Origin of the sequence: Pedobacter sp., assembly GCF_040513095.1 — a bacterium.
Lineage (GTDB): Bacteria > Bacteroidota > Bacteroidia > Sphingobacteriales > Sphingobacteriaceae > Pedobacter.
On the sequence record NZ_JBEVDX010000126.1, the window covers coordinates 1 to 50,888 of the forward strand.

The window sequence follows — 50,888 nt, forward strand, 5'->3', positions numbered from 1 at the left end:
GACATTACAAAACTTGGGTGACCAGTTGCGCAACCTAAGTTTACCAAACGTCCTTCTGCAAGCAGGATTACATCTTTACCATCAATTGTATATTTATCAACCTGTGGTTTGATTTCTACTTTAGTGTGGCCATAGTTGGTATTTAACCATGCAACATCAATTTCGTTATCAAAGTGACCGATGTTACACACGATAACTTTATCTTTCATTGTCTTGAAGTGCTCCGCACGAACGATGTCGCAGTTACCTGTAGTAGTAACAACAATATCTGCTTCTTTAACAGCATTAGCAAATTTCTTCACTTCGTAACCTTCCATTGCCGCCTGTAATGCACAGATAGGATCAATTTCAGAAACGATAACCCTCACGCCTTGTGAGCTTAAAGATTCTGCAGAACCTTTACCAACATCACCATAACCTGCAACAACAGCAACTTTACCAGCCATCATTACATCAGTAGCACGACGGATCGCATCTACCAATGACTCACGGCAGCCGTATTTATTGTCAAATTTAGATTTTGTTACAGAGTCATTTACGTTGATTGCAGGTAAATGTAACGTACCGTTTTTCATACGCTCATACAAACGGTGAACGCCTGTAGTAGTTTCTTCTGATAAACCTTTGATTGCAGCAATCAGTTCAGGAAACCTGTCAAATACCATGTTGGTTAAGTCACCACCATCGTCAAGGATCATGTTCAGCGGCTGTTGCTCAGGACCAAAATGTAAAGTTTGTTCGATACACCAGTCAAATTCTTCTTCGTTAAGGCCTTTCCACGCATAAACCTGGATACCTGCAGCAGCGATAGCAGCAGCGGCATGGTCTTGTGTAGAGAAAATATTGCATGAAGACCAGGTTACTTCTGCACCCAGTTCAACCAATGTTTCAATTAAAACTGCAGTTTGGATGGTCATGTGCAGACAACCTGCAATGCGCGCACCTTTTAGTGGTTTCGACGGACCAAATTCTTCGCGTAATGACATTAAGCCGGGCATTTCTGCTTCAGCTAATCCGATTTCTTTGCGGCCCCATTCTGCCAGTGAAATATCCTTTACTTTGTAAGGGATGTAAGTAGTCTCTACTGATGACATATTGTTATTTGTTTTGTGAACTGCAAATTTACTGCAATTCCTAATCAATAACAAAATGGAATTGGGATATGACGAAAGAATGGTGTTGAATCCAAAGGATTTAGCGAAGAGCTGCCGCCTCAAAACAAAGTAATCAAAAGGTAAAAAACCTCCGCAAAAACTAAATTCCTTTGATGCTACTGAATCTCGGTGTACCTTTGTTGCAAAGAAAATTGAATAATAATATTTAAAGCATCTTACATATGTATCCAGAATATTTAGTAGAACCTATGCGTGCGGAATTAACCAAAGTAGGTTTTGAAGAAATGAAAACAGCAGAAGAGGTAGATAATGCCCTTACCGGTGAAGGAACTGTTTTTGTTGTGGTTAACTCTGTTTGCGGTTGCGCAGCAGCGAATGCACGTCCGGCAGCAAGACTGGCAGCGTCCAATGAAAAACATCCTGATAAAATGATCACTGTTTTTGCAGGTATGGAAAAGGATGCGGTTGACAGGGCAAGAAGTTACATGATGCCTTTCCCTCCATCTTCACCAGCTATGGCTTTGTTCAAAGACGGTAAGCTGGTTCACATGATCGAACGTCATCAGATTGAAGGCCGTCCGGCACAAATGATCGCAGAAAACCTGATGGGTGCTTTTGATCAGTACTGCTAGTCATTAAAGATAATTTCCGGTGAACAACCGGTAAAAAGAGATCCGGCCCTGTGCCGGATTTTTTTTGCCTAAAAGTCCTTGTTCAGCAACTTCTCCAGTTCCCCAAAGGACACATTCATCCTTACCCTGCCTTGCTTCGCATAGGCGATCTCACCGGTTTCTTCAGAAACAATAACCGCCACGGCATCAGTAGTTTCCGAAATACCGATCCCGGCACGGTGGCGCAGGCCAAATTGCGGAGGGAGTTTATCATTGTCAGTCAGTGGCAGGATACAGCTGGCACTTTTAACCTTATTTTCGGCAATAACAACAGCGCCATCATGCAGCGGGCTGTATTTCTGAAAGATGCTTTCCAGCAAACGTTTCGAAATTTTGGAATCGATGAGCTCACAGCTGTTCGCAAAAAGCTGGTCATCATAAAACTTTACAAAAACGATCAGTGCACCGGTCCTGGATTTCTTCATGCTCTTGCAGGCATCAATGATTGGTTTAATCCGTACAAGGTTATCGCGTTCGATATCTTTACTGCCAAACAAATAGCCCCACCAGGCCTTGTTTTTCTGCAAAAATGTGTTTTTTCCTATCATCAGCAGAAAACGCCGGATCTCTGGCTGGAAAATAATAATCATGGCAATGACTCCCACGCTCATGAACTTGTTGATGATTGCAGACAGGAGGCGCATATTTAAGGCATCTACCACAAACCACAGGATCAGGATAATCACCATTCCCAGCAGCAGGTTGACCGCCATCGTATTCTTGATGAGGTTATAGGTATAGTAGATCAGGAAGGCAACGAACAAAATGTCCACTACATCCGTGACAGTTATGGTAAGAAAATCAAAGTCGAAGCCTTTCATCAGTGCCAAGTTAAGTATTTTAAGGAAATATTACTGCTCATGCACTTTTTCGACAAGCGCTATGCATTCTGCCGCTGCTTTTACATCGTGCACCCGGAGTATGCTTACGCCTTTCTGCAGCGCCAGCGTATTGAGTACTGTTGTGCCGTTCAGGGCTTCCTGAGGACTTGTGCCCAGAAATTTATAGATCATCGATTTTCTGGAGAAACCTGCCAGTACGGGAAGAGCAAAGATATCCAGGTTCTGCAGGTGGTTAAGCAGCTCATAATTGTGGGCAATCGTTTTGGCAAAGCCGAAACCCGGATCAAGAATAATATCCTTCACGCCCAGTTTCTTCAGGACACTGAGTTTTTGTTCAAAATAATCTACTACATCGAGACTTACATTCTTATAAACAGGGTGTTCCTGCATGTTCTGGGGATTGCCTTTCATATGCATCAGGATGTAAGGTACCTGCAGAGCGGCAACTGTTTCAAACATCTCTGCATCCAGTTCTCCCCCTGAAATATCATTGATCAGGTGAGCCCCGGCTTCGATACTTTCCCTGGCAACTTTAGCCCTGAAGGTATCAATGGACAACCTGGCTTCCGGAAATGTTTTACTGATGGCCTCAACTACCGGGATCATCCTGTTCAGCTCTTCTTCAGTACTGACGTCATCAGCGCCCGGGCGCGAAGAATAAGCACCGATATCTATGAAAGCCGCACCTTCATTTAAGCAGGTTTCTACTCTTTCCAGTGCGCGGTCTACGGAACTGATCCTGCTGTTGCTGTAAAAAGAATCAGGTGTTAAATTCAGGATGCCCATCACACAGGGCCTGCTTAAATCCAGCAGTTCACCTTTGAGGTTTAGTGTAACTTTTCGGTTTAAAAACGTATCTTTAGCCATCATTTAATACAAAAATACAGTATTAAAACAGCTTTAAACTAAATATTTTAATTGTTTTGGCCACAAATACCTCACAAGAATTCGATTCAGTAATTGCGGTCTGCAGATCGCTTTTTTTAAAGAAAACCAAAGACTACGGAACCGCCTGGCGCATTCTTCGCCTGCCTTCTATCACAGATCAGCTATTTATCAAAGCTCAGCGCATCCGCACGCTGGAAGAAAAAAAAGTATCTAAAGTAGGCGAGGGGATCATACCCGAATATATAGGGATCATCAATTACTGTGTAATTGCCATGATGCAGTCTGATATGGATGAAAATGATGCGCTGGAACTGGAACTCGGCAGGGTCGAAACACTGTTTGATGAAAAGGTACAGGAAACCAAAGACCTGATGTTTGCCAAGAACCATGATTACGGGGAAGCATGGAGAGATATGAGGATCAGTTCACTGACAGACCTCATTCTGATGAAGATCTTCAGGGTTAAGCAAATTGAAGACAACCTTGGGGCCACTGTAGTTTCTGAAGGTGTAAATGCCAATTACCAGGATATGCTCAATTATGCTGTTTTTGCGTTGATTAAAATGGAGCTGAAAGCGGAAGCGTAGTAACAATAACGCTGTATTGGCAACAATATGATCAGCAGTAACGATATTTAGGCAAATGAATAAGGTCGCGTTAAATTTTTCAAGAATATTTGTAGGGGTACTCTTTATTTTCTCCGGACTGATCAAGGCGAATGATACGCTGGGCTTCGGTTATAAACTGGAGGAATATTTTGATGTATTTCATATTTCCTTTTTTAGTCCCTATGCCACAGGTATAGCGATGATCCTTTGTGTACTGGAGATCGTCCTGGGAGCATTGCTGCTATTTGGTTTCTGGAATAAAAAAGTTGCCACAGGCTTGCTGGGGATCATTATCTTTTTTACATTCCTCACTTTTGTATCTGCAGCTTTTAAAGTAGTTACTTCATGCGGATGTTTCGGGGATGCCATTCCTTTAACGCCATGGCAGTCTTTTTCGAAAGACCTTGTGCTGCTGTTACTGATTGTTTACCTGTTTATGCATCGTAACGCAATACGGCCTGTTACGCAGAATGCAGGTGCACAGAAGATTGCGCTGATTGCTGTGGTAGCGGCTTCTTTCATCTTTACAATTTATACCTACAGTTACCTTCCGGTGATCGATTTTCTTCCGTACAAAGTTGGTGCAAGCCTGCCTGAAGCGATGAAAATTCCTGATGGTGCAGAGCCTGACCAGTACCTGATCATGTATAAGCTAAAAAATAAGGCTACAGGTGAAAGTAAGGAGATGAGCGACAAAGATTACCTGAAAACCGAGATCTGGAAAGATACCAACTGGCAGATTGTTGGCGATCCTGTGCAGCAGCTGGTCAAAAAAGGATATGAACCTAAAATAAAGGACCTGATCATCAGTGATGCTGCAGGCACCAATTACACCAAAGAATTACTCGAAAACCCATATTATAACATTATTATTGTTGCTTATAACCTGAACGATACCAATACAGAGGCCATAGGAAAACTCAATGCACTTACTTTGGATGCAACTGAGCAATTCAATATCCGTACGGTATTGCTTACGTCCAATTCTGCACAGGATGCGGATGCTTTCAGCAAACGCAATAAAGTGCTGTCGGAGATATTTTATGCTGATGCCGTGCCCCTTAAAAGTATGGTGAGGGCCAATCCGGGCGTGCTGTTATTGAAAAACGGAGTGGTAATTAACAAATGGAGCTACCAGGCGATGCCTTCATTTGAAAAATTAAAAACGGCTTATTTCGATAAATAACATGTGGTCATACGCACTCAGGAAATTATTCTATGGATTCGCCGTGATGGCGGGTGTTGTAGTAGTGGTATTTGTTCTCTTTAACATTCTGCCCGGTGATCCGGCACGAATGACCATGGGACAACGTGCCGATGTACAATCGCTTGAGGCCGTCCGCAAAGAGTTCGGACTGGATAAATCCAAGCCCATGCAATTCCTGTTATTTATCAATGATCTTTCTCCTGTCGGGTATCATGAGAATACAGCTCAGGAACAGGAAAAATACAACTACATCCCTCTGATACCACTTTCCTCTCATGTTATTGCCCTGAAGATCCCTTACCTGAGGCGGTCTTATCAGACCAAGCGTGAAGTGGCAACCATTTTAGGGGAAACGGTTCCAAATACTTTTGTCCTGGCCATCACCTCCATGGTATTTGCTACGCTGATCGGGGTATTCCTCGGGATTGTTTCGGCAGTTTATAAAAATACCTGGGTTGATAATGCTGCCAACGCATTTGCTATACTGGGCATTTCTGCACCTGCATTTTTTGCCGGGATTATCATCGCCTGGTTCTTCGGTTTTGTTCTCGGGCCTTATACCGGCTTAAACATGTCGGGCAGCCTGTACAGTTACGATCCCTTTCGCGGGGAAGTGATTACACTCAAAAATCTTATTTTACCTGTGATTACTCTAGGCCTTCGTCCACTGGCTATTATTGTACAGCTCACAAGAACTGCTATGCTGGATATACTGGGTCAGGATTACATCCGCACTGCCCGGGCAAAGGGCCTCGGACGCTTTGCGGTAATTTATAAACACGCTTTGAAGAATGCTTTGAATCCGGTGATTACGGCAATTTCCGGCTGGTTTGCCTCGCTGCTTGCCGGTTCCTTTTTTGTAGAGTATATCTTCGGCTATAACGGTCTGGGCAGAACTACAGTCAAAGCCCTGGAAATGTCAGATTTTCCGGTAGTGATGGGATCCATTCTGTTTATTGCCCTGATATTTGTGATAATTAATATTTTAGTAGATATATTGTATGCCTTTGCAGATCCAAGGGTAAAATTGGCTTAAGTGATGAAGATATTTTTGATTGGTTTTATGGGATGCGGCAAGACAACGCTGGGAAAGAAGATAGCAGCAAAGCAGGGAATTGAGCTGCTGGACCTCGACCATGAGATTGAACGTATAACCGGCACTACTGTTGCAAATTACTTTGCCCTTGAAGGCGAAGAAGCTTTCAGAAAGCTGGAAAGCGAAACACTGAAAAACTATGCCTATGCAGAGCACTGTATCATTGCTACCGGTGGTGGTACTCCTTGTTTTTTTGACAATATGGAATGGATGAATGCAAATGGAACTACCGTATATATTCAGCTATCTGCTGTTGCACTTGCCAAAAGGCTGGAAAAGGGAATAGCCAAGCGCCCTCTGCTGCGGGGTCTCACAGCGGAAGGGGTGGTTGATTTTATAGAAAACAAACTGACTGAACGCGGGCCGTTTTATGAGCAGGCCTGGGTCACCCTGAGCGGCATCGGCCTGGGCCCTGATGATATTATCAGGGCTGTGCAGGAAAATTAATTGTCTTCCGCAGCAAACTGCTCTTCAATAAATTTGATCTGTGTTCTGCCATGAGGTACAGGGTTACCGTATTCATCAACGTTTACAAATACCATTTTATCGATGGTCAGGATGCTTTTCCTGGTAATCTTATTTCGTACTTCACAAACCATTGTGAGCGATGTGTTTCCAAAAGCAACAGCCGTAATTCCCATTTCAATAATATCACCCTGTTTCGCAGAACTTACAAAGTTGATCTCAGAAATATATTTTGTAACCACTCTGGGATTGCCCAATTGTACAATTGCATAAATAGCTGCCTCTTCATCTATCCATCTGAGCAGGCTACCTCCAAATAAACTGCCGTTAGGATTTAAATCTTCGGGTTTTATCCATTTTCTGGTGTGGAAATTCATAATATTCAGGTTTTCTACAAAAATAAGAGTTTCTGAATGGTCTTATCTCACCTTAGCGTAAAGAATACTATAGCTTTTTCCAGGAAGTATCCGATTGCCTCTGCAGTATAGCGGAAAAATCTGTTCTCGGAGCAAGATCCAGATAGGGGTAAGTTACCTTGGAAAGGTATAATCCCTGGGGATGGGCTGGTGTAATCAGTGCCGGTGTCTGCTTGCTGATCAGATGGCTTTCAAATTCATCTACACTAAGTGTGCCTTTGCCGATTTTTAGCAGCTGCCCCATAAGGATACGGATCATTTTTCCAAGAAAACGGTTAGAGGAGATCTGGAACCTGAGTTTATCACCTTTCTCATCCACCATCAGGCTTGCAGAACGTACATAACACAGGGTGTGCTCATACTTGTCAGGATGGGTACAGAACGCGCGGTAGTCTTTGTATAATGGAAGCAGGGCCACTGCGTCCTTCATCTTGTCCCAGTCCAGTCCGTCCAGCAGGTAATACGAACTAAGGCCGTTTAAAAATGGATCTTTGTAGGTATGCAGAAAATAATCGTATGATCTTTGTACCGCGTCGAAACGCGCATGTGGCAAACCATCCATAGGAATGATGTCATACACCGCTATGTTTAATGGCAGCAGTTTGTTCAGCCTGAAAACCAGGTCGAAATCCCAGGGATGTTCAATGTCCATATGAAAGAAAAACTGACTGGCGTGCACCTGTGCATCCGTTCTTCCACAACCATTGATTGCAATTAGGGTTTTAAAGATATCGCTCAGGGATTTTTCTATAACACCCTGCACATTCATCACCGTAGCCTGTTTCTGCCATCCGTTATATTGCAGGCCATTGTAGCCAATATGTACAAAGTATCTCAAGATCTTATCTTTTTCCTGCTCTTTTGTTCAGCTCATCTACAGATATGGTAATCATTCTGCCTATTGGTTTATTGCCCCTGTAAGTGATTACACGCATCAGGCTGGCATCTTTGGGTACCAATAGTTTCTCTGTATATTTTGGATAGAACCTGTCCGGGAAGGAGTTGTCGAAACTGTAATAGATGTCCAGTCCGTCAATATCCGTGATCAGTTCTACCATCACCTGTCTGTCTGCAGACCTGCTTGCTTTAAATATCGGATCGTAAATACTCGGTGCATATTTTGTTTCCGCAATATCCATCCGTTTAAAATGCACTTCCATTTTACCGATAAAATTTGTCCAGTTTTTCTTTTCCTTTGGCGACCAAACGGATTCTGCAATGGCATAACCTCTTGGCCAGGTCATGTATTCTGCCTGGCGGATATTGTAAATCTGTTCTGTCCACAGATTGGCCTGTCCACCCCGGATATACTTGGGATCGGCTCCGGCTGGTACGGGATCAAATTCATAGGCTTTGGGCAAACGAACGGAATTATATACTTTAGGTTCTGTAATTACATCGCCCTGCATCAGATCCAGGTAAACATTAGTCTGGGGCGCCATGACCACTTCATGTTTCAAATGTGAGGCTTCGATACCAAACTGGCTGCTTCTCCAGCTCATGATGCCTGCACTTGCAGGGATATCACTGTTCATGATCTCGTCCCAGCCCATAAATTTTTTGCCTTTGGATTCTACAATCTTCTGTACCCTTTTTTCAAAATAGCCCTGTACCTGCTTCATATCCCTGAGGCCTTCTCTTTGCATCAGTGCCTTAATCGCATCACTTTTCTGCCAGAAGTTTTCCGGGGCTTCATCACCGCCCATGTGGATATATTCAAATGGGAACAAAGCGGCTACCTGAGTAATTACCGTATCCAGGAAACTGTAGACTCTCTCATTGGCAGGACAAAGCGTATTGTCTACGAGTGCTATAGGCGGAGCGCCGTGCGACCAGTCCATAATCTTCTCCCCTGAACGAACCCTATAGTTTACCGCTGCAGGGGTGCATGACAAATCAGGATAGGAGGCAACTGCTGCAAGACTGTGTCCCGGAACATCAATCTCGGGCATGATATCTACAAATCTGTCTTTCGCATACCTGATCAGCTCGCGTAGATCATCCTGTGTAAAGAAGCCGCCGTATGTACGGGGTTCATCAGGTCCGGGAGTGCTGAAACTTCCAAATTCGCCTGTTTTCTTTACATTCCATGCCCCTACTTCAGTCAGCTTGGGCAGTCCCTTGATTTCAATTCTCCAGCCTTCATCATCAGTAAGGTGCAGATGAAGCAGGTTATACTTATAGCGGACCATCGCATCAATGTATTGCTTTACTTCATTTTTAGTGAAAAAATGGCGTGCCACATCAAACATTAATCCTCTCCAGGCCAGCTTCGGGTAATCCGTAATTTCCACACACTGGATTTTCCAGGTCATATCTTCAACCAGCTCTTTCGATTCGATCTCTTTTGGAAACAGCTGCAATAAACTTTGTACGCCATAGAATAATCCGGCAGTTTTGTTTGCCTTGATCACTACCAATGTGGGTGTAATCGAAATCTGATATCCTTCAGTTCCCAACTGCGGGTTGGCTTTGTTATTCAGCATCAAACGGATCGAGGCCGGTGCCGATGTATTCGTATATTCAGCAACGAACCTGCCGGTCGGCACAGCTATCTTTTCTTTTAAATAATCTACTACCTGTTTCATTTCAGGCGTAGCCAGAATGATCACATTTTCCGGAAGCGTAAATTGTCCGCTTGTTTTGAGCAGGGATACAGGTTCGGGAATAATAGCAAACTCTGGCGGCCTGTTTGCAGGTCCGGCGCTGCTATCTGCCGCCGGTAATGTCGTATTTCCAGATCCCATTTGTTGACTATATGCGCTTGTGTAAATAAAAAAACAGCATATAAAAGTTACGAATTTGTTCATAAAAAAAAGAGGGTGTTTTGCGCGGGTGCCTGCTAAAAGGCTGCAATTTAGTAAAATGTGGATAAATACAGGATTTCTGTTAAGAGTTTAACAACATTTTGATTATCCGGTATTATTTTAAGGCGTTGAGCACCCTGAATAGTTTAGGATTGATGCCGCTGCCGGAATAATTATTGATATTGATAACGATCACATACTTGTTGCCATTATCAGCCGTGTAATAACCTGCAAAAGCTGATACATCGTTAATGGTACCACTTTTAAGTTTCATGCCGTTATTTTCGGGCAACGACTTATAGAAATCAGGGAACCAATCTTCCTTCTGCGATTGAAACAGGATGCTGGCCATGGCCGAAGTGGTTACCCTGGTTGCAGGAGACAGGCCACTGCCGTCAATAATGTTCAGCGCATTTCTGTCCAGCCCTTTGCTTGCCCAGTATTTTATCTCTGTGTTTGCTCCGTTGCTTGTAGTAGCCTCTTTTCCGGCTTTCCATGCAATTGTTTTGAGCAGGTGTTCTGCGTAAAGGTTTACACTTTTTTTATTGAGCCAGAAGACGATTTCTGCCAAGGAAGGGGAGGTGATGGTAATTAATTTTTGATTGCTTACCGGCAGCTGTTTTTTTGCTGCAGTAATCTGCCTTGCAGAAGCTGCAGCCGTGCTTACCCTGATGCCCGCTCTTTCCAGGGTATCCTGAAGGCGGAATGCTGCGTCAAATGCGGGGTCTGGCAATGCAACCGAAATCCCGCTTTTGCCGATTTCTCTTGCCCAGCTTCCTCTGAGATAAGCAATACTGGCCAGGGGAGGTAGAAAGGCGTAAGCCCTGTCGCCACTTCCCGGTTCTCCGGGTTTTAATTCATTGACGATCGTAAGGTAAGGCATAGAAGGTACTGTCCTTAAAATGGAGACACTATTGTTTGCGCGCAGTTTGATATCAAACTGGTTTTCCCGCCAGCTGAGCGCTGAAGGACCGGCGCCGAAATAATTTCCCATATCCTGCCAGGTCCATCCTTCAGGTGTGCCCTGTGTTCCCCACAGCTGGTCATCACCAATAACTTTCCCTTCAATCTTTTTAATGCCCGCAGCCTTTATTGCAGCCACCCATTGACTGAGAACAGCAGCTTCCTTATTTTCGTATCTCCAGGATGCCAGGGTGGGGTCACCGCCGCCGGTGATGATTACATCTCCCATCAGCGTACCGTCAGCAGCAATGCTTCCGCTGTATCCCAGTGTAGTCTGGTAATGGAAATCCTTCCCCAGTAGGGAGAATGCAGTTGCGGAAGTTATAGTTTTTAAGGTAGAAGCTGTGGCAAGCCCGGTATTTTCATTTTTTGCAAAGATCTGTTTCCCGGTATTTGCGTCCAGAACGCATATGGAACAAATCGCATATTTAGCCTGAGGATCTTCCAGTAAGGTATTAAAGGATTGTGCGATTCTCTGAGCAGGGCTCTGGGCAAAAGAGAGCGTTTGCGATAAGGCAAAAAGGAATACCAGCGATCTTTTTAACATATTCAATAAAAATAAAAATGTGGTTTAGCTACAACAGTTGCTGTATCTAAACCACATCGGTATGGGAATGATCTTTCTTAGATCAGTTCTTTTTGTACTAAAAATTCTGCGATTTGTACCGCGTTTGTCGCTGCACCTTTTCGCAGGTTATCAGCTACGATCCACATGTTCAGCGTATTTGGCATCGACTCATCTCTTCTGATACGGCCTACAAATACTTCATCTTTTTCATGTGCGTCTTTAGGCATCGGATATTTAAGGTTATCGATGTCGTCTTCCAGAATGATACCCGGTGTTTTTTCCATCAGGGATTTTACATCAGCCACGTCAAAGTCGTTTTCAAACTCAATGTTTACAGATTCAGAGTGGCCACCCATTACCGGGATACGCACTGTAGTAGCTGTAACGCGAATATTGTCGTCGCCCATGATCTTACGGGTTTCCTTGATCATTTTCATTTCCTCCTTGGTATATCCGTTCGCTTCGAAAACATCAATCTGCGGGATCACGTTCAGGTCGATCTGGTACGGATAAGCCATAGGGCCATCAGTAATGCCTTTACGTTCGTTCATCATCTGCTCTACTGCTTTCACACCGGTTCCTGTTACAGACTGGTAAGTAGAAACAACAACACGTTTAATTCTGTATTTATCATGTAATGGTTTTAAAGCCACTACCATTTGGATCGTTGAACAATTTGGATTGGCAATGATCTTATCGTCAATAGATAATTCATAAGCGTTTACTTCCGGTACGATCAGTTTCTTCGATGGATCCATACGCCATGCGGATGAATTGTCGATCACCGTTGTACCAGCTTCAGCAAAAAGAGGGGCATACTTCAATGAAGTACTGCCTCCGGCAGAAAATAAAGCAATATCCGGTCTCATGGCAATTGCAGTTTCCATGTTAACCACCTTGAACTGCTTACCCTTAAAAGTGATTTCTTTACCAACACTTTTTTCTGATGCAACCGGGATTAATTCGGTCAGAGGGAAATTACGTTCTTCCAGTACTTTTAACATTACAGTGCCTACTAAACCAGTAGCACCTACAACTGCGATTTTCATTTTGTTTTTATTTGAATTTAAAGGTAATGAAGCTCTCATCTACCGAGGAGGGTTTCATTTTTTGTTTATTAGAGTTTAAAGGTTATGAAAATGTCACCAACCGTTAGGCTGATGACATCTACATTCAAATATGAGAAAAAGTTTGCTTATTTACAGCATCCTGAGGCTACTGTATTTTATAAAATGCTTTTCTTCACATAATCAGCACTTTGTTTGATGCTTTTATAAGGGTCCATGGAGAAGTTCTCCTGTTCTACGATCAGGTGTTTTAATCCGGCCAGTTTAGCACTTTTGTAAAGCGTTTTGAAGTCGATTGTTCCTGTACCTACCTCTGTATTGATCGTATTGTCCACTTTATCCATGTCTTTTACGTGCCACATTGGAAAACGTCCCGGGAACTCAGTAAATAGTTTCACAGGATCATTGCCTGATCTCACTACCCAGTAAATGTCCATTTCAAAATCAACGAGGTTTGGATCTGTTCCTTTGAGCATGATCTCATAACCTGTGGTTTCGCCATATTTGATAAACTCAAAATTATGGTTGTGGTAGCCCAGTTTAAGGCCTGCCGCTTTGCACAGCACTGCAGCTTCATTTAGTTTGTCAGCTACGTTTTTCCAGTCGCCCTCAGCTTTTCTCAGGTTGTCACCCAGGTAAGGCACCGTGATATGCGAGCTGCCAAGTATGTTTGCAGCTTCAATGTAAGACTTTAGTTCTTCCTGATCTCCGGTGCTGATGAACTTATCCATACCATAATGTCCGCTTGGTGCGGTAAGACCGTTTGCAGTAAGCAGTGCTTTGAATGCTTTGGCATCCAATCCCCAATACCCGTCTTTGACCGAATAGCCGTAAGTTTCTACTTCTTTATACCCTGCTTTGGCAACATTGGCAATCGTACCTTTTAAGTCTTTTGGTAATTCTTCACGTAATGAATATAATTGCAGGCCTACAATTTTGGCCGGAGCTGCGAAAGCAAAGGAAGGTGCAATTGCTGCACCTGCAGCAGCTAAGCCTGCCAGTTTGATAAAATCTCTTCTCGAATTCATAGTTAATAGTTTATTGGTCACATATTGTAATGGCTTTTCTCAGGGATGCCAGTTTGTCTTCCTGTTTAGGGATAAACTCCTGTGCTATGTATCCTTTGAATCCTGTTGCCAGGATAGCCTTAATAATCGCGGGGTAATACAGTTCCTGCGTTTCATCAATTTCATTTCTTCCGGGAACACCTCCGGTATGGTAATGCGCAATGTAGGGGTGATAGGTCTGGATATTTCTGATCACGTCCCCTTCATCAATCTGCATATGATAAATATCATAAAGCAGCTTAAAGTTTTCAGATCCCAGTCTTTTTGCCAGTTCGGCACCCCAGGCAGTATGGTCACACTGGTAATCTTTGTGGTTTACCTTGCTGTTGAGCAGTTCCATAACGAGTACAACGCCATGTTTTTCTGCCAGAGGCATCAATTGTTTCAGTCCTTCCACACAGTTTTTTAAACCGGTTTCATCATCTTTTCCCCTGCGGTTTCCGCTAAAGCAGATCAGGTTTTTATAACCTGCTTTCGCAACGAGAGGGATCATTTTGCTGTAGTTTTCAATCAGCTTTGGATGAAATGCCGGATCATTGAAACCATCTACCAGATTGATTTCGGCACCGTTACACATCGAAGAATACAATCCGTATTTTTTCAGCGTCGGCCATTCTGATGGGCCAACCAGGTCGATCCCTTTCAATCCCATTTCTTTTCCGGCAGCGCATAGTGCATCCAGCTCGATGCCGCTATAACACCAGCGGCAGGCAGAATGGTTAACATTGCCTTTCAATTTAGGTGCGGCTGTAGTCGTTTCTTTTTCCATAGCGAGTCCCGGCATGGCCACTGAAGCACCCAATACAGCGCTGCCCGTGATCATTGTCTTTAACATTTTTCTGCGGCTTTGTTCAGTTCCCATGGTTAAGCGTGGTTTAATTGAGTGTCCGGAGTTGTTTTTTTATCAGTAAAGAAGACTGTGAAAAGCAGGAATACTACCAGTGCGATTCCCGCTGGAATAATCCATACCATCTTCCAGTCAATTGATCCATCGGCCAGTTTATAGCTGTCAGTAATCATACCGGCAACTTCAAATCCGATCAGCATGCCCACTCCATAGGTTGCCAGTGTAATTAAACCCTGCGCAGCGCTTTTGTATTTATCACCAGCCCTTGAGTTGGTATAGATTTGGCCTGATACAAAGAAGAAATCATAACAAACGCCATGTGATGCAATACCAATGATCAGCATAAAGCTCAGTTCACCTGCATTTCCGTAAGCAAATAAAGCGTAGCGTACAGCCCATGCGAGCATACCTACCAATATAGTGATCTTAAATCCGAAGCGTTTAAAAAACACGGGGATCAGCAGGAGGAACAGTGCTTCAGAGCCTTGCCCGATTGCCATTTTCCCGGTCGGTCCGGCAACCCCAATGCTCGAAAGGAAAGGGTGTGCATTCTGGTAATAAAAGGCCAGCGGGATACAGATTAGAATTGCAGAAATAAAGAACACTGCAAAGTTTTTATCTTTCAGCAGGCTGAGTGCATCCAGTCCGAGGATATCAGAAAGTTTGATCTTCTCATCTTTTGCCACTTTTGGCGGTGTTTTTGGTAAGGCGAAGCTGAATAATCCAAGGATTAGCGAAGCTATTCCTGCCATTGCAAAAGTATTTTTTAACAATCCTGAGCTCAGTCCTTCTGCAGAATCCCACAGGAATAAATAGCTGATGAACAGACCGGCTACGATCCAGCCGATTGTGCCCCAAAACCTGATGTTTGAAAATTCCTTCTCAGCATCTTTCATCTGGTTAAATGCCACAGAATTGACCAGTGCCAGGGTAGGCATAAACAGGATCATGTAGCCAAGTACATAGGGATAAAAGGCATCCACATTCGTAGCAGTGTACATCTGATACATCAGGATAGCGCCGATGATATGCAGTACGCCCAGTATTCTTTCAGCGTTAAAGAACCTGTCGGCTATCAGACCGATAATAAATGGTGCAATGATTGCGCCCCAGGACTGCGTGGAGAATACTGCTGCTGTTTGCGATCCCGTAGCTGACAGATTTTTTTCTAAAAAAGTACCCAGGGTAACGAACCATGAGCCCCAGATAAAAAACTCCAGGAACATCATTAGTGATAACTTGATTCGGGTATTTACATTCATCATATTTGGTTTATAGTGTTTATAGTTCTTTGATCATGATATTGCGGTACCATACTTCGTTTCCATGGTCCTGCAGTGATATCTTTCCGGAAGTGAATGTACCAAAGCCTTCCCATTTTGCAAATTTACTGCCAGCAATTAATGTTTTCCAGTTATCGTCAAATTGTGTTGTAGAAACTACAGTGACGCCATTTAATTTAATCTCCAGTTTGCCCCTGTTGCTGATGATCTCGGCTGTATTCCATTGCCCAACAGGTTTTACCGGCTCAGAGCTGCTTTTAACAAGGTCATACAGGTCTCCCGCACGGTGTTTGGGAATTTTACCATCAGAATGGCCATCGTTATCAATTACCTGTACTTCAGGGCCGGTACTGTAGGTCTGGTGATATTTTTCTGCATCTTCCTTTATATGGAATAAAATACCGCTGTTTGCACCAGGAGCAACTTTCCAGTCTACCTTCAGATGAAAATTACTGTATTCCTTGTTGGTCACGAGGTCACCTTCATCTTCCTTTTTACCGGTAGGTACCAGGTGAAGTGCACCCTCCTCAACCTTCCATGCCTGTCCGGCTAAATTTCTGCCGTAGCTATGCCAGCCGGTTGTAGTTTTACCATCAAACAGGTTAACAAAACCTTTCTCAGTTTTTTGTGCCATACTATTGGTGCTGATCATTGCTGTGAGCAACAGTGCAGCCGATATATTGTGTAATTTCATAGTTCTGATATTTATATGCCAAGTGTCCATCCTTTGCGGTATTCTCTTTTTACATACTGGTTTACATCATCGAAGTTGGTCACCTTCATGTTGTCGTTATCCCATAACAGTTGTATGTTTCTGCCTGGATAAGTGATTTTGCCATCGGCCGATGTTCTTTGCACATCGTTTCCGCGGATGGCGAGGTTAGCCATTAACAAGGCTTCAGTTAAGGGGCCGGCGATCTCAAAGGGAGAACTCACTTCTTTTTTGCCGTAACCGGCAATGCAGGCTTCAACCCATTGTGCGTAGTGCCCGTTTGCTCCACCGGCAACACGTGCAAACTTTTCAGGAACTTTAATGTCTTTGTTGCGGCTCAATGGAAGCAATCGCGGATTAGCACTGTAAGTGCTGCTCATCATTTTTCCTTTGGTTCCGATAAACAGCGTACCGTTGCCGCCATCACCAAATACATCATTGGCATCCAGTTCTTCGGGGCGAGTAGGCTGTATTCCTCCGTCCATCCAGTGCAGCGTTACCTCGCCCTGGGTTTTTGGTGTTTTAGGGAAAGTCAGCGTTACATGACTTGATGGGGGGCAACTTTCAGGGAAATACCCTCTTTTGAATTCATCCACATAAACAGAACCTACACTGGCCTGTACATTAGTTGCATATTTCAGTCCCAGTACACTGAAGGGAGCTTCGATCAGGTGGCAGCCCATATCGCCTAAAGCGCCCGTTCCGTAATCCCACCAGCCTCTCCAGTTAAATGGAACCAGTTTATCTACATATTCTTTGTAAGGGGCATTGTTGAGCCAGAGGTCCCAGTCGAGCGTTGCCGGTATTTCAGCTTTATTGGCCGACCATGGAATACCCTGAGGCCAGACCGGGCGGTCTGTCCAGGCATAAACTGTATGCACATCGCCAATCAGCCCTGCGTCATACCATTCTTTCATTTGCCGCGGGCCATCATTTGATGCGCCCTGGTTGCCCATCTGGGTAACCACTTTATATTTTTTCGCAGCTTCGGTTAATTTCCGGGCTTCGTAAATATCATGTGTAAGGGGTTTTTGCACATAAACATGTTTCCCCAGCTGCATTGCAGCAACCGTAATCATAGCATGACTATGGTCAGGTGTCGATATGCTTACTGCATCAAAATTTTTGTGTTCTTTGTCCAGCATTTCACGCCAGTCCCTGTAGAACTTGGCTTTAGGGAAAGCCTTCACCGTTGCAGCAGCTCTTTTGGTGTCCACATCACAAAGAAATCCAATATCTGCTTTGCCACTTTTATAAAAAGAAGCAATATCGCCCGCGCCCTTTCCACCTACACCTATACCCGCTATGACAAGCCGGTCACTCGGAGCTGTAAAACCTTTCCCTCCTAAAACGTGACGGGGGAAAATCATAAATGATGCACCTGCTATTGCAGTATTTTTTATAAATGCACGCCTGCTGGCGGCATTCACGTCTTTATTTGTTTTGTCCATTAGATAAAAATATTTGGTTAGATAGAGATATCTGGCTTTAAAAGGTTTATTTTTTTAGTGACAATACCCAGGTCACCATTAGTTTTGCGTCGTCTTTGCTCAGGTTAGGGTGAGGCGTCATTGGCAAATCTCCCCATGTACCTTTGCTTCCTGCAATAACAACATCCGCCAGGTGGCTGATATTTGCCTCATTGGAAGGGTATTTTGCGGCAATATCCACATACGCAGGGCCGATTACCTTTTGTGTTTCATTGTGGCAGCCCACGCAGTCGGCCATTGCAACTAGTTTTTTACCGGGAAGTTCAGCTCCCGTTGGTTCAGCACTCACAGTTGTGCTGCTATCAGTCGTAGTTGTCGTAGTAGATTTCGTCTTGATTGTCTCCTCTTGCTGGGAAGAACCTCCGCAGGAAGCGATAGTTAAGCCAAGGCAGCCCAGGATCAGTAGTGTTGTGTGTTTCATTCTTATTTGTGCTAATTATTATATACCTAATATTTGTCGGTTAAAAGCCTCATCAGCACCGGTAGCGGCGAAATCATCAAAGGCCCTGGTAGTAACCGGGATAATATGTTTTTTAATAAACTCGGCGCCTTCTCTTGCTCCGGTTTCAGAATCCTTGATACAGCATTCCCATTCCATTACTGCCCAGCCTTTAAAATCATATTGGGCAAGTTTACTGAATATTGTTTTAAAATCCACCTGTCCGTCTCCCGGGGAGCGGTAGCGCCCTGCGCGGTTTGCCCAGCTCTGGTATCCGCCAAAGGTTCCCTGTCTTCCGGTAGGGTTAAATTCTGCGTCTTTGACATGGAAGGCCTTAATGCGTTCGTGGTAAAAATCAATATACTGGATATAGTCCAGCTGCTGTAATACAAAGTGTGAAGGATCATACAATAAGCATGCCCTTGGGTGATTGTTTACTTTTTCGAGGAACATTTCATAGGTAATACCGTCAAAAAGATCTTCACCGGGGTGGATCTCATAACATACATCTACTCCGCATTCGTCAAATTCGTTCAGGATCGGCAGCCAGCGGCGTGCAAGTTCAGTGAATCCCGCATCCACTAATCCTTCCGGTCTCTGCGGCCATGGATGGAACATATGCCATAAAAGTGATCCGCTGAAAGTAGCATGTGCATTTAATCCCAGGTTTTGAGACGCTTTAGCCGCGTACTTCAGTTGCTGCACGGCCCATTCTGTTCTTGCTGCGGGGTTGTTCCTCAGGTTTGCCGGTGCAAAACCGTCAAATGCCTTGTCAAATGCCGGGTTTACAGCTACCAGCTGACCCTGGATATGTGTAGAAAGTTCTGTGATCTCCAGTCCGTAACCTGCTATCTGTCCTTTCAGATCATCTGCGTAGGTTTTGCTTTCGGCTGCTTTTTGCAGGTCGATAAACCTGGTATCAAGAGTAGGCATCTGAATGCCTTTGAAACCCAGGTCTGCCGCCCATTTACAGATACCTTCGAGCGAGTTGAAGGGTTCTTCATCTCCAATAAACTGTGCTAAAAAAACTGCTGGTCCTTTAAGTGTTGTCATCTTGTTATATTTTAAAATCGAGCCATTTCTGGTCCGACTGGCTTGATGCCACTACATTTTCTATAAACGCCATTCCTCTCACACCTTCCTCCACACCGGGGAAGTCGAGCATTTCTGCTGTTGGTGTTTCGCCGGCAAGCAATGCCTGCAGTGTTGCAGCAAAATTTCTGTAGATATTGGCGAAGGCTTCAAGATATCCTTCAGGATGTCCGGAAGGCGTGCGCGCGTTGTACTGTGCCACCTGTGACAAATAACCCTGTCCTGTACGGTAGATCTGGCTTGGTGCGTCCAGCCATTTCACTTTCAGTGTGTTGGGTTCTTCCTGGTGCCATTCCAGTCCGCCTTTCTCTCCATACACCTTTATTTTGAGTGCATTTTCTTCTCCTGCGGCAATCTGCGAAGCTACCAGTACACCATTGGCACCATTGTTAAACTTCAGCAATACATTTCCGTCATCATCCAGCGGTCTGCCCTCAACTACAATGTTCAGGTCTGCGCAGATCCTGGCGATCTCCAGTCCCGAAATATATTCTGCCAGCTGAGCCGCATGTGTACCGATGTCTCCCATACAGCCGCTGATCCCGCTTTTTGCAGGATCTGTTCTCCATGAAGACTGTTTGTTTCCATCACGCTCCGAAGGCAGGCTGAGCCATCCCTGAGGATATTCCACAAGCACTTTGCGGATTTTTCCGAAAGCACCGTCTTTTACCATCTGCCTGGCCTGTTTAACCATCGGATAACCGGAATAAGTGTAGGTAAGACACAGGGTTAAACCTGTGTCTTTTACTTTTTCTTCCAGTTTTTTTGCTTCATCCAGCGTAAGGCTGATTGGCTTGTCGATTACCACATGAAAACCATGTTCCAGCGCCAGCATTGCAGGTGCAAAATGTGCGAAGTTAGGTGTAACGATTGTTACGAAGTGCATTCTTGTTTCGGCCGGCAGGAGACTTTCTTTTTCGATCATCTCCTGGTAGCTTCCATAGTTTCTGTCTGCTGCTAAAAACAACAAATCTCCGGACTCTTTTGCAGTTTCGGGATTGGAGCTCAGGGCCCCGCAAACCAATTCTATCTGTCCGTCTATATTTGCGGCAATGCGGTGTACTGCGCCGATGAAGGCGTTTTTGCCACCGCCGATCATGCCCATTCTTATCTTAGCTGCTGTCATTAAAGATTTCCTTTTTTAAGTTCAGATACTGCAAAATCCGCCGCTCTGGCTGTTAATGCCATAAATGTAAGTGAAGGGTTCTGGCAGGCGATAGATGGCATACAAGATCCGTCAGTTACAAACACGTTTTTCACCTCGTGCATCTGGTTCCATTTGTTCAGGACAGAAGTTTTAGGATCATCACCCATACGTGCTGTTCCCTGTTCGTGGATGGCCATACCCGGCGAAGATCCGTTGTCGAAGGTCTTGATGTTTTTCATACCTGCGGCTTCAAGCATTTCTGCAGCATCGTTCATCATCTCTAAACGCATTTTTTGTTCATTACCTTTAAACTCTGCATCTATTGCCAGAACTGGCATGCCCCATTTATCTTTCTTGGTTTTGTCAATATAAACCTTGTTGTCATGGTATGGAAGGGATTCACCGAAACCGCCAAGTCCCATAGTCCACAGTCCCGGCTGCGTCATCAGCTCTTTGTATTCGCCTCCAAAGGCAAGTTCTGCGACATCTTTGTGCCAGCCTGTACGGCTTGCACCACCCTGATAACCAAAGCCACGCAGGTAATCGCGTTTCTGGCCATTCATGTTCTGGTACCTCGGGATATAGATCCCGTTGGCCCTTCTTCCATATGTATATTTATCTTCGAAGCCTTCAGCTTCTCCGTTTGCACCACAACGGAAATGGTGGTCCATCAGGTTATGGCCAAGCTCTCCGCTTCCATTGCCAAGTCCGTTAGGATGCTCAGCGGAAGTTGAGTTCAGCAGCAGGAAGGTACTTCCCAGTGTTGAGCCGTTTACGAAAACAATTTTTGCGTAAAACTCTATGTTTTCATTTGTTTCTGAATCGATCACACGTACACCTTTGGCTTTTTGTGTTTCCTTGTCATAGATAATGGATTCTACCAGTGAGAAAGGACGTAAAGTCAGATTTCCGGTAGCAACTGCAGCGGGCAGGGTAGAGGATTGTGTGCTGAAATAAGCACCGAAAGGACAGCCTCTGCTGCAAAGGTTACGGTACTGGCAGCTGCCACGTCCGCCATGGGGTACAGTAAGATTTGCTGTACGGCCAATGGTCATGATCCTTGATTTTTTCCAGTGTGCTTCGATGCGGGTTTTTACCGATTTTTCCACACAGTTCATCTCCATTGGAGGAAGGAATTGTCCATCAGGCAGTGCAGGCCAGTTTTCTGCCTGTCCGCTGATTCCTGCAAAACGCTCTACGTAATCGTACCATTTTTCGAGGTCTTTGTACCTGATCGGCCAATCGGTACCATGACCGTCTTTTTTATTGTCTTCAAAGTTCAGGTCACTGAAACGGTAACTCTGACGGCCCCACATGAGTGATTTTCCACCTACATGGAAACCACGGTACCAGTCGAAACGTTTTACTTCAGTGTAAGGACATTCCAGGTCATTTACCCAGAAGCTCTCATTAAATTCCTGATAAGGATAATCCCTGATCTGTACAGGGTGAGTCTTTTTTTGTTCTTCGGTCAGCAAGCCACGGTGTTCAAACTCCCATGGTTTTTTCATTGCTGTAGTATAGTCTTTGATGTGCTCAACGTTTCTGCCCCGTTCCAGCAGTAAAACTTTAAGTCCTTTTTCTGTTAGTTCCTTTGCTGCCCATCCACCGCTGATGCCGGAACCTACAACAATGGCGTCATATGTATTTTGTGCTGCTGCTTTTGTATTTAAATTCATTGTTTGTTGTGCTAAAAGATTTATGAATAAACTCTCTGACCAGGTTTCAGGTCTACACAGCCATCATAACGGCCGGGGATCTGAACATATTCAAGAGCCTGCGAAGCGCCGATCTCCGAGGTCCAGTAACCAAGCAGCGTTAAATCCCGCGCTATAGCAAAGAAATATGGGGTGCTTTTGGCATACCTGTCTGGTCCTGCCATAGGTTTTTCCAGTTTCAGGTCCGGACCTGATGGTTTGTTTGCAGCTTCAGCTTTCTGCGCGGCAACGGTTTCATCACGTAATTTACCGAGGAGCTGCTCACGCTGTTTCGGGGTAATTTTAAGGAATGAGTTGCTGTACTCTTTTTTCGAACGGTCTTCAAGGTCTTCAAGGCCTTTAACAAATGCTTTCTGTGCATCTTCAGGGTAACATTCCATGATCATTTTTGAAATGAACGGCCCTACACCTGCAGCTTTTGCGCCCGGGGTTTTTGTTGAAGGAATAATGACATCTGCAACCTCAGTGATGATCAGGTGCTGGTCTTCTGAAAACAGATTTGATCCCTTGTTTGCCGACGGCGAAGTACAGCCATCGAGGAATACACCAATTGTAGTTGCAGACAGTGCGCCTCCCATTAAAAAAGCAACACTTCTAACTGCCTCTCTTCTATTCATAGTGATTTAAATTTGGTTATCTTGTTATGTTGTTGTGCTATTGGACAGACCAAAATAAGTAAAACTGTTGACAAAGTGTAATATTAACACACTTATATAATGTTATTGTTACTCAGGCCCAGCCCCTAAAATATTTATTTCCTGACACGAATTTAACCTGAAATTAGGTTAACAGGTCTTTTTTGATATAGTTAATGCTTTTAGTGATACTTTGATAAGGGTCAATCTTAATTACATCCTGTTCCACAAAAAGGTATTCCATTCCGGAAAGCTTAGCTTGTTTGAAAATGCTTTTGAAATTTATACTGCCGGTTCCAACTTCTGTAAAAACACTTTTATCTGTTTTGTCCATGTCCTTCACATGCCACATTTTGAAGCGTCCGGGATGTAGTTTGAACATTTCCAATGGATTGAGTCCGGCATTTACTGCCCAGAACAAATCGAGTTCAAAGCTGACCATCGAAGGATCTGTTTCTTTCAGAAGCACATCAAAAGGAGTAAGCCCTTTTCCCAGGTCAGTAAACTCAAAATTGTGGTTATGGTAACCGAGTGTAAGTCCCTGCTTTTTGCATAGTTCTGCGGCATGGTTAAACTTCGCTGCGGTTTCTTTGTAGTTATCCAGCGAATCCGGTTTTGTTTTGTCATGCGGGATAGATGGAATCACGAAATACTTCTGGCCAACTGTCGCCGCAACCTCTATATGCTGTTTCAGAACTTCATCATTGCCGCCTTTGCTCAGAAAAGCGTTCACATTGTAATGCCCGCTGGGCGAGGTCAGGCCGTTTGCCGAAAGCAGCGACTTAAACGCTTTAGCATCCAGTCCCCAAAAGCCCGGTGCTGCATTTGGCCCTGCATAACCATAAAAAGTTTCTACCTGGTCGTAGCCAATCTTTGCCACTTTTGCGATGGTACCTTTAACATCCTTTTGCAGCTGATCCCTAAGGGTATACAACTGGATCCCTACTTTGTGGGATGCTTTTTCTGCCGCCAGTGCGGTGGACAGGACGGTGGGGCTGAGGAACGCTGCTGCTGCGGCTATTCCGGCCTGTTGTAAGAAATTTCTTCTATTGCTCATATCGGTAATTTATTTGGGTCATCTTTAAATTTACAGGTGATGACGGGCCTGAAAAATGAGAGCGCGGAGTATGAATATATGAAGATAAATATAATTAATAACATTTTTATTCAGGTTTGTTTCGTTTTTCTACCTTTGCCAAAATCTATATTTTAATGAGCGAAAAAATAGTAGTTTTAGGTTCTAACGGTCAGATCGGCACCGAGTTGGTAACGGCCCTGCGTAAGACCTACGGGGAGGACAATGTGATCGCCTGCGATATCCGCCGTCCGGATTATGATATTAAAAACTCCGGCCCCTTTGAATTTGTCAATGTGCTTGATAAGGAGATCCTGAATAAGATATTCACGAAATACAAGCCTTCTCAGGTATACCTCCTTGCGGCTTTACTATCCGCAACAGGAGAACAGAATCCCCAGCTGGCCTGGGACCTGAACATGAACGGATTGCTGAATATACTGGACCTTGCGATCCTTTACAAAACAGCAAAGGTATACTGGCCGAGCTCCATTGCTGTTTTCGGACCAAATTCTCCAAAAGACCAGACCCAACAATTTTGTGTAATGGATCCCAATACTGTTTACGGAATTAGTAAATTAGCGGGTGAAAGGTGGTGTGAGTATTACCACCAGAAATATGGCCTGGATGTGCGCAGTATCCGTTATCCCGGACTGATCAGCTGGAAGGCTGCTCCAGGGGGAGGTACAACGGATTACGCCATTCATATTTTTCATGATGCGTTGAAAAAAGGCGCTTATGCCTCTTTTCTTTCTGCTGAAACGGAACTGCCCATGATGTATATGGATGATGCCATCCGCGGTACCATTGAACTGATGGATGCCCCGGCAGCACAGATCAGCATACGCTCCAGCTATAATTTTGCCGGGGTAAGCTTTACGCCAGAGGTGCTGGCCGCTGAAATCAGGAACCATATCCCGGATTTTAAGCTAACTTACACGGCTTATGATCCGCGTCAGGAGATTGCTGCCAGCTGGCCGCGCTCTATTGACGACCAGTTTGCCACGCGCGACTGGGGCTGGAAGCCGGAATTTGACCTGGCGAAACTGACGGCAGATATGTTTAGTAATTTAAAAAAGTAATAGGGTAGAGCCCTCAATAAGTATACAATGGGAAGAGCATTTGAGTTCAGAAAAGAAAGAAAATTTAAACGTTGGGCTAAAATGGCCGTACAATTTACCCGTATAGGGAAGGAAATTGTAATGGCTGTAAAAGATGCAGGCCCTAATCCGGATACCAACTCACGCTTACGTACTGCAATCCAGAACTCGAAGGCAGTAAATATGCCGAAGCATACCGTGGATGCTGCGATTAAAAGGGCTTCCAACAAGGATGAAAACGGATATGAAGAGCATGTTTACGAAGGTTACGCACAACATGGCGTAGCTATCCTGATAGAGACTGCAACGGACAATACCAACAGAACGGTAGCCAATGTACGCAGCTATTTCAGTAAAACCGGCGGATCTTTAGGTAAAACGGGATCTCTGGATTTTATCTTCAACCGTAAATCTATCTTCAGGTTTTTACCGGGAGAAAAGGATATGGAAGAACTGGAATTTGAACTGATTGATGCAGGTCTGGAAGAACTTTATCTGGAAGCTGACGAAGAAGGTGTTGAAACCGCTGTTGTACAGACAGCTTTTGAAGATTTTGGCAAGATGCAGAAAGCGCTGGAAGATATGGGATTTGAAATGAAGAGCGCCAAGCTTGAACGTATTGCGCTTTCTACAACTGACGTTTCTGAAGAACAGGCTGTGGATGTACTGAAGCTGATTGATAAGTTAGAAGAGGATGATGATGTACAGGCGGTATATCATAATATGACTGAGTAAAAAATAAAAAACCCGCTTGCACTGCAAGCGGGTTTTTTATTGGTTAAAGCTTATTTTGAGAAGCTGAACTTTGCGGCAGTGACGTCGCGTGAGTTCGAACCGATGAACAGGTTAAAATCGCCTGGTTCAGCAGCAAACTTCAGGTCTGCGTTGAAGAACTTCAGCATCTGCTCATCAATGGTGAAGGTTACGCGTTTGCTTTCTCCTTTCTTCAGGAAGATCTTTTGAAAACCTTTCAGTTCTTTCACCGGTCTGGTGATTGAACCATAGACATCCTGAATATATAACTGTACAACTTCCTGACCGTCAAAATTACCGGTGTTCTGAACATCCACCGAAACCTGTATTGCTTGTCCCGGTTTAACCACAGCCTTGTTCAGGCCGGGAGTGGAATACTGGAAGCTGGTGTAACTCAGTCCGTATCCGAAGGGATACAAAGGATCGTTGGAACTGTCAATATAACGGGATTTGTATTTTTCATTCGATACGCCATCGTAAGGGCGACCAGTATTTTTATGGTTATAGTAAATCGGGATCTGGCCTATACTTCTCGGGAAAGTTGTAGTCAGTTTACCTGCAGGGTTATAGTTGCCTACAAGAATATCCGCAATTGCATTGCCGGCTTCGGTACCGCCAAACCAGGTTTCCAGGATTGCCGTTACATTGGCATCTTCCCATTCCAGGGTGAGGGGGCGACTGTTCATCAAAACCAAAACTACAGGTTTACCGGTTGCAGTAACCGCTTTCAGCAATGCCTTTTGATTGGGTAAAAGATCAAGGTTGGTACGGCTTGTTGCTTCACCACCCATCAGGGCGCTTTCTCCGAGAACCAGTACAGCGATGTCTGATTTATTTGCGGCAGAAACAGCCTCACTTATCAGTTTATCAGTAGATTTTTCATCGGCAACGATATCTGCTCCGTTTGCATTGAGCTGTTTCAGGATTGCAGCGTCATCAACCAGGTTGGCTCCTTTTGCATATGTAATATCCATATCCGGCGCGGCACTTTTAAGGCCTTCCATTACACCGATTGCCTTTTTCCAGTCGCCCGCAGCACTCCAGTTACCAATCATATTGCGTTTGTCATCAGCCAGCGGGCCAATCAGTGCAATCCTGGCTTTCTTTTTCAAAGGCAGTACCTGGTTATCATTTTTCAGCAGTACCATGGATGCTTCGGCAATATTCCTGGCATCAAACCTGTTTTGCTGCGAAAGGATCTCAGTTTTTGCACGCTCTTCGTTCACATATTTGTATGGATCAGCAAAAAGCCCCAGTTTATATTTGGCTTCAAGCATTCTGCGGCAGGCCAGATCGATCATCTGAATAGTGATTTTCTTTTCCTGCAGGGACGTTTTCAGGGTAGTTAGAAAACCCTCCCCAACCATATCCATATCCGTTCCCGCTGCCAGTGCTTTTGCACTTACCGTTTTTAAATCCCCAAGTCCGTGCGGTACCAGCTCATTGATCCCGGTATAGTCGCTCACTACAAATCCGTTGAATCCCCAGCTGTTACGCAGCAGGTCTGTTAACAGCCATCTGTTTGCTGTTGCCGGAGTGCCATTGATATCGTTGAAAGATGCCATTACCGATGCTGCGCCTGCGTCAACTGCTGCTTTGTAGGGCGGCAGGTACTCATTGTACATTTTGATCATGCTCATATCAGTAGTATTGTAATCCCTACCTGCTTCGGCAGCACCATACAGCGCAAAGTGTTTGATACAGGCAAGAATCGCATCTTTATTGGAAAGGCTGTTAGTCTGGTAACCTTTTACCATAGCCACTCCTATGAGCGAGCCCAGGTAAGGGTCTTCACCCGCACCTTCGGCCATTCTGCCCCAGCGCGGATCTCTTGCAATATCCACCATAGGAGAGAAGGTCCAGTTTAAACCATCGGCACTGGCTTCCCTTGCGGCAATACGTGCACTTTTTTCTATCAGGTCCAAATCCCAGCTGGTACTTAAACCCAAAGGAATAGGAAATATGGTTTTATGTCCGTGGATTACGTCGTATCCAAACAGCAAAGGGATTTTCAAGCGTGATTTGGTCATCACCAGTTTCTGCAATTTCTCTACTGCCTGCGGGGTAAAAGTGTTAAAAACACCGCCAACCAATCCTTTTTCAATTTTTTCATCCACCCCCTCACTCAATACCGGTCCGGTTACATCAAAGCCTACGGCAGGTAAGTTTAATTGTCCGATCTTTTCATCCAGTGTCATTTTAGACATCAGGTTTGCAATAAAGCTGTTCATTTTCAGATCGGCCGCTGATACGGTCTTTTTCTGCTGCGCTGTCGCTGTATCCGCAAGAAAAACGACCGCCAGGAAAAATAGGAGATTGTGTCTTTTCATAAGTTTTATATTAATTTTTTAATGCCGTACTTGCTATACCCAGTTTATCGAGCCCATTTTTTACATCGGGACTGCTCATAAACAGTTTCCAGAGGAGGCCGCTCCGGTAATTTTCGATCATGCAGATGATCGGCCCCTGGTCAATTGCCAGATGTGATTTCGCATACCAGTTATGTTCCTCACTAAAGCCATCTACAAAACCGTACTCGCTCCAGATTTTATCTCCCAGGTCAAAGTAAAAATGTTTCAGTGCCTTCATGGAATATTCCGGGGTATAGGGGAAAGCAGAGAGTGCTGCCGTCGGGCTGATCACACCGAGGTCTTCTGCAGGTGAATGTGCTGCATATCCCTGCCAGCTGTCACTGGCAGTTAGGCCCCAGCTGTTTTCGCCGTATCCTTTGTAATGTTTTGGATTTTCCACGCAATAGGCATGGTTGATCAGTGTATGGTTTTTGTTCTGTTCAAAGTAATCTGCATAGCGGTCTTTGAGTCCGCGCGGGTCCAGGCCCAAAAATGAGTAATGCGAAAAGAACAGTGGCCCGCCAAAATCGAATCCCAATGGCAGGGTAATGCCCAGGAATTTCTTGCCATTAAAGAAGGTATTGCTGTTTGCCCATCCGTCTTCGTAAACCCTTTTGCCGATCGCAAACTTAGGTGAGGAAGCCGCCAGCACATAAGTGATAAAACATTCGTTCCAGCCTTTCAGCTGATGGTTCATACTCCATCCATTATTAGGGCTCCAGTGCCAGTACAACACATTTTGCTGCTGAGTGAACCAGTTCCATTCGATACCTTCCCACATCCAGAGGATCTTGTTCCGGATATCGTTTTCAACAGGGTTGTCTGCCGTGTAATACTGTTTTGCCGTAAGCAATCCCTGGAACAGGAAAGATGTTTCTACCAGGTCTGCCCCGTCATCTTTGGGACTGAAGCGGATTACCTTACCGGTTTCTCCGTTCAGCCAGTGCGGAAATGCACCATGGAACATATCGGCTTTCCAGAGAAAATCCACGATCTTCCTGGTACGTGCAGCAGCCTGTTCGCGGGTAATAAACTTACGCTCTGAAGCCACGATTGTAGCCATCACGCCAAAGCCTGTACCACCTGTAGTAACAACTTCATCGCCGTAATCAAAAGATTTGTTGCTGCGTTCGCGTGCCATTCCGCTTACCGGGTGACCGAAGTCCCAGAAGTAACGGAAGGTTTGTTTTTGTACCAGATCGAGCAGCTGCTCATCGCTCAGGTTTTTTTGGATTTTCAGCTGTGGGTTTATATGATCTTTTGTTTGTGCTGCCGCAGGCTGACTGTTAAAGCAGGAGCTGAGTATCAGCACGGCTATCAGAAAACATAAAGTTAATCTATTTTTCAGCATATCAATGGTTTAAAAGCTGGATTTCATTTAAAAAAAGGCTGCCGGCCAAGACCGGCAACCTTGATATTATCTGGTTAGATAGGGAATTTAATAACCCGGGTTCTGAGTAAGCAGGCCACCGCTCAGGTCAATTTCTGTCTGCGGGATCGGCCAGATTTCGTTTCTTCCGGCTCTCCATCCTTTAGGGCCGAACACGGCTGCTCCGCGTCCCTGGCGGATCACGTCGAAATAACGGTCAAATTCCATTGCAAATTCAGATCTTCTCTCACGGTATATTGCTGCGCGGATAGCTGCCTGATCTGTAATAGTTACAGCAGGCAGAATAGCAGCATTTCCCTGACGGGCTCTGGCACGTACTCTTTCCAATGAGGAAAGTGCCTGTGTGGTGTTGCCAAGTTCATTTGCAGCTTCGGCATTCATCAGCAATGCATCTGAGAAACGCAGCACACGTACATTTTGCTGTGCACCTTCATTAAAGCCATTTACAAACAGGCTGAACGGTACATATGATTTCTGGTTGAACATCGGATTATCACCGTTAGCGTCAATCACATCACCCTGGGGAGTAGTTTCGCCCCTGAAGATAATTGTAGCATCTCTTCTCGGATCGCCTGTTTCAAATGAAGCTGCCAGATCTGCGGTAGGTACATTGAAACCCCATCCGCCACCTCTTGCTGAACGGACACCCTGAACCTGGGAATACTGAGAGTTAGAAACTGAAGTATTACCCGGAACAAGCGCACACTGGATTTCAAAGATGGATTCAGTGCTGTTTTCATTGGGAATCCTGAATACAGATTCGAAGCTTGGCAGCAGGCTGTAGTTCATGCCCATAACCGTATTGGTATAACCCAGCACATCATTCCATTTTTTAAGGTACATGGCTACTTTAGCATGCAGCGTAAGGGCCGCACCTTTTGTTGCCCTGCCCAGATCAACACTGGCATAATTTACAGGAAGTGCCGCTGCGGCATCTGTCAGGTCACTTTCAATCTGTGCATATACCTGGGTAGCATCAGCTCTTGGAATGTTGTATTCTGATGCGTCTTTCGGTATTGTCAGGCGCAAAGGAACTCCTCCAAAAGCGCGTACCAGTCTGAAATAAGAAAGCGCACGTATAAATTTAGCTTCTGCGAGGTATTGCGCTTTTAACGTTGCATCCATTGAAATGGCGGGAACATTATCGAGCACCTGATTGCAGTAATTTATGTTGCGGTACTGTCCGTTCCAGAATCCTGAAATATTACCCTGATTAGGATCGATTGTAAACGTATCAAAGTCCAGGAAGAAACTGGCATCACTTGGGCTGCTGCCTTTTTCGGCATCATCCGAACCCATGCTTTCAATGGCTATAGCTGGAAAGGCCGTATTCTCGTAAGAGCGCATATTTCCGTAGATCGCGTTTACACCGGCACCGGCATCTGCAGCTGTTTTCCAGAATACCTCACTTTGCTGTTGTCCTTGCTGGGGAACATCCAGGAATTCCTTTTTACAGGAAGGAAAGAGGGAGGCGGCGATTAAAATACCTGCTCCCAAAACTGATTTTGAATATAATTTATGGTTGAGTTTCATGTGATTGCAGATTAAAATGTCAGGTTAACACCAAAGTTGTAAGTTGCGTATAAAGGATATACGTTTGCATCCAGACCCGCATTGAGGGTTGTAGAGCTTGTTGCACTTGTGATTCTGTCTGCAACATTTGTAGGTGCAGGGCCAATTTCCGGGCTGAATCCTTTGTATCCGAACAAATTGATGGCGTTCTGTGCATTTGCATAGAACCTGATTTTCTTAATTTTCCATTTCTCCAGTGTACTGTTGGGAAGGGTGTAACCCAATTGTGCATTTCTTACCCTGAAATATGATCCGCTGGATACATAGAAGGAGTTTGGTGCAGAGTTGGCAGAAGAACCGATATTTACTGACGGGTAGGTATTTGATGTACCTGCTCCATGCCAGCGGTTATCTACAAAATCTTTGGTGAAGTTCTCATTACCAAAACGGTAAGCCAGGTTAGAGTTGTAAATATCAACTCCGGCAACTCCCTGGAAGTCCAGCGCGAGGTCAAAGTTTTTATATGCAAAGCTGGTATTTACACCATAAGTATACTTAGGATTTGGATTTCCTATGACCGTTCTGTCCAGTGATGTAATTTTACCATCACCATTCAGGTCCTGGTATTTAAAACCACCTGGCAGTGCACCTGACTGTGTAGGGGAGGCAGCAATATCTGCAGCATCCTGGTAAATTCCAGCTGTTTTGTATCCGTAGAATTGCCCTATAGGATCACCCACAACTGTTCTGGTTGCAAGGAAACCGTTGGTAATCCCGGTGCTGCCACTGTAAATAGGTGTATTTCCCGAAATCACGTTCAGCACTTTGTTGGCATTGTAACCAATGTTACCACTAACAGAGTACGTTAATCCACCACCTGTTTTATCATTCCAGGAAACGGATAGCTCTGCGCCCCTGTTCTGAAGGTCGGCCTGGTTACCAAGGATCTGGTTGTTTACTGTTCCCAATGAACCCAGGATTGGCAGACCAAAGATTGCCCTTGATGTTTTGCGTGTGTACAAGTCACCTTCAATGTTTAACCTGTTGGTCAGGAAGCCGGCTTCAAATCCAACATTGGCTCCAATACCTTTCTCCCATACAATGAAAGGAGGAACCAGTGTATTACTGCTGCGGCCGGTATAAACCAGATCATTGTAAATTGCTGCAAGATCTCCGGTTTGTGCAATTAAAGCCTGAGTTGGGTTTACCGGAACACTTGCATTTCCTACAACACCGTAGCTGCCACGGATTTTCAGGTTACTGAATATTGTCTGGTTTTTCATGAAATCTTCATTTGACAGTACCCATCCGGCACCTACCGAAGGAAAATAACCCCAGGTTTGGTTGCCAAAGAATTGTGAAGCTCCATCAGCGCGGATCGAAGCATTCAGCAGGTATTTGTTTTTGAAGGAATAGTTGGCTCTTGCAAAGTAAGAGGCAAACTTAATCAGACTTGCCTGGTCATCCGCATAACGGGTGTCAGCATTACCAAGCCTCAGGTACAGATCTGCATCACTGTTAAAGGGTACGTCGCGTGCCTGAGCAGTTATGCCGTAAGATCTGTTGCTTTGTGCCGACTGGCCGATAAGTAAAGTCAGGTTATGGTCTTCTTTGAAAGTATTCTGGTAAGTCAGCGTATTTTCGATGATCCAGTTACGGGTTTCGATACGGTTCAAATCGAGTATACTGTTTTGCGACTGCTGCGCAAAAGTTGCATAGTACACAGGGGCATATGTTCTGCCTTCAGTCTGGCCAAATTCACCACCAATACTGGTCCTGAAGGTAAAATGATTCAGAAACTTCAATTCAGCATAGATGTTTCCTGTAGCCCTGTATTCTTTGGTGTTCTGATTGTAAAAATCCAGGGTAGCCTGAGGGTTAAAGTTTGCCCCATCACCCAGACGCTGATCATTAGGATCACCGTATGAACCATCTGGGTTGAATACCGGTATGGTTGGCGAGGCGGAAAACATCTGGTGAAAGATCGTTGAGGGAATATCGTTCGATTTGCTCGCTACACCTGTAACATTGTAACCAACTTTCAGATTTTTAAATATCTGAATATCGTTTGATACCCTTGCTGTGTATCTTTTATAGTTGTTGTTTTTTACAATACCGTCCTGATCAAGATAGCCGAGTGAGATGTTGTAAGTAGATTTTTCCGATCCGCCCATTACCGAAAGGCTATGGTTAGTTACAAAAGCATTCTGCAGAATCTGGTCATACCAGTCTGTGCCTTTTCCAAGTGATGCCGGATTTGCAAATAAGGCTGTACCGCCGTTAGAAGTAGAAAGTTCATTTGTCAGCGTGGCGTATTCCGAAGCATCTGCCATTTTCACTTTATTGGTAACCTTTTGAAAGCCTGCATAAGCGTCATAATTGATCACAGTAGGTGCACCGGCCTTTCCTTTTTTAGTGGTTACCAGTACTACACCATTTGCAGCACGGATACCATAGATAGATTGTGCTGATGCATCTTTCAGTACGCTTAAGTTTTCGATATCAGCAGGATTCAGGAAGTTAATATCGCTGTACCATACTCCATCTACTACATATAGCGGTGCCTGGTTACCAAAGATCGTTCCCAGACCACGGATGCGGATCTGGGGAGCGGTACCCGGTGAACCCGAATTGGTAATAGAGACACCGGCAATTTTACCCTGCAATCCGCTCACGGCGTTTTGCGATGCCTGCTTCGATATTTCCTCACCTTTTACACTGGCTACAGCGCCTGTGACATCGATCTTGCGCTGCGTACCGTATCCAACTACAACAACCTGCTCAAGCTGCTGTGAGGTAGATACCATTGCTACGTTAATTGTTGTTTGATTATTTACAGGGATCTCCTGAGTAGCGTAGCCGATATAGGTAAAGACTAATGTTGCATTAGCGGGGGCGCTAATCGTAAAGACCCCGTTAACGTCTGTTTGAATTCCTGTAGTAGTGCCTTTAATGCTAACGCTGACAGATGGCAGGGTTGTTTTATCCTGACTGTCTGAAACCAGTCCCTTTACAGTGATGTTCTGGGCTGATGCAACATTAAAAAACAATAGACAAAGAAAACTTAAAACAGAAAATTTGGTAAAGATTGTTTTCATGCTCGTATCTGGTTTTATGTTTAATTGTGGGTTAAAATTCCACTTGTTAAACAGTTAAAACAAAGAAATGGCCTCAACAATAGTACATCATCAGAACTTGGTGTATTAAATACAATAAGTGTTTTCGGGGACAGATTAACGGTTTAGTGCTGTTTATATGGTCGCCAAGGCGGTTTTTCTGAGATCACACAGAAAAGTAATAATAAAAATATATTTTTTCTTTTCCTGAGTGTGTGTAGTAATGATGTAGTGCTAAAGCTCCATAAAGAACTCTGCAAGGTTCTTGTCGTGAGGGATGTTGAGTTTCTTACGCAACCTGTAGCGGCGGATTTCGACTCCGCGCAGTGAAATATTTAACAGCGAAGCCATTTCTTTGCTGCTCATATTCATGTGCAGGTAGGCGCATAATTTCAAATCGTTGGGTACAAGATCAGGATGGCTTGACTTCAGTTTTTTAAAGAAACTGCCATGCGCTTCGTTGAAACTTGTCTCAAATAAGTTCCAGTCGCGCTCGTCATTCATTCCCTCATCAATGATTTTCTGAACTTTTCGGATCTGCTCATCGGCCACTTTTTTACCGTCCTTATCTTTGAGCTTGATCATTTCTTCGCTCAGCTTTTGCAGCAGTTCGTTTTTATAAACCAGGCTCATGGCGGAGCTTGCCAGCTCGCGGTTTTTGCTCTGCAGTTCTGCATGCAGTTTCTCCGTCTGGATTTTGATGATCTGTTTTTCGGTTGCTTCGGCTTCTTTTTTCAGGAAGATATCCTTTTCGAGCTGTACTTTGTTAAGTATCCTTTCCCGGTCTTCCTGCAGTTTCTGCCGGTATTGTTTACGGCCCAGCAGGAACAGGAATACTGCAAGGAGAACATAGATAGCGATAGCCCAGTTGCTGGCGTAAAAAGGAGGAAGAACGGTAAATTCGAAGACGCTTGTTTTGCTCACCAGGTTGTCGTTGATCTTGGCCCGTACCAAAAACCGGTATTTACCGCGGCCCAGATTGGTGAAATCTTTTTGTGAGGATACGCTCCATTCCGACCATTGTCTGGAATAGCCTTCAAGATAGTACTGGAACTTTATGGTTGCCTGCCTGTAATAGGGCAGGGCATAGGAGATCCTGATGTTATGCCTGCTGTAGGGTATTTCAATATCTGAACCACTGTTTCCGTTTTCACTGATGGTCCTGTAGGTATCAGTAACATCCTCTACACGTCTGATCAATACCGCCGGAAGTATCTTTTTCCTGTCTGCCGCGGTCTTGTTTGCTGCATCGTAGATCACAAAACCATCATCTACGCTAACCAGGTGCATCCAGGCGCTGATCTGGCTGATGTTCTCATAATACTGCACCATCCTTCCGTCCAGCAGGCTAAAAAGGTTGGAGTCGATAGCCAGTTTGCCGGGTTCCCGGAAATCTATCAGGGCGGTTTTTCCATGGTTGATAAACCAGTATTTTTTTACGCCGGCGCTGATGATCTTGTTTGAACTGGCAAAACTTCCAAGCCCTTTGTTCAGTGCTGTATAATTACTGAAGCGGTCGCTGATCTCATCGTACAGCATAAATCCCGCATCCGATGAAAAGATGAGTTTGTTTTCGAGCTGGAAGATATTGACGTTGTAATCGCCCGGCAGGCCATTCCTTGCATCGTAATGCCTGGTTTGGATTACCTTTCTGAAATCGGGACTGAGTGTGAGCCGGTAAAGCCCTTTGTATGCATGGCTTACCCAGATATCCCCGTGAGCATCCTGCTCTACATATCTGGATGGTTCCCAGAATCCTTCAATCTTGGTAAAATACTTCCATTGCCCCGCCTGGTCTTTTTTGAAGAGCACCAGCCCGGTATAGGTTCCCTGGATTAAATAATCCGGGTAGCTGTTTAATTTTTTAATTGTCCATCCCCCGTTTACCGCTGAAATCTTTTCCATGCTGGAGCCGGTAATCTTGAATGTCCCTTCATTGTGCCCGCAGATCAGTTGCCCGTCTATCAGGCTAAGGTCCCATACTTGCCCCTGTGAATTAGGGATAAGCTTAAAATCAAAGGTGTTCAATTTATTGCCTTTTACGGCCGACCATGGACTGTAGAATAATCCCTGGTTGGTACCCAGGTAAATGTTGTTCTGATCGATCAGACTGGAATATACCGTACCAAACTGCCCGGCTTTGTCGAGATAGAAATACAGGGAAGAATTAAGCTCTACGCGGTCAATCCCATTGTCCAGCCCAGTCCAGAGGTTAGCTTGTTCGTCAGTGAACAGGCTGAGGATGGTGTTGTTCTGTAATCCGCCGGTTTTATTGATCCGCTGGATCACGTTTCCGTTTTCATCAATGAGGATCAGTCCGTTCAGAATTGTGCCGAAAGCGTAATATTGTTTATCGATTTTGCTGCCGTTATTCAGCTGGTATGTTTTGAGAAAATCGTTTGCAGGGGTAATAAAAGGGGCAAATGAGCTGCCATTGTATACAAATAGTCCGTCTTTGCTGGTACCAATCAGCAGCTGGTTACCCCTATAGGGTAATATGGTCATAATATTCAGCGGATAGGTTTTGCCCGCATTAGGCATTGCCGTTAAGGTTTTCCCTTTCAGTTCAAAAAGTCCTTTACCGGTGACCTCGATGAGAAATCTGTTGCCTACATGCTGCAGAAAGAGCAGTGAGCCCGGCCCATTCACAATACTGATCTTCTGATCCTGGTAAATGTATATAGTGCTGAACGACTGAAAAATTACCCTCTTGCCATCGGTATAGATTTTCCAGATCTCATCTTTGATCGGATTTGTCTTTGGAATAAGACCCGTCAAAGAAGTATATGTTAGTTTTTTGTTTTTGGGCGACCAGTAGCCGAATTCGCCGAAGCTGCCAGTGTATACCATTCCGTCAGCTCCTGTAGCTACCGCACGTACAATCTGCCTGTTAGGCATGATATACTGCTGCCAGTATACTCCATCATAAGTTAGCAAGCCCTGCGCATTGCCGAAATACATGATGCCATGTTTATCCTTTGCTATTGCCCAGTTCTGGTTCCCGGAAAGGTAAAGGGATTTAGGAAAATTCTGGACATATGGAACCCCAATGCCCTTGATATAATCTGCCCGGGCAACAATGCTCAGGAGAAAGAAGGATAAAAACAGAGCGCAACAGGTGTAAAAGCGAGCCTTCATGGATGCTAAACGGTACTTGAATATTTATTAGCGCAAATTAGCTATTAATTACAATATTCAAGTACCCCTTTGCCAGGCCCCACTGCTTTTTTACTCAGTGCCTGAGAATGATTCCAGTGGAGGAACTGCATTTTTCTGTGTACCCCATTTGTAATTTGGTTTTTTGCCCATCACAAATTCAAGCTTTCCGCCTTTAGTCAAATCCTTCTGCGTGATATACGTTTTGTCATATGCTTTACCATTCAGTTTTACGGACTGGATATAGACATTTTCTTTGGATGCATTTTGTGTTGTCACCTCAAATACCTTCCCGTTTCCCTGTTTTAATTTTGCCTGTTTCAATATTGGTGAACCCAGCATATAAATGCCGCTTGCCGGATTAACCGGATAGAAGCCCATCGCGCTGAAAATATACCAGGATGACATTTGCCCGCAGTCTTCGTTACCGGAATAACCGGAAGAGGAATTATTGTATAATTCATTCAGGATTTTGCCCACGTAATATTGCGTTTTCCAGGGTTGTCCTGCATAATCATAGAGGTAAGCTACGTGGTGACTGGGCTCATTTCCATGGGCATATTGGCCGATGAAACCTGAGGCATTACCATTTACTTCTCCAGGAAGATCTTTCAATGTGAAAAATTTATCTAATTTATCTGTGAAGGCTTTGTTGCCGCCCACGATATTCATCAGATCCGGCACATTTTGAGGAACATACCAGAAATACTGCCAGGCATTTCCTTCTGTGTATGGGTTGCCGCCATTGCCACCATATTTCAGCGGATTAAAAGGTGAAAGCCATTCGCCGTTCTTATTTTTTGCCCTGAAAAATCCGCTTTTTGTATCATAGAGATTTTTATAGAAAGAGGAGCGGGTCATGAAATGTTGATAGTCATCTATTTTTCCCAGCTTTTTTGCCAGTTGTGCCACACACCAATCGTCATAAGCCATCTCAAGCGTAATAGAAACTGATTGTGACTGGATATCTTCGGGAATATACTGATATTTCTCCCAGTCAGAAAACGGAGAGCCGGGATGGTTGAGTGTAGAGGACGCCTTTACCGCTTCATAGGCTTCCTCAGAATCAATTCCTTTAATACCCTTCAATACCGCATCTACAATTACCGGGATCGCATGATTGCCTATCATGCAATAATTTTCATCGCCCCACAGCTGCCAGATGGGTAAATATCCATAGGTACCATACTGGCGCATCATGCTGTTTACAAAATCAGCGGTACGCTCAGGTTGTGTTAAAGTGTACAGTGGATGAGCTGCCCTGAAGGTATCCCAAAGTGAAAATGTAGAATAGTGCTTTTTATCGGATGCGTTTTTTATGCTCAGGTCTGATGCCTGGTAATCACCATTGACATCAGCCATATTGTTCGGCTGGGTGAACGCATGGTACAGTCCGGTATAAAAGATCTCTTTTTGTACCGGAGTCCCTTCAATGTTCATTTTGCCCAGTTCATTCTCCCATTTGTCTGAAGTTTGTTTTACCACGCCATCAAAATCCCATCCTGAAAGTTCAGCTTTCATATTCCCTCTCGCATTTTCTACGCTTACCGGAGAAAGTGCAACTTTCACTAATAACTCTGATTTTGATTTTGTATCAAAATTAAGGGCCGCCTTGATATTGGTGCCGTTGATGATACTGGTATTTTCAGTGCCGCGTTTTCCACTGAAAAGTATGGAGCTGACGATCGGTTGTGAGAACTCTGCATGGAAATAAACTTTGCGCAGTTTTGCCCAGCCGGTGAGGATCCTGTATCCTTCGATCGTACTGTCATTCACAATCCTGATCTCGGCACCAATAATCTTGCAGGACCAGTAAGTGCGGCTTTTATCCAGTGAGTGGTCAAGATCTATCATCACATGCCCGTTCGTATTGGCAGGAAAGGTGTAGCGCTGCAAACCTACATGTTCAGTCGCGGTTAGTTCTGCATTGATATCATAGTCCTTTAGCTTTACCTGATAATATCCTGGTCTGGCTGTTTCTTCCTGATGTGAATAGGAAGAGCGAAAGCCGCTTCCTGGTTTCTTTGCATCTCCCGCCACGGGTCTGATTTCGCCTGTGGTGGGCATCAGCAGTACATCGAACAGATCGGCTACGCCAGTACCGCTCAGATGCGTATGACTAAATCCAACGATGGTATGGCTATTGTAATCGTAACCTGAAGCAGGATTATCCGGCTTATCTTCGGTGTCAGGACTCAGCTGTACAAATCCAAAGGGAGTTGTCGGTCCGGGGAAGTTACTCCCGGCAAGGCTGTTATTATCAACCGCCCCGGTGCCGATAAAAGGATTGACATAGCTTGTAAGGGGCACACCTTTCTTTTGTGCATGCAGCATTGCTGCAAAGAGCAATATACCCGCGGTAAGGGTTATTTTTTTCATTATTAAATCTTAAAATTAAAGGAGGCTGAAGAAATTAGTCTTCAGCCTTCCAACACACCCATAAAATTGTGTTTACCTTGATCCTGTATAGGTCCAGGTCTCATCAAAGAATGTTCTGTCGCCATTCTGAACGAGTATATATTTTACTTTCATACTCACCGGGGTTTTACCATCTGCAGACATCGTGAATTTGTTTACACCCGAAGCATCAAGCCTGGCTGATCGTCCGTTCGAAGCGGGCTGCCCGTAGTAATTGATAGCACTGGTTATTGTGCTGTTCGTATTGTCTATTGTAAATACCGGACTAAAACTTCCGTATGAACTGCCGGCACCAGCATTTAAAATGCCGTGTGCAAAGGAGTCGCCATCCTGGATTGCAACTGTATTGGGGCCCTGGGTAACCAGTTTTAACGTTCTTGGATACTGTCCGGTTAACGCGCTATTCTGCGTATCAAGCATAGTACCTGTTACCGTGTATACCCCATCCCATTTATTTTTCAGGGTAATGATAGAAACCAGGGTCCCAAAATTTCCGCTGACCGTAAAGCCACCGCCATCGCTTATGGTTATCGGGAGTGCATAGGTTTTTAAAGGATCAAGGTTAATGGTATTGATCTTAATAGGAAACTTTACCAGTCTCTGGCCGGTAGGGATCACTACGGTATTTCCTGCAAGCGTATATCCGTTCGCCGGCATTTGTGCATAGGTAGTACCATTAACAGTATTAAACTTTGTTACTGCCGAAGTATCAACTTTGAGTGTAACCGTTACATTCTGTGCTGCTGCTTCCGGAGCTGCGTAGTTAACATACACAAAGTAATCAGAGGGGGTTTGGTCAACCGTAAATGCCGCGGCTATAGAGTTGCCACCACCATTTGCTGCGGAAGAACCAATCGGAAGCTCAATTACAGCCTGATTTTTCGTGAAATCAGGTTGTGATTCATCCTTCAGACAGGAAGAAAGGCTGCTTAACACTGCAAACCCGATCATAGTTGTATATAATGATATTCTTTTCATTTGATTTTGTTCTTTGAATTAATTAATGTCCCAGAATATTCTTGTAGTAAACTGGCTTATTGTGCCTTCTGCCAGTACATTGTCCGGATTGTAGTTGTATTCACTTTGCGGGTACAGTAACCGCACAGGTACTTTGCGTACTGATGCTGCAGGATTATTTGAAATTGGCACATCAGCGGGAATGTTCAGCCTTCTGTAATCAGACCATGATTCGATATCATTGATGCCGTTCATGGCCGCCCATTTTTGGGTCATAATCAGCGTGAGTTTGTCTGTAGCAAGGTTCCAGTTACTCACTGAAGAGCTCGCTGCCAGATAGGCTGCGGCAGAACCGGCGCCTAAATAAGTAAAACTTTGCTGCACTGCTGATTCATACAAACTTCGTGTGTCTACGGTCAGGTAGCCACGCTGCGCTGCCTCGGCCTGCAGAAACAGACTTTCAAAGTCTGTCACGATTGGCTGCGCCATATCTGCTGATTTTAGAAGTCCTGTTCCAATCGCTGATTTAAACTGAGGACTGTCATCTGTACTGGCAGTAGGACCAAAGGGACTTCCTGAGTATCCTGTTCCGGCACCGTCATTAATCGTGGTGAAAACGAATGGTAACCTTGGGTCGTCATTGTTCTGGTAAAATGCAAGCGCGTATGTACTGGCGATATAATAGCGGTGCCCATCTGTAGGTGCAGTTTTTCCTAAGGGTGAGTAACCGAAGTTGGCCCAGAAAGGATTTTGTTTTCCGGCTGAGTTGCTGTAACCCGGATTCACAAAGGCAGCATCACCATGTCCGGTAGCGGCGGTATTGGCATTGATAAAGCCCATACCATTGGCAGTGATTTTTGCCATTTCAGTACTTATATAGGCAGCTCTTCCTGTCATTTCTGACTGACGCAGAAGGATGCGTAGTTTCAAAGTATTGGCAAATTTAGCCCATTTGGCAGCATCGCCGGCGTACATGATGTCGTAAGCACCATCAACTGTAGCAACTTTACCTACCAAACCTTTAAACAGGTTTGCCGCGGTGTCAAGTTTTTTAGCCAGGTCTTCATAGATCGCCTGTCCCTTATCATAATGCGGCCTGATTGCAGCAGTAGATTTCAATGCCTCACTGTAGGGTAAGTTCCCATAGATATCCACGAGGTTCTGGAAATCGTACGCTTTCATTGTCTTTGCCACTGCACTGTAAAATGCGTTATTCAATTTAATGCCTTGTTTTTCTACATAATCGTAATCTTCAAGGTTGTTGTATAATCCTGCCCAGATATTCACACCAGGGCCATAGTTAGACGTAAACTGATAACTGCGTTCTTCGGCAAAGGCAGCAACGGCACCACTATAGTTCCAATATCCGATCCATGCAGAAGCAAACTGATAATAGTTTATAGAGCCTGTAGTATTAGTTGCTGTTGCATTAAGGGCATTGGTCAATACTAAACCTGGAATTACGGTTGTGGGTTTATTTGGATTGGTGTTGATATCCAGGTAATCTTTTTTGCAGGCGCCCAAAAATAACACGGCGGCAGCGCAAAGTACTTTTATATTATTTTTCATCTTCGTGTGCTTTGATTTATAGAGTGATAGATGCGGTGAAACCATAGATACGTGTTGCAGGAGTTTGGTTTAAGTTATTGTATCCCTGTGCATTATCTGTGGTGGCGTTGAATTCAGGATCTGAATACATGTTGCTTTTTGGTCTGAACATGAACAGGTTGCGTCCAACCAGCGCAAAGTTTGCACGTTTAATAAATTTGGTGCGCTGCAGATATTTAGCTGGTACCTGATAACCAAGTGATAGTTCCCGTAATTTCCAGAAGGCTGCACTGGTTACATAGTTCTGCATTACACCATAGCGCGTAGTAGAACCTGCCCAGTAGTCGATTCCCCCGGTCCTTGTAGTGATGTTGGTATTTGGTACGTAGACACCAGGGCTGGTTTCAATAACTGAATTGGGATATACAAAACGCTCCCGACCATTGGTCGCGGATCCGTAGCTGATACCTGAAAAGTCCATTGTACTTCCTGCACCACTATATACTACACTGCCGCTGCGGTATTCCGCAGTACCGGATAATGCAAAATCCCGGTAGTTTATGGTCGTACTGATACCCAGGATATTTTTAGGTGTGGTTTGCCCAAAGCCTACGTTAACCGCACTTAATTTTGGGAATCCTGTCGACGCATCCACAATTGTTCGGCCCTGCGGGTCTGTCTGGAAACCATTACCCATAAGTTGTGGATAAGACTGCCCTTGCACAATGTAATTGCTGTTGCCAATGCTCAGGTTAGGTAATCCCTGATAGATTGACGTAGCTTCGTTATTATTATAAGAATAATTCATACCCAGATTCCACGTTACCCCGCGGCCGTCTTTGCTTTCAATTGGTGTACCTTTCAACGAGAGTTCAAAACCATGATTTTTACCAGATCCGCTATTGATGATCGCATTGGTAAATCCTGTAGCATTGGAAATATTAATCCCCTGAATAATTTCCTGGTCTTTTGTGGTCTCCCAGTATGCCGAAGACTCCAGGGATAATCTGTTATGGAAAAATCCAAGTTCTATCCCAATTTCATTGGATAAGGTTTGCTCTGGCTTGAGGTTAGGTTCTGATACAACATTACCTACACTGTATGCTGCGGTAGATCCGTATGGGAAGCCACTGCCTACATCAAAGGTCGACTGTAAGGAATAAGGATCAAATTGTACTGCATATACTTTGGCAGAACCGGCGCGGATCTTACCATAAGTCAGGACACTGTTATTCTTAAGTGCTTTAAAAGCTTCTGTAAATATGAAGGATACATCGGCAGAAGGGTAGAAGAATGAACGGTTTTCGGCAGCTAAACGCGAATCCCAGTCATTACGGCCAGAACCATGCAGGAATAAATAATCTTTATAACCGAGTGTTAAATCACCAAAAGCACCCAAACGCCTGTATTTAGTATCGCTTTGTGATACATTTGCATCACCTGAGCGGTAACCCACATTATAAAAATCCGGGATAACGAGAAAGTTTGTACCTGCATCCTGGAGTCGGGTAGATTGCTGAATGGTCTGTACACCGCCAATCAGTGTAGCTGAAATATCTTTGAACTTCTTTTTCGCTGTTGCGAGAAAGTTACCTTCTGCACGGCTGTTGAAATAAGAATAATCATTCTCTGAACCTGCATGGGTTTGTGGATTGGCAATAGCCTTACCGCTGGCCGTTGCAAAATCAGAATAGTTATATGCCTGGCCTGTGTTTTTACCGTTTCTGGTGTAAGTTGTTATACCACCTCTTGCAGTAAGATTTAACCATGGTGTTGCATCGTAAGATATGGCCAGGTTTCCTAACAGATCATCTCTGCGTTCCTTGCCGCGGGATTGTTGCAGGTAATAGTACGGGTTTAATCCATAGTCGTTAAAATAATTATCAAGTGAACCATAACCCGAGGTATAGTCCTTGTAATTGGTTAAAGGAATATTAGCAGGGGTGTTGATGATATTGTTGAATATCTGGGCATTTGATTTATCAACGTTTTTCTGGGTGTAGTTTAAATTATAATCTACTCTCAGGTTTTTATAGGTCCTGGATCCGTTAAACCTTGCGGCAGTACGATTGGAGTAATCACCGGGAACGTAACCATTACTGTTTACACGCTGTACGTTGATGTACATAGAACCTTTGTCATTTCCTGTGCTCAGTGTAAGGTCATTCTGTTCATCTATACCTGTTTCAAAGAACTTTTCTTTTTCTTTGGAAAGGTTTGAGTAGGGGACCATTTGTATTGAACCATCGGGTAGTGTTCTTCCAATAGGACGTACTGTCCCGTCAAAGCGATCGCCAAAATTTTGATTTTCTATAGGTGTATATTGAGGAAAACCATAGATATCCTGTCCCGAACCTGCACCAAATTGTGTTTGCATTTTTGGGAAGTAAGAAAGCTGATTGAGCTGGGTTGTATTCGTATAGGTTATTTCCAGCGCATCATTTGTCCCTTTCTTTGTAGTGATGATCATTACACCGTTGGAAGCCTCAGACCCATATAACGCAGCAGCATTCGCTCCTTTAAGTACATTCACACTTTCCACATCATTTGGGTTGATGGAGTTCAGGTAGCTTGAAGGAACTACTACTCCGTCCAGTACAAGAAGAGCCTGGTTATTTCCCTGAAAAGATCTGTTTCCCCTGAGTACTACCCGTACCTGGTCACCAGCGTCAATCTGATTGTTTGTCTGGATAATTTGAAGACCTGCTACTTTACCTGATAAACCGGCAGCAAGATTGGTTGGCCTGCTCTGGGTAAGGTCCTTTGCATTTACCTGCTGTGTAGAATAACCCAGTTCTTTGGCCGAACGTTTAATACCAAGGGCAGTAACAACTACCTCACCCAGTTGTTGTGAATCTTCCGCAAGTGTAACGTTGATGCTGGTTCTTCCGGAAACAGGAACATCTTTTGAAGTATAGCCGATAAAGGCAAAAGTAAGAATACTGTTTGCCTCAGTTACTTTTATACTGTATCTGCCTGAAGCGTCTGTGGTGGTACCCTGTTTTGTTCCCTTAATAAAGACACTCACTCCAGGCAATGGGTCTCCCATATTTCCGGTCACTGTACCGGTAACAGTGATTTGTCGCTCAATCCCTGCGTTTCCAGAATGAGCCGACATTGCATCCAGAACAATATCTCCGTTGATCACTTCAAAATGGATATTGTGACGGGTTAATATTGTATTGAGCACTTTACCAAGACTTTGTTTCTCTGCATCAACTGTAATCAGCTGATCTGCATCGATAAAGTCTTTGCTGTACACAAATTTTACCGATGTCAGCGCTGATACCTTTTTTAGTACCGATTCCAGACTGCTGTTTTTAGCAGAAATTCTGATGGGCTTGTCAAGTACAGCGTTCTGTGCAGAAGTATTTCCTGCATAGGATACACCGGAAATTGCAAGTGCAATCGCTAACTGACTTAATGTGACTTTCATAATTTTAAATAAGCCAATACGGTCTTGTAAAATTAAATTCATAAATTAGATTGTTTCTTTTGAAATAATGAGACAAATAGATTCCCTGTAGATCGTTTTTCGATCTATTCAACAGGGGGTTAATTCTTAAGGACAGGAGTGGTACGAACACTTCTGTCTCTTTTTTCCGAATGATTGGGCTTTTTATCCAGGCATGTTTTTCATAGGTTTAAGATTAGTTTTAGTTAATAGTGGTTCTTAAGGTAATATTATCTTTTTCCTTGCTGTAGGTAGCATGTACCGATTTGCAGATCAGTACAAGGATATCTGCCAGGTTTTTATCTGTAAAGTCGGCCGTAAGCGTGTTGTCTCCCAGCTCTTTTTCTTCAATATTCAGCTTAACGTGATAAAATTTACTCAATTCGGCAGTGATAACTTTCAAGGGCGCATTTTCAAAGGAAAGGCTAGATTTTCGCCATATGGTAACATCTGAACTTTCAGATATTGGTGCTTTTACCAGACGATGATCTTCTGTTTTATAAATAGCCTCCTGCTGTGGCAATAGTAAGATTTGTCTTGCATCATCGTTTTTTAACCGATCGGAACCTTGTATAAACTGACTTTCAGATTGATGTAAAGGAGCAGTTACTGATACTTTGCCTGTAAGTACGGATACTTTGACAATACTTTCCCCGGGAATGGAACGGATACGAAAACTCGTGCCCCAAACTTTAGTGATGACCTTGCCACTTGTAATTACGAAAGGATGAGCATGGTCCTTTGTAACTTCAAAAAAGGCTTCTCCGCTCATGGCCACTTTCCGCAGGTCACCAAATTTTTTTGGGTAGCTTAAAGTTGTGTTCGGATTTAGCCAAACAGTTGTTCCATCGGGCAGGTTCTGTTTGAGTATGCTGCTTTTTTTATTGTTAATATTTACGTAAGATATGCCTGTAGTTCGCTGCTGAAATACGGCGTATCCCAGAGATAAGATCAATAATGTGACTGCAGCTGCAAGTGGCCAGCGTAATAAGGTGTTTTTTCGCTTGTTCGGCTGGTCTTCTTCCCGCTCTTCCTCAATTTCTTCATCCATTTCGTCCTGGATATACTGATCCAATTTACCCTGTTGCATCAAGTGTACAAAAACCTCCAGTTCTTCGTCTGTAGATTTTTTTTCAAGATATCTTTTAACCAAATGTTTGAAGTAATCGTGCTGCATATTTGTTCGTCTATCATTAAAGACAACAGAATTGCCAGCTAGGGTAGCGGGAAATGAAAAAAAATATGGCTAATTGTCCAGATAAATTGATTTAGCTTTTAAATAAGGACAATATTGCAATAATGTAGATCAGGGAAATTCCAAATTCTTTCTTGATAGAAGATCCCAGGACTTTCATTGACTGTACCATGTGATTTTTTACGGCGTTTCTGGAAATGTTCAGGGATTTAGCGACTTCATCGTAAGTTTTCTCTTCTTCGCGGCATAACTTGAAAATTTCTCTTGAACGGGCGGGTAGCCCGTCGAGGGTTTTTCGTAAAAACTGAGCATAATCTTTATGAATAATCTGGTCTTCTGTTGCATTACGAAGTTTTACGAATCCTGCGATCACCTCCCCGATGGCGGCTTCGGAACGAAATACAACTTTTAAGTTATTCAGTGTGTGATTACGTGCGGTTGTAAAGAGATAGGGTTTGAACGATTTAACCTCTGAGAGGTTAGTGCGGTTTTCCCAGATCTTCATAAACACCTCTTGAGTAAGGTCTTCGGCCATAGGGACAGAGTTTACATACCTGAGGATGAAATTATAGATTGAGCGGTTGTAGATCTCGTAGATTCCTACAAAGCCGTTTTCATCTCCTGCGATAATTTGCTGCAGAAGCGCTATTTCACTATTATCGCTGTTAATTGACAAATTGCTCTGTTAAGAAAAATGGTTAGTTGTTTCAAATCAAAACTAGTGAAAAATAAGGCAAGGTTAAAATCTAATGATCAAAATAGACCTTTCTTTTAAATCAGTTATACAAGTATACTTATTTAAAGAAAGGTTTTTTATTTTGGGTATTTCTGATGATTGATGCGCTTACTTGTAGGATAAGTTTACAGGCTGCGGAACTTTAACATAGTAGCCTGTGCCATCGTATGGCCTTTTACGTGGGTGAGCCAGACAGGCCTCTGAGCAGCATCCTTCAAGTTTGGTTCCGCATTCATCACACTGTGTGATATGCTCATTACATTCCGGATTGGCGCAGTTAATCATTTTGGCTGTTGTAGTCCCACAGCTGTAACATGTAGAAACTACGCTTGGATTTACTGTGTTTACATCTACGGCGATCCTGTTATCGAATACATAACATTTGCCTTCGAAATCTTCACCTCCAGCTTCTTTGCCGTATTTGATAATACCGCCATGCAGCTGATATACATCATTAAAGCCGTGGTGTAATAAAAGAGCCGAAGCCTTTTCACATTTTATACCACCTGTGCAATAAGTAAGTACTTTTTTATCTTTGTACTGTTCCAGTTCAGCAATTTTTTCGGGGAAATCCCTGAAATTCTCGATGTCCAGTGTAATGGCATTTTTAAACCTTCCAAGGCTGTGCTCATAATTGGAGCGCACATCCAGAATAATCACATCTTCCTGATCAATCATGTCTTTGAATGCGGCAGGCTCTAAATGTTTACCTGTTTTCTCATTGGGATTGATGATGCTGGTATCTCTTAAACCTGAGTGGACGATCTCGGATTTGTAACGGCAGTGCATTTTGATGAAAGTAGGTTCTTCTACATCGTCTATCTTAAATTCTGTTTTTGCAAAACGTGCATCTGCATGGATGGCTTCCATATAGACCGCACAGGCTTTTCTGGTACCTGAAACGGTTCCGTTTAAACCTTCATCGGCTACGATAATCCGGCCTACAAGACCCAGGGATTTACAAAATTTAAGGTGGTCGGCGGCAAATTGCTCTGCCTCAGCTATAGGACTATAGCAATAGTAAAGGAGTGTCTGAAATTTTTTCATAATGATTAATACCGCTGCAAACGGCGTTTAATGCTGCAAATTTAAGAATTAAATTGAATAGATGGTAGTTGGGTGTTTATTTTATGGCTGAGGTAAAAGATGAGCAGCACGCTCATCGTTAAAAGTATGCCTGTTCCCTGATGTATTATTGCGCAGGTACGGAAGGAGGACCCGATGCTGTTCAGCAGTGTAAGCACGCCCAGTATGATCTGAATGCAGACCAGTACCAGCATACTGTTGCGCAGGATGGAAGTTGCCCGCTTCGCTTTCAGAAAAACTGACTCTTTATATAAGATGGTTACCAGGATTCCAATGGCATAGGCGAGCATCCTGTGGATAAATTGGATAGTCAGCAAATGTGATTTTGCTGTGAATAGTTCCGGAGGAATGATGTACCCATTAATATCCGGCCAGGTGACAGCGGCATGCGCGGCTTTTGAACCAGCCATCAATCCGCCATAGTAAAGCTGAAACAACAGGAACAAGAAGGTTATTCCTGCAAAGGTTTTTACGCGTTTGCTGTAATTGATGCTGAGAGAGGAGATGCTGAGTTGGAAAGCCATCCATAATATATAGGATAGGAGCAGTATCGCCGTTATAAAATGAACAGCCAGTTTGATTTCATTGACGGCTATTGAAGTATCATTTAGACCGCTCTTTACCATGATCCATCCTATGACTGCCTGCAGGGCACCGAGAATAAATAACAGGATAAGCCTGACAAACATTTTTGGCTTAATTTTATTTTGGGCAAGGAATATAATAAAGGGTATCATAAATATCAGACCGATCATTCTTGCCCAGTTTCTATGGAGCCATTCCCAGAAAAATATCATTTGATAATCTTTGAGGGCAAAGTGTGAATTTAGGGTCTTAAACTGGGCGATTTGTTTATATTGATTAAAGCTGTGTTCCCATTCTGTTGTTGTCAGGGGAGGAACTGCTCCCAGTAGTGGCTGCCATTCTGTGATGGAGAGGCCTGAGCCTGTGAGGCGGGTTATTCCTCCCAGGAGGATTTGTATAAATATGCAGAATGCGCCGCAGTAAAGCCAGATTGCGATCTGGTGATTTGATTTATCTTTCATTGCCAGCAAAGTTGAGCGTAGGGGAGTATAATATATATGACGGTAGTCACTAATTGTGATGCTTGTGTGATTGTTGTGGCGTCTGAGGAAAAATGGTTATGTTAGGTTTGCAAGGGCTTTCGCCCGTACCTTGGTTTGGGTAACTCCACAGGAACTGTACAATAACTATTCTTTAACACCGCTGAAAACTCTAGCGTTTTTAGCGGTGTCAAAGCTTTATTAAAGTGCTGCTTCTGTGGAGTTACCCAAACTAAACCCCCTTTAAACTTACCGCAAAGTGTAGTTGATATGTCCAGGAATGCTTTTCTGCCGTTTATTAACCGCATTTGTACCGTACCTTCCATACCGCAACCATACGACAATCTTACTGCAATTGTACCGCTTTGGTATAGTTACAGTAAGATTGTTATATAGCAGGGGTACGGAAGGTACGGTACAGAAACGAAGGAAGTACGGCGAAATAAGGGTGTTGAATCAACCAATATACATACAGTGACTATACTGTATCCGGGTCATGATTGATTGATGTGTTTTTTTTCTTGCTGAAAATCATCAAGTTATGTAGGGTACACAAATGAATGTGCCAAATTGTTTGGCTGCATTGATATTTTTCCTACTTTTGCATCCCACTTCGGAGGAAGAGGATTAGTGAGAAGGATAAAGAAGTTAGTTTTTGAAAGGCGTGTAAAGGGAATCGTTGTTAAGGTTTCAAATATTTAAAAGGTTTTAGAGCCTTGAAAAATAAAAAATAAAAAGCTTGACAAATTAAAAAAGATTTCTACCTTTGCAGTCCCAACAAAAAAGGGAAACGCAGCACGGCGGATGCCGGAAAGCGAATAACACGATTGAAAC

The 50,888-nt window shown here is 44.0% G+C and carries 39 protein-coding genes; 7 read left to right on the forward strand and 32 right to left on the reverse strand.

Translation table 11 applies throughout. From position 1 onward, the window contains the following. Nucleotides 1-1,094: adenosylhomocysteinase (gene ahcY / locus ABWY16_RS14425; protein WP_353905348.1), on the reverse strand; the 1,094-nt coding region annotated here is incomplete at its 3' end. Between the two features lie 242 nt (nt 1,095-1,336). Between ahcY and ABWY16_RS14430 the strand changes: the two genes are divergently transcribed. Continuing rightward, a complete protein-coding gene (locus tag ABWY16_RS14430; RefSeq protein WP_142527261.1) occupies nt 1,337-1,747 on the forward strand; it encodes a BrxA/BrxB family bacilliredoxin in 411 nt (136 codons plus the stop codon). Between the two features lie 68 nt (nt 1,748-1,815). Here the strand turns inward: ABWY16_RS14430 and cdaA are convergent, their stop codons facing one another. Further along, complete coding sequence (gene cdaA, locus ABWY16_RS14435) at nt 1,816-2,607, reverse strand: diadenylate cyclase CdaA (protein ID WP_353905382.1); 792 nt, start codon at nt 2,605-2,607, stop codon at nt 1,816-1,818. Nucleotides 2,608-2,637: 30 nt separating this feature from the next. Further along, a complete protein-coding gene (folP, locus tag ABWY16_RS14440) occupies nt 2,638-3,495 on the reverse strand; it encodes a dihydropteroate synthase (RefSeq protein WP_353905383.1) in 858 nt (285 codons plus the stop codon). 56 nt (nt 3,496-3,551) lie between these two features. On the opposite strand from folP, the gene ABWY16_RS14445 reads away from it, so the two are divergent. The 4 genes from ABWY16_RS14445 to ABWY16_RS14460 are packed head-to-tail and all read left to right on the forward strand — an operon-like array spanning nt 3,552 to nt 6,874. Then, a complete protein-coding gene (locus ABWY16_RS14445) occupies nt 3,552-4,103 on the forward strand; it encodes a DUF1599 domain-containing protein (protein ID WP_353905349.1) in 552 nt (183 codons plus the stop codon). Between the two features lie 55 nt (nt 4,104-4,158). Then, on the forward strand, nt 4,159-5,310 hold the full coding sequence (locus tag ABWY16_RS14450; protein WP_353905350.1) for a BT_3928 family protein: 1,152 nt from the start codon (nt 4,159-4,161) through the stop codon (nt 5,308-5,310). A 1-nt stretch (nt 5,311) separates the two neighbouring features. After that, nucleotides 5,312-6,367, forward strand: coding sequence for an ABC transporter permease (locus ABWY16_RS14455; protein WP_353905351.1), 1,056 nt, complete (start codon nt 5,312-5,314; stop codon nt 6,365-6,367). Between the two features lie 3 nt (nt 6,368-6,370). Then, nucleotides 6,371-6,874 (forward strand): shikimate kinase, encoded by a 504-nt coding sequence (locus tag ABWY16_RS14460; RefSeq protein WP_353905352.1) that lies wholly within the window; start codon nt 6,371-6,373, stop codon nt 6,872-6,874. On the opposite strand, the gene ABWY16_RS14465 is transcribed toward ABWY16_RS14460, so the two are convergent. From ABWY16_RS14465 to ABWY16_RS14540, 16 genes are all read right to left on the reverse strand, one after another. Beyond that, complete coding sequence (locus ABWY16_RS14465; protein WP_265793676.1) at nt 6,871-7,269, reverse strand: acyl-CoA thioesterase; 399 nt, start codon at nt 7,267-7,269, stop codon at nt 6,871-6,873. The genes ABWY16_RS14460 and ABWY16_RS14465 overlap by 4 nt on opposite strands. Nucleotides 7,270-7,336: 67 nt before the next feature. Continuing rightward, nucleotides 7,337-8,146 (reverse strand): tRNA pseudouridine synthase A, encoded by an 810-nt coding sequence (locus ABWY16_RS14470; protein ID WP_353905353.1) that lies wholly within the window; start codon nt 8,144-8,146, stop codon nt 7,337-7,339. Between the two features lie 4 nt (nt 8,147-8,150). Continuing rightward, nucleotides 8,151-10,055 carry a beta-N-acetylhexosaminidase gene (locus tag ABWY16_RS14475; RefSeq protein ID WP_353905354.1) on the reverse strand — a complete coding sequence of 635 codons (1,905 nt, stop codon included), beginning with the start codon at nt 10,053-10,055 and terminating at the stop codon, nt 8,151-8,153. 175 nt (nt 10,056-10,230) lie between these two features. Beyond that, nucleotides 10,231-11,625: a D-alanyl-D-alanine carboxypeptidase/D-alanyl-D-alanine endopeptidase gene (gene dacB, locus ABWY16_RS14480; protein ID WP_353905355.1), complete on the reverse strand. Its 1,395-nt coding sequence runs from the start codon at nt 11,623-11,625 to the stop codon at nt 10,231-10,233. Nucleotides 11,626-11,702: 77 nt separating this feature from the next. Further along, the gene (locus ABWY16_RS14485; RefSeq protein ID WP_353905356.1) at nt 11,703-12,695 is read right to left on the reverse strand and encodes an aspartate-semialdehyde dehydrogenase; all 993 of its coding nucleotides are present in this window, start codon (nt 12,693-12,695) and stop codon (nt 11,703-11,705) included. A 176-nt stretch (nt 12,696-12,871) separates the two neighbouring features. Continuing rightward, a complete protein-coding gene (locus ABWY16_RS14490; protein ID WP_353905357.1) occupies nt 12,872-13,741 on the reverse strand; it encodes a sugar phosphate isomerase/epimerase family protein in 870 nt (289 codons plus the stop codon). Nucleotides 13,742-13,751: 10 nt separating this feature from the next. Continuing rightward, nucleotides 13,752-14,642 carry a hydroxypyruvate isomerase family protein gene (locus tag ABWY16_RS14495; protein ID WP_353905358.1) on the reverse strand — a complete coding sequence of 297 codons (891 nt, stop codon included), beginning with the start codon at nt 14,640-14,642 and terminating at the stop codon, nt 13,752-13,754. Nucleotides 14,643-14,644: 2 nt separating this feature from the next. Continuing rightward, entirely contained in the window at nt 14,645-15,889 is a 1,245-nt protein-coding gene (locus tag ABWY16_RS14500) for a nucleoside permease (protein ID WP_353905384.1), read from the reverse strand. A gap of 19 nt (nt 15,890-15,908) precedes the next feature. Next, on the reverse strand, nt 15,909-16,604 hold the full coding sequence (locus tag ABWY16_RS14505) for a 3-keto-disaccharide hydrolase (protein WP_353905359.1): 696 nt from the start codon (nt 16,602-16,604) through the stop codon (nt 15,909-15,911). Nucleotides 16,605-16,615: 11 nt separating this feature from the next. Next, the gene (locus ABWY16_RS14510; protein WP_353905360.1) at nt 16,616-18,073 is read right to left on the reverse strand and encodes a Gfo/Idh/MocA family protein; all 1,458 of its coding nucleotides are present in this window, start codon (nt 18,071-18,073) and stop codon (nt 16,616-16,618) included. 46 nt (nt 18,074-18,119) lie between these two features. Beyond that, on the reverse strand, nt 18,120-18,533 hold the full coding sequence (locus ABWY16_RS14515; protein ID WP_353905361.1) for a c-type cytochrome: 414 nt from the start codon (nt 18,531-18,533) through the stop codon (nt 18,120-18,122). An 18-nt stretch (nt 18,534-18,551) separates the two neighbouring features. Further along, entirely contained in the window at nt 18,552-19,604 is a 1,053-nt protein-coding gene (locus tag ABWY16_RS14520) for a sugar phosphate isomerase/epimerase family protein (protein ID WP_353905362.1), read from the reverse strand. A 4-nt stretch (nt 19,605-19,608) separates the two neighbouring features. Beyond that, on the reverse strand, nt 19,609-20,769 hold the full coding sequence (locus ABWY16_RS14525; protein WP_353905363.1) for a Gfo/Idh/MocA family protein: 1,161 nt from the start codon (nt 20,767-20,769) through the stop codon (nt 19,609-19,611). After that, the gene (locus ABWY16_RS14530; RefSeq protein ID WP_353905364.1) at nt 20,769-22,469 is read right to left on the reverse strand and encodes a GMC oxidoreductase; all 1,701 of its coding nucleotides are present in this window, start codon (nt 22,467-22,469) and stop codon (nt 20,769-20,771) included. The genes ABWY16_RS14525 and ABWY16_RS14530 overlap by 1 nt, the downstream gene beginning before the upstream one ends. 20 nt (nt 22,470-22,489) lie before the next feature. Continuing rightward, nucleotides 22,490-23,125 (reverse strand): gluconate 2-dehydrogenase subunit 3 family protein, encoded by a 636-nt coding sequence (locus ABWY16_RS14535; protein ID WP_353905365.1) that lies wholly within the window; start codon nt 23,123-23,125, stop codon nt 22,490-22,492. Between the two features lie 163 nt (nt 23,126-23,288). Next, a complete protein-coding gene (locus tag ABWY16_RS14540; RefSeq protein ID WP_353905366.1) occupies nt 23,289-24,200 on the reverse strand; it encodes a sugar phosphate isomerase/epimerase family protein in 912 nt (303 codons plus the stop codon). Between the two features lie 155 nt (nt 24,201-24,355). Between ABWY16_RS14540 and ABWY16_RS14545 the strand changes: the two genes are divergently transcribed. Next, nucleotides 24,356-25,300, forward strand: a complete 945-nt coding sequence (locus ABWY16_RS14545) for an NAD-dependent epimerase/dehydratase family protein (protein ID WP_353905367.1) — start codon at nt 24,356-24,358, stop codon at nt 25,298-25,300. Between the two features lie 27 nt (nt 25,301-25,327). Continuing rightward, a complete protein-coding gene (locus tag ABWY16_RS14550; protein ID WP_353905368.1) occupies nt 25,328-26,053 on the forward strand; it encodes a YebC/PmpR family DNA-binding transcriptional regulator in 726 nt (241 codons plus the stop codon). 50 nt (nt 26,054-26,103) lie between these two features. Here ABWY16_RS14550 and bglX read toward each other — a convergent pair whose 3' ends face one another. From bglX to ABWY16_RS14615, 13 genes are all read right to left on the reverse strand, one after another. Next, a complete protein-coding gene (gene bglX, locus ABWY16_RS14555; RefSeq protein WP_353905369.1) occupies nt 26,104-28,401 on the reverse strand; it encodes a beta-glucosidase BglX in 2,298 nt (765 codons plus the stop codon). A 10-nt stretch (nt 28,402-28,411) separates the two neighbouring features. Further along, nucleotides 28,412-29,773, reverse strand: coding sequence for a glucoamylase family protein (locus ABWY16_RS14560; protein WP_353905370.1), 1,362 nt, complete (start codon nt 29,771-29,773; stop codon nt 28,412-28,414). An 87-nt stretch (nt 29,774-29,860) separates the two neighbouring features. Next, a complete protein-coding gene (locus tag ABWY16_RS14565; RefSeq protein WP_353905371.1) occupies nt 29,861-31,345 on the reverse strand; it encodes a RagB/SusD family nutrient uptake outer membrane protein in 1,485 nt (494 codons plus the stop codon). 11 nt (nt 31,346-31,356) lie between these two features. Continuing rightward, the gene (locus ABWY16_RS14570; protein WP_353905372.1) at nt 31,357-34,422 is read right to left on the reverse strand and encodes a SusC/RagA family TonB-linked outer membrane protein; all 3,066 of its coding nucleotides are present in this window, start codon (nt 34,420-34,422) and stop codon (nt 31,357-31,359) included. 252 nt (nt 34,423-34,674) lie between these two features. Then, nucleotides 34,675-37,578: a ligand-binding sensor domain-containing protein gene (locus ABWY16_RS14575; RefSeq protein ID WP_353905373.1), complete on the reverse strand. Its 2,904-nt coding sequence runs from the start codon at nt 37,576-37,578 to the stop codon at nt 34,675-34,677. 90 nt (nt 37,579-37,668) lie between these two features. Continuing rightward, complete coding sequence (locus ABWY16_RS14580; RefSeq protein ID WP_353905374.1) at nt 37,669-39,975, reverse strand: GH92 family glycosyl hydrolase; 2,307 nt, start codon at nt 39,973-39,975, stop codon at nt 37,669-37,671. A 72-nt stretch (nt 39,976-40,047) separates the two neighbouring features. After that, complete coding sequence (locus ABWY16_RS14585; RefSeq protein ID WP_353905375.1) at nt 40,048-40,992, reverse strand: DUF1735 domain-containing protein; 945 nt, start codon at nt 40,990-40,992, stop codon at nt 40,048-40,050. 18 nt (nt 40,993-41,010) lie between these two features. Beyond that, a complete protein-coding gene (locus ABWY16_RS14590) occupies nt 41,011-42,540 on the reverse strand; it encodes a SusD/RagB family nutrient-binding outer membrane lipoprotein (RefSeq protein WP_353905376.1) in 1,530 nt (509 codons plus the stop codon). Between the two features lie 16 nt (nt 42,541-42,556). Further along, nucleotides 42,557-45,955 carry a SusC/RagA family TonB-linked outer membrane protein gene (locus ABWY16_RS14595; RefSeq protein ID WP_353905377.1) on the reverse strand — a complete coding sequence of 1,133 codons (3,399 nt, stop codon included), beginning with the start codon at nt 45,953-45,955 and terminating at the stop codon, nt 42,557-42,559. 220 nt (nt 45,956-46,175) lie between these two features. After that, on the reverse strand, nt 46,176-47,150 hold the full coding sequence (locus tag ABWY16_RS14600) for a FecR family protein (RefSeq protein ID WP_353905378.1): 975 nt from the start codon (nt 47,148-47,150) through the stop codon (nt 46,176-46,178). A gap of 91 nt (nt 47,151-47,241) precedes the next feature. Further along, nucleotides 47,242-47,844: an RNA polymerase sigma factor gene (locus ABWY16_RS14605; RefSeq protein WP_353905379.1), complete on the reverse strand. Its 603-nt coding sequence runs from the start codon at nt 47,842-47,844 to the stop codon at nt 47,242-47,244. Between the two features lie 168 nt (nt 47,845-48,012). Continuing rightward, nucleotides 48,013-48,951 carry an oxygen-dependent tRNA uridine(34) hydroxylase TrhO gene (gene trhO / locus ABWY16_RS14610; protein WP_353905380.1) on the reverse strand — a complete coding sequence of 313 codons (939 nt, stop codon included), beginning with the start codon at nt 48,949-48,951 and terminating at the stop codon, nt 48,013-48,015. Between the two features lie 41 nt (nt 48,952-48,992). Then, nucleotides 48,993-50,036: a COX15/CtaA family protein gene (locus ABWY16_RS14615; protein ID WP_353905381.1), complete on the reverse strand. Its 1,044-nt coding sequence runs from the start codon at nt 50,034-50,036 to the stop codon at nt 48,993-48,995. Between the last annotated feature and the right edge of the window lie 852 nt (nt 50,037-50,888).

Bases quoted from the DNA above. Each gene is read 5' to 3' on its own strand.
- ABWY16_RS14465 (WP_265793676.1), bottom strand. From the start codon at position 7,269: ATGAATTTCCACACCAGAAAATGGATAAAACCCGAAGATTTAAATCCT.
- ABWY16_RS14550 (WP_353905368.1), top strand. From the start codon at position 25,328: ATGGGAAGAGCATTTGAGTTCAGAAAAGAAAGAAAATTTAAACGTTGG.
- ABWY16_RS14590 (WP_353905376.1), bottom strand. From the start codon at position 42,540: ATGAAAAATAATATAAAAGTACTTTGCGCTGCCGCCGTGTTATTTTTG.
- ABWY16_RS14535 (WP_353905365.1), bottom strand. From the start codon at position 23,125: ATGAATAGAAGAGAGGCAGTTAGAAGTGTTGCTTTTTTAATGGGAGGC.
- ABWY16_RS14565 (WP_353905371.1), bottom strand. From the start codon at position 31,345: ATGAAACTCAACCATAAATTATATTCAAAATCAGTTTTGGGAGCAGGT.
- ABWY16_RS14475 (WP_353905354.1), bottom strand. From the start codon at position 10,055: ATGGGATCTGGAAATACGACATTACCGGCGGCAGATAGCAGCGCCGGA.
- trhO (WP_353905380.1), bottom strand. From the start codon at position 48,951: ATGAAAAAATTTCAGACACTCCTTTACTATTGCTATAGTCCTATAGCT.
- ABWY16_RS14545 (WP_353905367.1), top strand. From the start codon at position 24,356: ATGAGCGAAAAAATAGTAGTTTTAGGTTCTAACGGTCAGATCGGCACC.
- folP (WP_353905383.1), bottom strand. From the start codon at position 3,495: ATGGCTAAAGATACGTTTTTAAACCGAAAAGTTACACTAAACCTCAAA.
- dacB (WP_353905355.1), bottom strand. From the start codon at position 11,625: ATGTTAAAAAGATCGCTGGTATTCCTTTTTGCCTTATCGCAAACGCTC.
- ABWY16_RS14520 (WP_353905362.1), bottom strand. From the start codon at position 19,604: ATGACAACACTTAAAGGACCAGCAGTTTTTTTAGCACAGTTTATTGGA.
- ABWY16_RS14575 (WP_353905373.1), bottom strand. From the start codon at position 37,578: ATGAAGGCTCGCTTTTACACCTGTTGCGCTCTGTTTTTATCCTTCTTT.
- ABWY16_RS14540 (WP_353905366.1), bottom strand. From the start codon at position 24,200: ATGAGCAATAGAAGAAATTTCTTACAACAGGCCGGAATAGCCGCAGCA.
- bglX (WP_353905369.1), bottom strand. From the start codon at position 28,401: ATGAAAAGACACAATCTCCTATTTTTCCTGGCGGTCGTTTTTCTTGCG.
- ABWY16_RS14595 (WP_353905377.1), bottom strand. From the start codon at position 45,955: ATGAAAGTCACATTAAGTCAGTTAGCGATTGCACTTGCAATTTCCGGT.
- ABWY16_RS14485 (WP_353905356.1), bottom strand. From the start codon at position 12,695: ATGAAAATCGCAGTTGTAGGTGCTACTGGTTTAGTAGGCACTGTAATG.
- ABWY16_RS14600 (WP_353905378.1), bottom strand. From the start codon at position 47,150: ATGCAGCACGATTACTTCAAACATTTGGTTAAAAGATATCTTGAAAAA.
- ABWY16_RS14500 (WP_353905384.1), bottom strand. From the start codon at position 15,889: ATGAATGTAAATACCCGAATCAAGTTATCACTAATGATGTTCCTGGAG.
- ABWY16_RS14530 (WP_353905364.1), bottom strand. From the start codon at position 22,469: ATGAATTTAAATACAAAAGCAGCAGCACAAAATACATATGACGCCATT.
- ABWY16_RS14510 (WP_353905360.1), bottom strand. From the start codon at position 18,073: ATGGACAAAACAAATAAAGACGTGAATGCCGCCAGCAGGCGTGCATTT.
- ABWY16_RS14495 (WP_353905358.1), bottom strand. From the start codon at position 14,642: ATGGGAACTGAACAAAGCCGCAGAAAAATGTTAAAGACAATGATCACG.
- ABWY16_RS14580 (WP_353905374.1), bottom strand. From the start codon at position 39,975: ATGAAAAAAATAACCCTTACCGCGGGTATATTGCTCTTTGCAGCAATG.
- ABWY16_RS14430 (WP_142527261.1), top strand. From the start codon at position 1,337: ATGTATCCAGAATATTTAGTAGAACCTATGCGTGCGGAATTAACCAAA.
- ABWY16_RS14570 (WP_353905372.1), bottom strand. From the start codon at position 34,422: ATGAAAACAATCTTTACCAAATTTTCTGTTTTAAGTTTTCTTTGTCTA.
- ABWY16_RS14615 (WP_353905381.1), bottom strand. From the start codon at position 50,036: ATGAAAGATAAATCAAATCACCAGATCGCAATCTGGCTTTACTGCGGC.
- ABWY16_RS14525 (WP_353905363.1), bottom strand. From the start codon at position 20,769: ATGACAGCAGCTAAGATAAGAATGGGCATGATCGGCGGTGGCAAAAAC.
- ABWY16_RS14490 (WP_353905357.1), bottom strand. From the start codon at position 13,741: ATGAATTCGAGAAGAGATTTTATCAAACTGGCAGGCTTAGCTGCTGCA.
- cdaA (WP_353905382.1), bottom strand. From the start codon at position 2,607: ATGAAAGGCTTCGACTTTGATTTTCTTACCATAACTGTCACGGATGTA.
- ABWY16_RS14585 (WP_353905375.1), bottom strand. From the start codon at position 40,992: ATGAAAAGAATATCATTATATACAACTATGATCGGGTTTGCAGTGTTA.
- ABWY16_RS14515 (WP_353905361.1), bottom strand. From the start codon at position 18,533: ATGAAACACACAACACTACTGATCCTGGGCTGCCTTGGCTTAACTATC.
- ABWY16_RS14560 (WP_353905370.1), bottom strand. From the start codon at position 29,773: ATGCTGAAAAATAGATTAACTTTATGTTTTCTGATAGCCGTGCTGATA.
- ABWY16_RS14455 (WP_353905351.1), top strand. From the start codon at position 5,312: ATGTGGTCATACGCACTCAGGAAATTATTCTATGGATTCGCCGTGATG.
- ABWY16_RS14460 (WP_353905352.1), top strand. From the start codon at position 6,371: ATGAAGATATTTTTGATTGGTTTTATGGGATGCGGCAAGACAACGCTG.
- ABWY16_RS14505 (WP_353905359.1), bottom strand. From the start codon at position 16,604: ATGAAATTACACAATATATCGGCTGCACTGTTGCTCACAGCAATGATC.
- ABWY16_RS14450 (WP_353905350.1), top strand. From the start codon at position 4,159: ATGAATAAGGTCGCGTTAAATTTTTCAAGAATATTTGTAGGGGTACTC.